Genomic DNA, 57,671 nt, shown 5'->3' with positions numbered 1-57,671 from the left:
GACGGCGCGCCCCTGCTGGGCGAGGAGACGCTCCCGCACTGGGAGGGCTACCGGGGTTCCGCCCCCGTGCGGGTCGGCAACGCCGCCGCCGGCCAGCTCCAGTTGGACATCTACGGCGAGGCCGCGTACGCGTTCACGGCCGTCGACGGCGACATGGGCGCGCTGCGTGGCTGGGACGCGTTCCGCCGGATGGTCGACTGGCTGACCGAGCAGTGGGACCGCCCCGACGAGGGGATCTGGGAGACCCGCGGCGGACGCCAGGACTTCACCTACAGCCGGCTCATGTGCTGGGTGGCCTTCGACCGCGCCATCCGGCTGGCCCGCACCCACGCCCGCCCCGCGGACCTCGCCCGCTGGACCTCGGAACGCGACGACATCCTGCGGCAGATCGTCCAGCGCGGCTGGAACCCCGAGCGCCGGGCGTTCACCCAGCACTACCGCACCGAAGTGCTCGACGCCTCCCTGCTGCTGATGCCCAAGGTCGGCTTCCTCGCCCCCACCGACCCGGACTGGCTGTCCACCCTGGACGCGATGGAGCGCGAACTGGTCTGCGACAGCCTGGTCTACCGCTACGACCCGGCCGCCTCCCCCGACGGGCTGCGCGGCTCCGAGGGCACCTTCAACCTCTGCACCTTCCTCTACGTCGAGGCCATGGCCCGGGCCGGCCGGGTGGAGCGGGCCCGGTACGCCTTCGACAAGATGCTCACCTACGCCAACCACGTCGGCCTGTTCGCCGAGGAGATCGGCCCCTCGGGCGAGCAACTGGGCAACTTCCCCCAGGCGTTCACCCACCTCGCGCTGATCGACGCGGCCCTCGCGCTGGACGAGGAGCTCGACCGCCGGGGCGTCGCCTGACGTACCGCCGACCGGCCTGCGGAACGCGGGAGTTCGGAAAACGCGGGAGTTCGGAAATCGCGGGAGTAGGAAAGGAGCCCGGCCATGGCGTCACCCCGCCCGGGCGCGAGCGGACGGCGCGTGCTCGTGCCGCTCGCCCTGGCCCAGTTCATCTGCAGCTTCGCCGGCTCCAGCATGAACGTGATGATCAACGACATCAGCGAGGACCTCGACACCAGCGTCCAGGGCGTCCAGGTCGCCATCACCGTCTTCCTGCTGGTGATGGCCGCGCTGATGATCCCCGGGGGCAAGCTCACCGACCGCTGGGGCCGCAAGCGCTGCCTGATGCTGGGCCTCGCCGTCTACGGGGTCGGCGCCCTGCTCAGCGCGGCGGCCCCCGGGCTCGGCGTGCTCATCCTCGGCAACTCCGTCCTGGAGGGCGTCGGTACGGCCCTGCTGATCCCCCCTGTCTACATCCTGACCACGCTGCTGTTCACCGGAACCGCCGCCCGGGCCCGCGCGTTCGGCGCCATCATGGCGCTCGGCGGCATCGGCGCCGCCGCGGGCCCGCTCATCGGCGGCCTGCTGACCACCGCGATCGACTGGCGCGCCAACTTCGGCTTCCAGGTCGTGGTGGTGGCGGTGATCCTCTTCCTGACCCGCTCCCTGGAGGACCCGCTCCCGGCCGATCCCGGGCGGTCCTTCGACACCGTCGGCGCGGTGCTGTCCGCGGCCGGCCTGATCCTGCTGGTCACCGGCATCCTCGCCGCGGACAACAACGTCTGGCTGATGCTCGGCCTGCTGGCGGCCGGCGCCGCCGTGCTGGCCGGCTTCTTCGGGTGGATCCGCCGGCTCGAACGCGCGGGCCGCGAACCGCTGTTGGCCACCAGCCTGTTCCGCGACCGGACGGCCAACCTGGGCCTGGTCACCCAGAACGCCCAGTGGCTCGTCCTGATGGGCGTCTCGTTCACCGTCGGCGCGTACCTCCAGGTGGTCCGCGGCTACAGCGCGATCGCCACCGGCGGGGTCTTCACCGCCGCCACGCTCGGGCTGCTCGCCACCTCGCTCGCCGCCGAGCGGCTGGCGAAGCGGCGCTCCCAGCGCACCCTGATCGTCACCGGCTTCGCGACGACCACCGCCGGCATCGTCGTACTGCTCCTGCTGGTGCGCGCCGTCGACGACGTCTGGGCCTTCACCCCCGGGCTGCTGCTGATCGGCCTGGGCCTGGGCCTCATGCTCACCCCCTCGGTCAACGTCGTGCAGTCGGCCTTCCCCGACAGCCGGCAGGGCGAGATCTCCGGGCTCTCCCGCAGCGTCTCCAACCTCGGCTCCTCGCTGGGCACCGCCGTCGCCGGCACCATCCTGGTCTCCGAACTCACCCGCAACGGGTACGCCGCCGCCATGACCGCCCTCGCCGCCTTCGGCGTCGTCGGCCTCGGCGCGGCCCTGTTCCTGCCGCACGACCGTCCGGCCGCCGCGCCGCCGGACCGTCCGGCCACGGAGACCGCACCCGAACGCTGAGCCCGGTCGCTGAGCCCAGTCGCTGAGCCTGTTCTCGGAGCGAGGACTCAAGGGCGGGTTGTGCCACGCCTATTGACGATATTTCCAACAGTGGGGATTCTCGTCACACCGAGACGCGGGACATGACATCCGGCCCGGGCGGGACTCCGCGCCGCGGGCGGGCGTCGGCCGCGTCGTCCGCTCGCTCGCCCGTCCGAACTGGGGTGCCCATGAGCCGACTCCCCCACGCACGTCTCCCCCACGCACAGCGCTCCCCCGCCGCCGGCGTTCACCTCGTCCGCCGCCCCGCCCGCCGCCCCGCCCGCCGCCGGATCGCCACCCTGGTCGCCGCGCTGCTCGCCCTGGTCGGCGCCGCGCTCGCCGCACCGGCCCACGGGGCCGCCGGGGCGAACTGGTGGGACCCGGTCGCCCGCCCCGCGCCCGACGCGCGGATCGGCGTCACCGGCGCGCCCTTCACCGGCACCGACGCCCAGGGCCGGGTCCGCGGCTTCGTCGACGCGCACGACCACATCATGGCCAACGAGGGCTTCGGCGGCCGCCTCATCTGCGGCAAGGCCTTCTCCGAGGCCGGCATCGAGGACGCCCTCAAGGACTGTCCGGAGCACTACCCCGACGGGTCGCTCGCCATCTTCGACCTCATCACCAAGGGCGGCGACGGCAAGCACGACCCGGTCGGCTGGCCCACCTTCGCCGACTGGCCCGCCCACGACTCGCTGACCCACCAGCAGAACTACTACGCCTGGATCGAGCGCGCCTGGCGCGGCGGCGAGCGGGTGCTCGTCAACGACCTGGTGACCAACGGCGTGATCTGCTCGGTCTACTTCTTCAAGGACCGCAGCTGTGACGAGATGACCGCCATCCGGCTGGAGGCGCAGAAGTCCTACGACCTCCAGGCGTACATCGACACGATGTACGGCGGGCCCGGCAAGGGCTGGTTCCGGATCGTCACCGACAGCGCGCAGGCCCGCGAGGTGGTCCGCCAGGGCAAGCTGGCCGTGGTGCTCGGCGTGGAGACCTCCGAACCCTTCGGCTGCAAGCAGGTCCTGGACATCGCCCAGTGCGGCCGCGCGGACATCGACCGCGGCCTCGACGAGCTGTACGGGCTCGGCGTGCGCAGCATGTTCCTCTGCCACAAGTTCGACAACGCGCTGTGCGGCGTCCGGTTCGACGAGGGCGCGCTCGGCGTGGCCATCAACGCCGGCCAGTTCCTGTCGACCGGCACCTTCTGGCAGACCGAGAAGTGCGCCGGCCCGCAGCACGACAATCCGATCGGCCTCACCCCCACCCCGGCCTCCGTGCAGGAACGGTTGCCCCAGGGGGTGACGGTCCCCTCGTACGCCGGGGACGCCCAGTGCAACACCCGCGGGCTCACCGAACTCGGCGAGTACGCGCTGCGCGGCATGATGCGGCGCGGCATGATGCTGGAGCTCGACCACATGAGCGTCAAGGCGGCCGGGCGCGCCCTGGACGTCATGGAGTCGCAGTCCTACCCGGGCGCCGTCTCCTCGCACAGCTGGATGGACCTCGGCTGGACGGAGCGGGTCTACAAGCTCGGCGGCTTCGTCGCCCAGTACATGAACGGCGCGCAGGCGTTCAGCGACGAGGCGAAGCGCACCGACGCGCTGCGCGACAAGTACGGCGTCGGCTACGGCTACGGCACCGACATGAACGGGGTGGGCGGCTGGCCCGGCCCGCGCGGCGCCGACACCGCCAACCCGGTGCGCTACCCGTTCCGCACCGCCGACGGCGGCTCCCTGGTCGACCGCCCCACCACCGGCAGCCGCACCTGGGACATCAACACCGACGGCGCCGCGCACTACGGCCTGGTGCCGGACTGGCTGGAGGACATCCGGCAGGTCGGCGGGCAGGACGTGGTGGACGACCTGTTCCGGGGCGCGGAGTCCTACCTCACCACCTGGGGCGCCTCGGAGCGGCACCGGGCCGCGGTGAACCTCACCGGCGGCTCCACCGCCGCCGCGAGCTCCGCCGAGTGGAACCCGTTCGTCAGCTACGCCCCCGACCGGGCGATCGACGGCAGCTCCGCCAGCCGCTGGGCCAGCGACTGGAGCGACGACCAGTGGCTGCGGGTCGACCTGCCCGCCACCACCCTGGTCTCCCGGGTCACCCTGGACTGGGAACGCGCCTACGCCAGGGCCTACCGGATCGAGGTCTCCACCGACGGCACCACCTGGCACACCGTCTGGTCCACCACCACCGGCGACGGCGGCCTGGACACCGCCCAGTTCCCCGGCGTCCCGGCACGCCACGTCCGCGTCCACGGCGAGCAGCGCGCCACCTCCTGGGGCTACTCGCTGTACGACGTCGGCGTCTACCGGGCCTGACCTGCGGCGGACCTGCCCGGAACGGCCTTCGCCGGCCGTCCCGGGCGGGTCCGGGCGGAGCCGGCCTGGCCGAGCGCGACCGTCCGACGCGGCAGGCGTCACACCAGGTCGGGTTCGCGCTCCAGGACGGGGTGCTCCCGGACGGGCTCCTCGGCTGCCAGGGCGGCGGCGCGCAGTGCCGCTTCGACTCGGCGGTTGCTGGTCATCGATGCCGTGACGGCCGTCATCGCCAGGAGGAGGCCGGCGGCGGCGTAGAGCGGTGTGCGGATGTCGTAGGCGGTGGCCAACCAGCCGCCGAGGAAGGCCCCGGCGGGGGCGGCGCACATGGCGAGCATGCGGGAGGTGGAGGCGACCCGGCCCATCAGGTGGGCCGGGACGATCGCCTGCCGGAGGGAGGGGCCGAGCACCATCGTGGCGCCCATGCCCGCGCCGCAGACGGCGAGCGCCAGCCCGGCGGCGTACGGGTTCGGGGCGGCGGCCAGGCCCAGGATGGCGAGGCCCTCGACGGCGGCCGTGCAGGTCAGCGCGGTGCCGGTGCCGAGTCGTCGGCCGAGGTGGGAGGCGATGCCCGAACCGAGCAGGCCGCCGGTGGCCTCTGCCGCGAGGAGCAGGCCGAAGCCGTAGGTGTCGACGCCGAGGCGGTCGTGCGCGAAGAGCGCGAGGACGGTCTCCACGGCGAGGAAGGCGACGTTGCCGACCGCCGGGCGGAGCGCCAGCCCGAGCAGCAGGCGGTCCCGGAAGACGTACGAGGCCCCGGCCCGCGCCTGCCGGAGCAGCGACTCGCGGGCCTCCGGCACCGGCCGGGGCATAGCGGGCAGCGACCGTACGAGCACGGCGGAGAGCAGGAACGACACCGCGTCGGCGAGCAGCGGAACCGCCCGCCCGAGCGCGAGCAGCGCACTGCCCGCGGGCGGCCCCGCGAAGCCGGACATGGCGGTCTGGGCGCCGCGCAGGCGGGAGTTGGCGCGCTCCAGGAGTGCGGGGTCGCGGCGGAGCAGCTCCGGCAGGTAGGCCGTGGCGGCCGTGTCGAAGAAGAGTCCGCCGAGGCCGAGCAGGAAGCCGACGGCCGCGAGCAGCGGAACGCTCAGCAGGTCGAGCGCGGCCGCCGCCGCGGGTATCGCGAGCAGCACCGCGCGTGCCGCGTCCGCGACCCACATCGTGCGCCGGCGGTCCCAGCGGTCCACCAGCGCGCCGCCGAGCACCCCGAAGAGCAGCCACGGCAGCGTTCCGGCGGCGGCGACGACGGCGAGCGCCATCGGATCCCGCGTCAGCGTCAGCGCGATCAGCGGCAGCGCGGCGTGCGACACCCCGTCACCGAGCGAGGAGACCGTCTGCGCGGTCCACAGCCGTCCGAAGCCGGTCGGCAGCTTTCGAACGTCCTCGGTCACTTGGCGTCCCCTTCGGCCTGGTCGCGGCGGGCCGGGTGGAACAGGGCGAAGACGAGCGAGGCGTCCGGCAGCGACGGGTCGGACAGCTCCCGGTACTCGTCCGCCAGGGCCTGCAAGCGCGCCCCCAGCTCCGCGAACTGCTCGTCGGTGAGCCGCAGGTGCGCCATCCGGACGTGCCGCTCGCCGTCCGCCGGCGATGCCTCCAGGTCCGCCACCGCGTGCCGCATCAGCACATCAGGCCCGCCCTCGCCCGGATCCGGCAGCACGATCGACCGCGCGGCCATCGCGTAGTACCGCTCGGTGACCCCGCGCACCTTCCGCGTCCGGACCACCTTCACCAGGCCGGCGCGCTCCAGCAGCCGCACGTGGTAGCTGGAACTCCCCTTCGCCAGGCCGACCCGTTCGGCGATCTGCGTGATCGTCGCCGGCTCGAAGCGGAGCACGGCCATGATCCGGTGACGCGTGAGGTTGGAGACGGCGCGCAGTTGCTCGTCCGTGGTGACGTGGAACGTCTCGGGAAGATCATCGGTGGGCATGCGAGTAATGGTCAATGATTCTTGACCATTGCGCAAGGGGGTTCCGCGAAGGGCTCCGCGAGGGGCTCCGCGAGGGGCTCCGCGAGGAGAGATGTTTGTGCATGCGTATTAACGGCTTGCGCCGATAGTCCGCCGGTCGCCTACCCTGGAGGCAGTCACGTTCGAAAGGAGGCCGGATCTCGATGACCGCCACGGATCCCGCGCTCACCGCCCTGGCCAGCGGCTGGGGCGCCCTGTCCGTCCTGCACGGCAGGATCGAGACGCACATCGAACGCGCCCTGCAGTCCGGGCACGGCCTGAGCGTGCGCGAGTACTCGCTGCTCGACGTGCTCAGCCGGCAGCACGACGGCGAGGGCGGCCACCTGCAGATGAAGCAGGTCGCCGACGCGGTGGTGCTCAGCCAGAGCGCCACGACCCGACTGGTCACCCGCCTGGAGGACCGCGGCCTGCTGGCCCGCTACCTGTGCCCGACCGACCGTCGCGGCATCTACACCAATGTCACCGAGGCGGGGCTGACCCTGCTGGCGGAGGCGCGCCCGACCAACAACGCCGCCCTGCGCGAGGCGCTCGACGCGGCCGCGCGCAACCCCGAGCTGGCCTCCCTGGTGGAGGCCGTCGAGGCGGTGGACGCCCCCGCGCGCCGCGGGTAGCCGCCCGCCCCCGTTCCGCCACCCCCTCTCGACCGGTTCCAGCACTGCGCTGGGGCCGGTCTTCTGCATGGGCCGCCGAGCAGACTCCGCCGGCACACCCGGTGCTGTCGCCGACATCAGGAGGGCAGAGACAGTCCGCGCTTGCATGTATCGCGCGTCTGCAACTATTGTGAAGGCACGCAAGGAGCTCACTCAAGCAACCACGGAAGGGCCGAGCCCAATGCCTCTCGCACTTCTCGCGCTGGCCGTCGGCGCCTTCGGCATCGGCACCACCGAATTCGTGATCATGGGCCTGCTGCCCGAGATCGCCGCCGACTACGGCGTCTCCATCCCCACCGCGGGCCTGCTGGTCACCGGCTACGCCCTCGGCGTGGTCGTCGGCGCGCCACTGCTGACCGTGCTCGGCACCCGGATCGGCCGCAAGCAGATGCTGATGCTGCTGATGGGCCTGTTCGTGCTCGGCAACCTGCTCTCGGCCGTCGCCCCGAGCCTCGGAGTGATGCTGGCCGGCCGCGTGGTCGCCTCGCTCGCCCACGGCGCGTTCTTCGGCATCGGCGCCGTCGTCGCCGCCGACCTGGTCGCCCCCGACCGCAAGGCCGGCGCCATCGCCACCATGTTCACCGGGCTGACCGTCGCCAACGTCGTCGGCGTCCCGCTGGGCACCTCCATCGGCCAGGCCGTCGGCTGGCGCACCACCTTCGCCATCGTCGCCGGGCTCGGCGTCGTCGGACTGCTCGGCATCGCCAGGCTCGTCCCCGCCCTGCCCCGCGCCGAGGGCGCCCACCTGCGCCGGGAGCTGACCGCGTTCCGCAACCCCCAGGTGCTGCTCGCGATGGCGATGACCGTCCTCGGCTTCGGCGGCGTGTTCGCCGCGATCACCTACATCGCCCCGATGATGACCCACGTCGCCGGCTACTCGGACGGCGCGGTCACCTGGCTGCTGGTGCTGTTCGGCATCGGCATGTTCCTCGGCAACCTGCTCGGCGGCCGGTTCGCCGACCGGCGGCTGATGCCGCTGCTCTACATCACCCTCGGCGGCCTCGCCGTGGTGCTCGCCGTGTTCACCCTCACCGCGCACCACAAGGTGCTCGCCGCCGTCACCGTCGTCCTCGTCGGGGCGCTCGGCTTCGCGACCGTCCCCCCGCTGCAGAAGCGGGTGCTGGACCAGGCGCACGGCGCGCCCACCCTGGCCTCGGCCGTGAACATCGGCGCCTTCAACCTCGGCAACGCGCTGGCCGCCTGGCTCGGCGGCATGGTGATCTCCGCCGGTCTCGGCTACACCGCGCCCAACTGGGTCGGTGCCGCGCTCGCCGCCGCGGCCCTCGTCCTCGCGCTGTGGTCGGCCGCCCTGGAGCGCCGCACGTCCGCCACCCCGGCGGTCGGCGGCGTCACGGTCGCCGCGCCGGTGCCCGCCCACCACTGACCGATCCCCCCTCCTACCGAAAGCATCGCCACCATGACCAGCACCACCGCCAGCCCGCGCAGCACCGTCACCCCGCGCAGCACCGTCACCCCGCTCACCACCGCCGACGCCGAGACCCTGGTCGGCGCCGCCCGCGCCGCCGCCGAGGCGGCCGGGGTCGCGGTCAGCGTCACCGTCCTCGACGCCGGGGGCCACCTGCTCGCCTTCCGCCGCGACGACCGGGCGGTCCTCATCTCGGGCGAGACCAGCACCCGCAAGGCCTACACCGCACTCCAGCTGGACGCCCCGACCGCCGACCTGGTCGAGCTGGTCAAGCCCGACGGGCCGTTCCACTCGCTGCCGACCGCGCTCGACCGGCCGCTGCTGTTCATCGGCGGAGGAGTCCCCGTCCACCGCGACGGCCGGCTGATCGGCGCCCTCGGCATCGGCGGCGGCGCCCCCGAGCAGGACCACTCCTTCGCCACCGCGGCCCTGGGAGAACTCGCCGGCTGACTGGCGCCGTGGCCCCGGCCCGCCGAACGGCGGACCGGGGCCACGGGCGTCGCCTCAGTACGGAGGACCGACGGACGGTCAGTAGTCCGGCAGGTCGAAGGCCGTGGCGGCGCGGTAGACCTCCTCCAGCTCCGGACCGTAGGCGGCGTCGATACCGCCGAAGCCCTCCGGACCGTCCGCGCCCTCGGCGTCCTCGGGGTCCGGGCGCTTCGCGGTCAGTTCGAGGAGCGCCTGGTTGGCGGCCACGTGGTCGCGCAGCCGCCGCTCGTACGCCGGGTAGGCGACCCGGTGGTCGCCGTCCGCCCGGTGGAGTTCGCCGGCCAGGACGTACGACGCCGTCAGGGCCACGCTGGTGCCCTGCCCGGTGAGCGGCGAGCAGCAGTAGCCGGCGTCGCCGAGCAGCACGACCCGGTCGTGCGACCAGCGGTCCATCCGGATCTGGGCGACCACGTCGTAGTGGAACACCTCGGTGTCGTCCAGGGCCGCCAGGAAGCCCGGCACCTCCCAGCGCAGGCCTGCGGCGCGTTCGGCGACCAGGCGGCGCTGCGCGGCGAGGTCGCGCGGCAGCATGGACTCGACGGGCTCGTCGGAGGTGAAGCCGACGAAGACCCGAAGTTCGGTGTTGTCCCGGACGGTCATCGCCAGGCACATCCGGTCCGCCGCGTCCCCGGGGCGGTGGATGACCTGCCAGCGGTCCAGCCCCAGGTGGTTGGGGACGCTCCAGCCGGCCACGTAGGTGCCGATGGCGTGCAGGTAGTCCCGTTCCGGGCCGAAGACCAGGCGCCGGGTGCCGGAGTGCAGGCCGTCCGCGCCCACGACGAGGTCGAAGGAGCGCTCCTCGCCGTCGCGGAACCGGACCTGCACCCCGTCCTCGTACTGCACCAGGGTGTCGATCGCGTCGTCGAAGCGGTACTCGACGCCGGATCCGGCCGCCTCGGTGAGCAGGACGGCGAGTTCGTCGCGCAGGATCTCCACGTCCGGGCCGTCGACGGGGCCGCCGCTGGCCGTCCACTCGGTGGAGCGGCTGAGCTCCCGGCCGTCCCCGTCGACCACGGACATCCCGCGCAGGCCGGTCCGCCGCGCCCGCACCTCCGTCAACAGGCCCATGCGGTCGACGACTTCGAGGGCGTTGCCGCGGACGTCCACGGCCTGGCCGCCCCCGCGCAGCGACGGCGCGCGCTCGACGACGGTGACGCGGAAGCCGTACCGGTTGAGCCAGTACGCGAGGGCGGTGCCGGCGATCCCCGCGCCGGAGATCAGGACCGAGGTGGAGCGCGAGTGCCGCGGTCGGGTGGTGTTCGCCATGGTGGGCCTCCCCTGTGGTTCGTGTGTTGCCACGCACCACACTCCCGCCGCCCACCGTCGCCGCGCCGACAGCGCACCGGTGGGACGCCGGCAGCACTGTCGGCGCACCGGCAGCTCTCTGACAGATCGTCGGCAGACCGTCGGCAGACGGCGGCTCGGCAGACGGCGCGGCCGGTCCCGGGCAGTCGGGGTCAGGCGGTCGGGTCAGCCGAGGTGGCGGGCGAAGAACCGCAGGGTGCTGTCCAGCTCGAAGGCCGGGACGTCGGCGTGCCGGCCGGGGTTGGCGTGCAGGGTCTTCTCCGCCGAGGCGAACGCCTCGAAGAGGGCGAGGCTCGCCCCGCGCGGTACGCGCTCGTCGTCCCACTGCACCAGGAACTGCACCGGGACGGTGATCCGACCGGCCTCCTCGGCGGAGGCCAGCGCCCCGCCCAGGCCCAGGACCGCCGCGCGGACGCGGGGTTCGGCGGCGACGAACGGCACGCCGAGCCCACAGCCCAGCGAGATTCCCCAGTAGCCCACCGGCCCGGCGCCGACGTGGTCGAGCCGCTGGACGGCGTCCAGGACGGCCCGCCACTCGGGGACGGTGCGCCGGGCCACCATGGCGTGGAACTCGGCGAGCAGCGGCGCCGGGTCCGCGCCCGCCGCGATCCGCGCCTGGTTGGCGGTCGCGAGGGCGTGGTACTCCGGCTCGAGTGGCCGGTCGCCGTGGCCGGGGACGTCCGGCGCGACCACCGCGAATCCGCACTCGGCCACGAGGCGGCGGGCGAGGGCCAGGACGGCGGGGGCCTTCTTGTGCTCACCGCCGCCGTGTCCCAGCAGGATCAGCGGGCGGGGGCCGGTGGCGGGAGCGTCCGGCGTCCACAGCGCGCCGGGCGTGTCGCCCAGGACGAAGAGCTGCTCACGGATGCCGTCGGACGAGGTCTCAGAAGTGAAGCGCATGACGGGTCGAGCCTTTCGGGATGCCTGGTGCGGGCAGCCCTCAAGCCATGCGAGGGAGGGGTGCCCGACATGTCACAGCGTTGATCGGTCCCACCTCCTCCGGTCGTCGTGGTGCACGGCAGGCGCGAAGGTATCACGGCCGCTCTGACCTGCGCCTCGCCGGTCGGAGTTAGAGAGTCTCACGATCGCTCTTGACGCTCACGGCGCGATGGAGTTATAACTTCTAACGGAAGCGAGTCCATCTAGTCAAAGAAACGAGGACGCGATCATGGGTGACGAGCGTCTGCTCCAGGTCGTACTGCCGGGCGTCGTGGCCCCGGAGGGGCTGGAGCTGCGGTACGGGACCGTGCCGGCGGCCGGCCGCGGCCGGATCGTGATCGCCGTCGAGGCGACCGGCGTCTCCTTCGCCGAGCAGCAGATGCGCCGCGGCCGGTACTACGACCAGCCGCCGTTCCCCTTCGTGCCCGGCTACGACCTGGTCGGCCGGGTGCTGTCCGTCGGCGAGGGCGTGGACCCGGGGCTGCTCGGGCAGCGGGTCGCCGCGCTGGTCAAGGTCGGCGGATGGGCCAGCCACGTGGTGCTCGACGCCGCCGACGCCGTGCCCGTGCCGGACGGCCTCACCCCGGCGGAGGCGGAGACCGTGGTGCTCAACGGCATCACCGCCTGGCAGATGCTGCACCGCCGGGCGCGGGTGCGCGCCGGCCAGACCGTCCTGGTGCACGGCGCGAGCGGCGGCGTCGGCTCCGTCCTCGTCCAGCTCGCCCGCGCGGCGGGCGTCCGGGTGATCGGCACCGCCTCCGCCCGGCACCACGACGCCCTGCGGCAGCTCGGCGTCGAACCGGTCGACTACCGCGCCGACGACGTGCCGGCCCTGGTCCGGGAGCTGGCGCCCAGCGGGGTGCACGCGGTGTTCGACCACGTCGGCGGGCGCAGCGTGATCGACTCCTGGCGACTCCTCGCCCCCGGCGGCACGCTGATCGCCTACGGCAGCGCCTCCACCCGGGACGACACCGGCTCCAAGCAGTGGCCCGTGCTGAAGATCGTCGCCCGCACCTGGCTCTGGAACGCCCTGCCCAACGGGCGCCGGGCCCACTTCTACAACATCTGGGCCGGCAAGGGGCTGGGCAAGGACCGCTTCCGCGCCCGGCTGCGGAGCGACCTCTCCGAGGTCTTCGGCGCCGTCGGCCGCGGCGAGGTCACCGCCCGGGTCGCCGCCGAACTCCCGCTCGACCGCGCGGCGGAGGCCCTGCGCCTCGCGGAGTCCGGCACGGTCGGCGGCAAGATCGTCCTGACGCCCTGACGGCCTCGCGCCCTCGCGCCCTCGCGTCCTCGCGTCCGCTGGAGTCCGGGCCCGGTGGGCCCGGAGCCCCGTACGTCAGGCGAGGCTCCTCTCCAGGGCGGCGAGGTAGCTGCACATGAAGTGGTCGCGCAGGCCGTCACCGGCGGGTGCGAAGGCGTCCGCCGTCAGGCCCCGGTCGCGGTGTGCCGGGCCAGGCCCTCGCGCAACCGGGTGAGGCGGGCGATCTCCGCGTCCAGGGCGGCGAGCCGCTGTTCGACCACCGGGGCGAAGGTTTCCGGCCCGACCTCGCCGGTGGTCGCGCAGCTGCGCGGAGGATCCTCGGCGAGCAGGTCCAGCCGGTGCGACCGGCTCGCGAGGTCGTCCACGGTGAGGCCGAGCGCCAGCAGGGCGCGGATCACCCGCACCCTGGTGACCGCCTCCGGCCCGTACTCGCGCTGGCCGGAGGCCGTCCGGGTGGGCGGTGGGAGCAGGCCCCGCTGTTCGTAGAAGCGCAGCGCCCGGGGTGTGGTGCCGGCGGCCGCCGCCGCGTCCCCGATCCTCATCCTGTCCGTCATCGGCCCCTCCACCCTCCGCGTGCCGCGCGCGGGGTGCCGCGCTCTGTGTGCGCGTCAGTCCCGCAGTTCGACGATCAGGGCGCCGAAGACGTCCCCGTCGATCAGCCGGGACAACGCTCCGGGCGCCCGATCGATGCCCGCGAGGACGGTCCGGGGGACGGTCAGCTCGCCCGCCCGCAGCCAGCCGGCGAGCCGTTCGAGCCACTCCGGCTCCAGGTCCTGGTAGCGCTGCCCGGCGATGCCGTGGACGGTGACGTCGCGGACCACCAGCCGGAAGCTGTCCACCACGGCCGGTGCGCTCGCACCGCGCCGGGCCGGGTCCAACTGTCCGGCGAGCGCGCCGATCAGCGCGAACCGCGCGCCCTGGCGGGCGGCGTCGACGGCCGCCGTCAGCTGCTCGCCGCCGACCATGTCCAGCAGCACGTCGATGCCCTCCGGGGCGGCCTCGGCGAGCTGCTCCGCGATCGGCCGCTCCCCGCGCACCAGCACGGCGTCGTAGCCGAACTCCTCGGTCAGCCGCTTCGCCTTCGCGGCCGAACCGGTGGTGCCGATCACCCGCGCGGCCCCGAGCAGCCGGGCCACCCGCCCGACCACCGTGCCGACCGCCCCCGCCGCGCCGGTGACCAGAACGACGTCCCCCTCCCCCACCCGGGTCGCCCGGGTCAGCGCCCCGTAGCCCGCGAGGGAGGGCGACAGCAGGGCGAGCGGATCGGGGAAGTCGCCCGCCACCCGGGTGAACGCGCCGGCCTCAGCCACCGCGTGCTCCCGCCAGCCGAACAGATGGGTGACCAGGTCGCCGGGGCGCAGCGGCCCGCCGGCCGGCGCGGCCAGGACCTCACCGAGCGCGGGCCCGAACACCGGGTCGCCCGGCCGGACCGTCGGCAGGGAGGCGCTGGCCAGCTCGCCGCCGATGAGGCTGCGCAGGCCGGGGAAGACCAGGAACGCCCGGTTGCGGACGAGCACCTGGTCCGGCCCCGGCGCGGCCAGCGGCACGTCGGCCACGGCGAAGTCGGCGGGCGTGGGCAGCCCGTCCGGCGCGGCGACGAGGCGGACCTCACGGGTGGTGGTGGGGAACGAGGACATGGGCGAACTCCTGTGCTCCGAGGTGGCGTTGACGGTGTCGGACGGCGCCCGTCGCGCCGTCCGGCACCGGGACGCTAACCCCTGCCCCGCGCGTCAGAGGCAAGCCCGCGCCCGAAACCGGAGCGGCCCCGTCGCGCCGGGACGGGCTCGCTCTTGCGATTGTGACGCGCATGCAACTATTGTCTGAGCAGAGGTTGCAGCTGCAATCACCATGGGCCGTCTCCTGGAGTGCGACATGAGCGCCACCACCCTGTTCACCCCGTACACGCTGCGGTCGCTGACCGTCCCCAACCGGGTGTGGATGCCGCCGATGTGCCAGTACAGCGCCGCGCCGGAGGGCGACGCGATGGGGGTGCCGACGGACTGGCACTTCACGCACCAGGCGGCCCGGGCCGCCGGCGGGACGGGGCTGATCATCACCGAGTCCACCGCGGTGAGCCCCGAGGGCCGCATCTCGCCCTACGACCTCGGCCTGTGGAACGACGCCCAGGTCGAGGGGTTCCGGCGGATCACCGCGTTCCTGAAGGCGCACGGCACCGTCGCCGCCATCCAGCTCGGACACGCCGGGCGGAAGGCCTCGACCGAGCGGACCTGGGTCGAGCGCGGGCGCGCCGTCGGGCCGGACGAGGCGTACGGGTGGCAGCCGGTCGCCCCCAGCGCCGTGCCGTTCGAAGCGGACCGGGTCGCGCCGGAGGAGCTCACGGTGGAGCAGATCGGCGTGATCGTCCGCCAGTTCGCCGACGCCGCGCGGCGGGCGCTCGACGCCGGCTTCCAGGTCGTCGAGATCCACGGGGCGCACGGCTACCTCGTCCACGAGTTCCTCTCCCCGCAGAGCAACCGCCGCACCGACGCGTACGGCGGCTCCTTCGAGGGCCGGACCCGCTTCGCCCTGGAGGTCGTCGACGCCGTCCGCGCCGTCTGGCCCGAGGAGTTGCCGCTCTTCTTCCGGATCTCGGCCACCGACTGGCTCACCGAGAACCCCGAGGACGGGCGCGAGGGCTGGACCTCCGCCGACACCGTCCGCTTCGCCAAGGAGCTCCACGCCCACGGGGTCGACCTGCTCGACGTCTCCACCGGCGGCATCGTCCCCGACGCCCGGATCGAGGCCGGCCCCGGCTTCCAGGTGCCCTTCGCCGAGGCCGTCCGCACCGAGACCGACCTGCCGGTGGCGGCCGTCGGCCTGATCACCGACCCCGAGCAGGCCCAGCAGATCCTCACCGACGGCCGGGCCGACGCCGTACTCCTCGGCCGCGAACTGCTCCGCAACCCCTTCTGGGCCCGCCACGCCGCCACCACCCTCGGCATCGAGGCCCCCGGCCCGATGCCCTACCACCGCGCGTAACACCGCCCGCCCGGCCGAGGCCGAGGCCCGCCAGTTGTGGTCCAACTGGCGGGCCTCGGCGCGTCGCGGAGATCCGTCCGAATCCACTGCCAGTTGATGTCAGTGGACCCCTCCTACGGTCCTCCGCATGGACAACAGCACCGGCTTCGCCTTCTTCACCGGCACCTACGACGTCGTCAACCGTTGGCGCAGGGACTTCCACGACCCCACCGAGGGCGACGACCGCTGGGAGGAGTTCCCCGCCGTCTCCCGCGCCTCCGCGCACTTCGACGGGCGGGCCAGCTTCGACGAGATCGAGTTCACCACGAAGGGCTTCGCCGGGCTGACCCTGCGGCTCTACGACCCGGCCGCCGACGCGTGGTCCCTGTACTGGGCGAGCAAGCGCACCGGCACCCTCTTCCCGCCCGTGACCGGCCGCTTCCTGCCGGACGGCACGGGCGTCTTCCACGGCGAGGACGAGCACGACGGCGTCAAGGTGAAGGTCCGCTTCATCTGGTCGGACATCACCGAGACCACCGCCCACTGGGAGCAGGCCTTCTCGGTGGACGAGGGACAGACGTGGCTCACCAACTGGCACATGCACATGACCCGCACCGACTGACGGGCCGCCGGTGGGCGCACCTCCACCAGGAGGAGGCGCGCCCACCGGCGCCGTGAACCACGGGGGACCCGCACGGTCTGCGGATACAGCAGTTCGGCCGACAACATCCAGACCAACGGGTCGAGGGAACTGGAAGAAGGCCAGCGGGTCGAGTTCGAGATCACCATGGGGAACGGGCATCCGGTGGCAGTGATGATCCGCCCCAGGTAGGACTGCTCCGGGCGATCGTGTTCCGGGGAGGCCCCTGACAACGACCACAGCCCGGCGCGGCAGTACTACCGCGCCGGGCTCCGCACGCGAGGCCGGGCCCTGCAGACCACGCCCGCCAAGGACGCGATCCGGCGGAGCCGTGTCACCCGACGGACAGGCGGGCGGGGTCGGCGGTGGCGACGGCTGTGCTGGTGTCCAGTGCCCAGCCCTGTGCGTATGCCTCGGTGAAGGCGGGTTCGCCCAGGGTGGTGCGGGCTCGGTGGGTGAGGGCGCGGATTTGGTGGTCGGTGTGGTCGTGGGCGCCGCGGAGGCGGGCGGCGGTGCCGAGGAGGAGGGCGGAGTCGTGGTGGCGGCCGTGGGCCTCGGCGAGGGCGGCCGTGTGCACCGCCACCAGGGAGACGATCGGCAGGTCCTGGGCTTTCAGGGCCGCCGCGTAGGCCTTCGTCAGTGCTTTTGCCGCGCCGGACGGGTCGCCGGTTGCCAGGGAGAGTGCTGCGCGGGCGCTGCCGAGCAGCGTGCGGGTGTGGTCGCCGGGGAACCGGGGGTCGCCGCCCAGGCCGCGTTCGGCGCCGTCGAGCAGGGCCCGCGCCCGGTCCAGGTCGCCGAGGCGGACCCGGAAGACGGCCTCCCAGGCGTCGACCAGGAAGAGCAGCTCCAAGGAGTTCGCGCGCAGTGCCCCCGCCCGGGCCGCGTCGATGGTCGCGATCACCAGATCGGTTTCGCCGCGCCGCAGGTACAGGTCGATCCAGCGCAGGTCGCCGAACACCTCGTCGCCCAGGCTGAGCGGGCCGAACTCGTCGGCCAGGGAACGGGCTTCGCGCAGGTCGGCCAGCGCGCCGTCGAGGTCGTCGTCGTACTGTCGCAGCTGGGCGCGCATCGGCAGCACGTTGGCCTGGCCCCAGCGGTCGCCGAGCTGCCGGAAGCAGGCCAGGGCCGCCGCCACGTCGGTGCGCGCCCGGTCGAGTCGGCCCGCGTTCTCGGCGAACCGGGACCGGTACATCCGGGCCAGCCCGGCGAGCCACACGTCCTCGCCGTCGGCCAGGTGCTCGATGATCGCGGGTGTGCTCTCCGCCTCCTGCCGGAAGGCGCGCGGGAGCGCGGCGAGGGCGCCGTACGGGCCGGGCAGCTCCGGGTGGGCGAGCAGCCGGTCGGCCAGCTCGCGGATCTCGGCGTGGTCGGCCGTGGTCTCCTCGGCGGTGGCCCCCGACCGGATGTCGATCCGGTTGAGCAGGTGGATCACGCGGGCGCAGTCGCGGGCGGGCGTCGGCGCGCCGCCGGGCACCGCCAGGGCCTCGCCCAGCCAGTAGGCCGCGTCGGCGTGCCGGTCGAACATCTGCCAGTACCAGGAGAGGTCGAGGGCCAGGTCGACGGCGCCGGGGGCGTCGCCGGTGTCGCACCGACGGCGCAGGGCGGCGAGCGTGTTGTCGTACTCGGCGCTGATGACCCGGATCGCCGCGAGCTGGCCGGGCCCGCGCAGCCGCGGGTTGTGACGGGCCATCAGCGCGGCGAAGTGGCCGGCGGCGAGGTCGCGGACGGTGCCGAGGTCGCCGGCGGCGGCCAGGCGGTCGGTGCCGTACTCGCGCAGGGTCTCCAGCATGCGGTAGCGGCCCGGGTCGGGCGCGAGCCGCAGCAGTGACCGGTCGACCAGTGCCGCGAGCAGTTCGGGGATGTCGGCGGCCCCTACCGCGGTGCCGGCGCAGACCGCGGCGGCCGAGTCGGTGGTGACGCCACCGGGCAGGACGGAGACGCGTTCGGCGACCGTGCGCTCCGGCTCGCTGAGCAGGTCCCAGCTCCAGGCGATGACGGCGCGCAGCGTGCGGTGCCGGGGCAGTGCGGTGCGGCTGCCGGTGGTGAGCAGCCGGAACCGGTCGGAGAGCCCGTCGGCCAACTCGGGCAGCGACAGTGTCCGCAGGCGGGCGGCGGCGAGTTCGAGGGCCAGCGGCATGCCGTCCAGGCTGCGGACCACCCGTCGGACCGCGGGCAGTGTGGCCTCGTCGACGTCGAAGCCCGGGCGGACGGCCGCGGCCCGCTCGGTGAAGAGGCGGACCGACGCCGCTCGCCGGACCTGTTCGACGCCGTCGTCCGGCCCGGGCAGGGCGAGCGGGCCGAGGGGTACCAGCGCCTCGCCGTCGACCGCCAGGGGCTCGCGGCTGGTGGCCAGCACCCGCAGCCCGGCGCAGCGGGAGAGCAGGGCCGCGACCAGGTGCGCCACGGCGTCGATCAGGTGCTCGCAGTTGTCGACGAGCAGCAGGCTCTCCCGGCCGCCGAGCCGGTCGGCCAGGACCTCCAGTTCGTCGCCCTCGGCGCGCGTCCGCGCGTCGAACCTCGCGCCGGCGCGGAGCCCGATCCCGGCGAGGAAGGCCGAGCCGACCTTGGCCGGTTCGGTGACCGAGGCGAGGTCGATCAGCCAGGCGCCGTCGCGGTACTCGTGGTGGTGGTGGCGGCGGGCGGCCTCGACGGCGAGTCGGGTCTTGCCGGCGCCGCCGGGGCCGAGCACGGTGACCAGGCGCCCCGCGGCGAGCCGCGCGGCGATCCGGGCGAGTTCCTCGTCGCGGCCGATGAGGCCGGTCAGCGGCGCGGGCAGGTTGCCCGGCCGGGGGCGCGCGGCGTCGGCGACCGAGGCGGGCGGTTCGGTAGGCGCTTCGGCGCGCAGCAGGCGCAGGTGGCGCTCGCGCAGGGCGGTGCCCGGGTCGGTGCCGAGGGCGTCGGCCAGGGCCTCGCGGACCCGCCCGTACAGGGCCAGCGCCTCGGCCTGCCGGCCCTGGGCGGCGAGTGCGTCCATGAGCAGCGCGGCCGCCCGCTCGTGGACCGGCTGCTCGGCGAGCAGCGCGGTCAGCCGGGCGGCGGCCGCGTCGGCACGGCCCAGCGTCAGCTCGGCGGCGGCGAGGTCGGCGACGGCGTCGACCGAGGCCTGGGCCAGCCGGGTCGCGGCGGCGGGCGCCACCGCGGCGACGGCTGCGGGCTCGGCGCCGGGACGGTCGCCCCACAGCGCCACGGCCTCGCCGAGCACGGCCGCCGCGGCGTCCGGGTCGCCCGCGTGCAGGCGGGCGCGGGCGGCGGCGGCGAGCCGCTCGAACCGCAGCGCGTCCACGTCGGCCGCGTCCACGGCCAGCCGGTAGCCGCCGGCGAGTTGCGTGACGTCGCCGGACGAGCCGAGGGCCCGGCGCAGCCGCGAGACGAGGGCCTGCAGGGCGTGGGCGGGGCCGGCCGGCGGGGCCTCGGCCCAGATCGCGTCGACCAGGACGCCCGGCGCGACCGGGCGACCGCCGGCGAGCGCCAGCCGGACGGTCAGCGCCTGCAAGCGCGCACCCGGCACGGGCAGGGCGGCGTCACCGTGGGCCGCCTGAAAGGCGCCGAGCAGCGTGAGGCGAAGCCGCGTGTCCCCGTGCACCCCCCGATCCTCGCGCGCGCACCCTCGCGTCCCCAAATCAGCGCAGGGCCCCGCCCGCCCCCTCACGCCGTACGGGAGGCCCGCCGGGTGCGCGAACCCGGCGCTCACACGGTGCGGGACGGGGTGTCAGCGCCGTGTGTGCCCCGTGTGAGCGGCCCGCGTCAGCCTCTGAGTGCCCGACATCCCGGAGTCGGCCAGACGGCCTCGACACCAAACCCCACACCGAACCGCACACCGAACGCGATACCGAAGGAGACACCCACCATGAACAGCCCCGTCACGATCATCGGCGCCGGACTCGGCGGCCTCGTCCTGGCCCGCGTCCTGCACGTCCACGGCATCCCGGCCACGGTCTACGAGGCCGAGTCCTCCCCGACGGAGCGCACGCAGGGCGGACTGCTCGACATCCACGACTACAACGGGCAGCTCGCCGTCGCGGCGGCCGACCTGACGGACGAGTTCCGTGCCATCGTCCTTGAGGGCCGTCAGGCGCTGCGGGTCCTCGAACCGGACGGGACCGTCCGGTTCGAGAAGGGTGACGACGGCACGGGCGGACGCCCCGAGGTGCAGCCCGGCGAGCTGCGGCAGATCCTGATCGACTCGCTCCCGGCCGGCACCGTCCGGTGGGGCCACAAGGTCACCGGCGCCCGCGCCCTCGGCGAGGGGCGCCACGAGGTGGCGTTCGCCGCCGGGGGCACCGTCGTCACGAACCTGCTGGTCGGCGCGGACGGCGCGTGGTCGCGGGTCCGGCCGCTGCTCTCCGACGCCGTACCCGAGTACGCCGGCACGTCCTTCGCCGAGACCTACCTGTACGAGGCCGACACCCGGCACGCGGCCGCCGCGAAGGCGGTCGGCGGCGGCTCGCTGATGGTGCCCTCGCCGGGCAGGGAGCTCTTCGCCCACCGGGAGAGCGGTGACACCCTGCACACCTACGCGCTGCTGACCAGGCCGCAGGACTGGTTCGCCGCGATCGACTTCACCGATGCCGCTGCGGCCACCGCGCGGATCGCGGAGGAGTTCGACGGCTGGGCGCCGGAACTCACCGCGCTGATCACCGAGGGCGACACCGCACCGGTGCTGCGCCCCCACTACACCCTGCCGATCGGGCACCGGTGGGAGCGGGTGCCGGGGGTGACCCTGGTCGGCGACGCCGCCCACCTCGTGGCCCCGAACGGCGAAGGCGCCAACCTGGCCATGCTCGACGGCGCCGAACTCGGCAGGGCCGTCGCCGCGCACCCCGGCGACGTCGAGGCCGCGCTCACCGCGTACGAGCAGGCCATGTTCGTCCGCCCCACCGAGGACGTCCTGTTCGAGGGCGCCGAGGTCCAGGGGGTCGACTCCGGGGACAACACGGCCCGGAGCCTGGTCGACATGATCACCGGAAACGACCGATGAGCCGTAGAGGAGTTCTCATGCATGACGCAGTGATCGTGGGCGCCGGGCCGGTCGGCCTGTTCCTCGCCTGCGAGCTCGCCCTCGCGGGCTGCTCCGTGGTGGTGCTCGAACGGGATCCGGAGCCCCGCTCCCCGTGGAAGGCGGAACCGCTCGGGATGCGGGGCCTGTCCGCCGCGTCGGTCGAGGCGTTCTACCGCCGGGGGATGCTGCGCGCGCTGCTGGCGGCCTCGGGGGTCCGCGACGACCCCTACGCGGACGCGGAGACGGACGCCGACGAGCCGTCACACCCGCGCGGCGCGGGCCACTTCGCCGGCATGATGCTCGATCCGGCCAAGGTCGACCTGGCCGCCCTGCCGTTCCGGCTGCCCGGCCCGGTGACGGAGGGCCTGATGACGAACCTCGAAGCGGTCGAGACGGTGCTGACCGAGCAGGCGTCCAGGCTCGGCGTGGAGATCAGGCGCGGCGTCACGGTGTCGGCCATCACCCAGGACGAGGACGGCGTGGTCGCGCGGGCCGGTGGGCAGGCGTACGCGGCGTGGTGGCTCGTCGGCTGCGACGGCGGACGCAGTACGGTGCGCCGGCTCGCGGGGTTCGACTTCGTCGGCACCGAGCCGCAGTTCACCGGCTACGCCATGCACGCCACCGTCGCCGATCCCGAGCAGCTGCGCCCCGGGTTCAACCCGACGCCGACGGGCATGTACCTCCGGACGCACCTGGACGGGCACATCGGCATGATGGACTTCGACGGCGGCGCGTTCGACCGCTCGCAGCCGCCGACCCGCGACCATCTCCAGGAAGTGCTGCGCCGGGTGTCCGGCACCGACGTGACCCTGAGCGACGTCCGGCTCGTCTCGACCTTCACCGATCGGGCGATGCAGGCGACGACCTACCGGCAGGGGCGCGTGCTGCTCGCGGGCGACGCCGCCCACATCCACTCCCCGCTCGGCGGCCAGGGGCTCAACCTCGGCCTCGGCGACGCCATGAACCTGGGCTGGAAGCTCGCGGCGTCCGCGCACGGGTACGCGCCGGACGGCCTGCTCGACACCTACACCCGCGAGCGCCGTCCGATCGGCGCGGCGGTGCTCGACTGGTCGCGCGCCCAGGTGGCGGTCATGAAGCCGGACCCGCACGCCCGGGCGCTCCGAGGAGTGCTCCGGGACCTGCTCGGGACCGGGGACGGCACGACCTACGTGTTCGCGTGGATGTCGGGATCGGCCAACCCCTACGACCTCGGCGGCGAACACCCGCTGACCGGCCGCAGCGCCCCGGACTTCCGGCTCGCGGACGGCACCCGCCTCGGTGACCTGTTGCGGGACGGACGGGGCGTCGTGCTCGACTTCAGCGCCGACGGGGCCCTGCGCGGTTCGGCGCTGGGCTGGGAGGGCCGGACCAGGTACGCGGCCGGGCCGGCGCGCGAGGACCTCGGGCTGGGCGCCGTGCTCGTGCGACCCGACGGCACGGTCGCCTGGGCGGGTGACCGCGACCCCGATCGGGCGGCGTTCGAGCGGGCCGCCGGCCGGTGGTTCGGCGGTCCGCGACGCTGAACCGGCCACCTCTGAAACGGCCGTCCCGGCACCGCCGGTGAGATTCCGGTAACGAGCCGTTCACGGTGCGCGGGCGCTCGGGGAAACACGCGGTTCCTAGCGTGTCCGCTCATGGATGCGAAGCTGTATACGCCCTCGACCGCCGCGCCGGACGCCGGTGCTCCGCCGACCCCCTCACTGCGTGAGACGGTCTACGCGGAGCTCCGCGCGGCCGTGCTCGGCGGCGAGTTCGGCGCCCGCGAGCGACTGGCCGAGGTGCGGCTGGCGGCCCGGTTCGGGGTGTCCCGGACGCCGGTGCGCGAGGCACTGGCGCGGCTGGCGTCCGACGGGCTGATCGAGCGGGGGGACGGCGGCTTCTTCGTCACGATCCCCAACCTCAGTCAGCTGAAGGACCTCTACGAGCTCCGGGTCACCCTTGAACTGCGCGGTGTCGCACGGGCGATCGAGGACCCCTCGGTCCGGCACGAGCCCGAGATCCTCACGGCCGAGCTGGAGCGCTGGTACGCGATGCGGGAGAACCCTCCGGCTCCCGACCCGCGGTTCGTCGTGCAGGACGAGCGGTTCCACGCCGAGCTCTCCCGCGCCTCCGGCAACCCCGCGCTCACCGAGGCCCTGGTGGCGGTCAGCGAGCGCATCCGCCCGGTCCGGATGTACGACTTCCTCACCCAGGACCGTGTCGAGACGACGATCGCCGAGCACATCGAGATCATGGAGCTCGTCCGCGACGGACGTCTCGACGAGGGTTACCGGGCCCTGCACGCCCATGTCGGCGACTCGATGGCCGTGGTGCTGGAACGCGCGCAGCGCGCCATGACCCAGATGGCCATGCACGCCGACCGCCGCTGACCCCCGGCGGTCACCGCCCCGGCTGTCACCACCTCAGCTCCGAACTCCCCGGCTGCCGACGGCGCCGGCCGGGGACGCCCCACCGCTCATCGCACCCGCCCCCAGCACCACCCCCCAGCTGCACCACCCCCACCAGCACCGCCCCCCAGCACCACCTGCGCCCAGCACCACCGCTCCCCGGAAGGGCTGACCATGAGCACCGCCGAGTCCCGGCTGACCACGACCACACCCCCCACCGCCGCCCCCGAGAAGAGCCAGGCGACGAAGGAGACCCTGGAGGACTACACCCTCCGCTTCGCGCCCCGCAGCTACCGCCGCTGGACCCCGATGGTCGTGGCGACCACCGCGCTCGGCGGCATCGCCTACATGGCCGACTTCTCCATCGGCGCCGGCATCGGCCTGGCCCACGGCACCGGCAACGCGCTCGTGGCGATCGCCGTGGCCGCGATCGTCATCTTCGTCACCGGCTTCCCGCTCGCCTACTACGGCGCCCGCTACAACATCGACCTCGACCTGATCACCCGTGGCTCCGGCTTCGGCTACTACGGCTCGGTGCTGACCAGCGCCATCTTCGCCAGCTTCACCTTCATCTTCTTCGCCCTCGAAGGCTCGATCATGGCCCAGGGCCTCAAGCTCGGCCTCGGACTGCCGCTCTGGCTGGGCTACGCGATCTCCACGCTGATGGTGATCCCCCTGGTGATCTTCGGCATGAAGGCGCTCAGCAAGCTCCAGGTGTGGACGACGCCGGTCTGGCTGGTGCTGATGGTCGCCCCGCTGGTCTACCTGATCGCCAACGACCCCGACACCGTCGACCGCTTCCTCTCCTACGCCGGCACCGACGGCGAGGGCGGCGTCAACCCCGCCTCCGTGCTCCTCGGCGCCGGTGTCTGCCTGTCCCTGATCGCGCAGATCGGCGAGCAGATCGACTACCTGCGCTTCATGCCGCCCAGGACCGAGGCCAACAAGCGCGGCTGGTGGACCGCCGTCATCATGGCCGGCCCCGGCTGGGTGGTCCTCGGCGCCCTGAAGCAGGCCATCGGCGTCTTCCTCGCCGTCTACATCCTCGCCAAGGTCGGCGCGGACGCCGCCCCGGAGCCGATCCAGCAGTTCAAGGGCGCCTTCGACGCGATGATGCCGTCCTGGCTCGTCGTCCCGCTCGCCGTGGCCCTCGTCGTGATCAGCCAGATCAAGATCAACGTCACCAACGCCTACTCCGGCTCGCTGGCCTGGACGAACTCCTACACCCGGGTCACCAAGCACTACCCCGGCCGGATGGTCTTCGTCCTGGTCAACCTCGGCTTCGCGCTCGCGCTGATGGAGGCCGACATGTTCAGCTTCCTCAACAGCATCCTGGGCTTCTACTCGAACTGCGCGATCGCCTGGGTCGTCACCGTCGCCACCGACATCGGCGTCAACAAGTACCTGCTGAAGCTCTCCCCGCTGCAGCCCGAGTTCCGCCGCGGCATGCTGCACGCCGTCAACCCGGTCGGCGTGGTGGCGTTCGTCGCCGCCTCGGGGCTGTCGATCGCCATGTACTTCCACGCCCTCGGCGACACCCTCCAGCCGTACTCGCCCGTGGCCGCGGCCGTCATCGCCTTCGTCCTCACCCCGCTGATGGCGATCGTCACCGGGGGCAGGTACTACCTGCGCCGCACCGGCGACGGCATCGACGAGCCGCTGCTCGACGCCGGCGGCAACCCCAGCGCCGTCACGCTCGACTGCCACGTCTGCCACCAGTCGTACGAGCGCCCCGACCTGACGGCCTGTGCGACCCATGAGGCGATCGTCTGCTCGCTCTGCCTGAGCACCGACAAGGTCGGCGACCACGTCCTGCCCGCACAGCCGATCACCGTCTGACCCCGATCACCGTCTGACCCCGAGCACCGTCCGCACGCCAAGCACCGCCCCACCGCCCCACAGCCCGCTCCGGAGGAGCCGCCATCGTGTTCGACACCTTGCTCGTAGCCAACCGCGGTGAGATCGCCTGCCGCGTCCTGCGCAGCGCCCACGCCCTCGGGTTGCGCACGGTGGCGGTGTACTCCGACGCCGACCGCACCGCCCCGCACGTCCGGATGGCCGACGAGGCCGTACGACTCGGCCCGGCGCCCGCCGCCGAGAGCTACCTGCGCGCCGACCTGGTGCTGGAGGCGGCCCTCGCCACCGGCGCGGGAGCGATCCACCCCGGCTACGGCTTCCTCTCCGAGAACGCCTCCTTCGCCGCCGCGGTGGAGGCGGCCGGCCTGGTGTTCGTCGGGCCCACCACGGCCCAGTTGGAGGTCTTCGGCGCCAAGCACACCGCCCGGGCCGCCGCGCTCGCGGCCGGAGTGCCGATGCTGCCCGGCAGCGGCCTGCTCGCCGACGAGGCGGCGGCCCTGAGCGCGGCGGAGGCGATCGGCTACCCGGTCATGCTCAAGGCCACCGGCGGCGGAGGCGGCATCGGCATGCGGGCCTGTGCCGGACCGCAGGAGCTGCGGGAGGCGTTCACCCAGGTCACCCGTCTGGCCCAGGGCAGCTTCGGCGACGGCGGGGTCTTCCTGGAGCGGTACGTCGACAGCGCCCGCCACGTCGAGGTGCAGGTCTTCGGCGACGGCGCCGGCGGGATCGCCGTGCTCGGCGACCGCGACTGCTCCCTCCAGCGCCGCAACCAGAAGGTCCTGGAGGAGGCCCCGGCGCCGGACCTCCCCGCCCACGTCCGGGCCCAGCTCCACACGACGGCACGGGAGCTGTGCGCCTCGGTCGACTACCGCTCCGCCGGGACCGTGGAATTCGTCTACGACCCCGCGCGCCAGGAGGCGTACTTCCTGGAGGTCAACACCCGCCTCCAGGTCGAGCACCCGGTCACCGAGGAGACCCACGGCGTCGACCTCGTCGCCTGGATGCTGCGGCTGGCCCGCGGCGAGAGCGGCTTCCTCCAGGAGCCGGTCCCGAGCGGCCACGCGGTCGAGGCCCGGATCTACGCCGAGGACCCCGCCCTCGACCACCGGCCCAGCTCCGGCCTGCTGACCCGGGTCGAGTTCCCCGAGGGCGTCCGGGTCGACGGCTGGGCCGAGACCGGGCAGCTGATATCCACGGCGTACGACCCCATGATCGCCAAGATCATCGCGACCGGCGACACCCGCGCCGAGGCCCTCGACCACCTCGCGCAGGCCCTGGCCGACACCAGGATCGACGGCGTGGAGACCAACCTCGGCCTGCTCCGCGCGGCCTGCCAGGCGCCCGAGGTGCGGGCCGCCCGGCACACCACCGCCACGCTCGCGGGCATCGCCGATCCGCGCCCGCGCATCGACGTGGTGCGCGGCGGCGCGCAGACCACCGTGCAGGACTGGCCCGGGCGCACCGGCTACTGGGAGGTCGGCATCCCGCCCGGCGGTCCGATGGACGACCTCTCCTTCCGCCTCGGGAACACCGCGGTCGGCAACCCCGAGGGCGTGCCGGGCCTGGAGTGCACCCTGGAGGGCGCGGCCCTGCGCTTCTCCCACCCGCAGGTCGTCTGCGTGACCGGCGCGCCGACCGAGGTCCGGGTCGACGGACAGCCCGTCGAGCAGTGGCAGCCGCTGGAACTGGCGGCCGGTCAGGTCCTGGACGTGGGCACCCCGACGGGCCCCGGCATGCGGACGTACGTCCTCGTCCGCGGCGGCCTCGACGTGCCCGAGTACCTCGGCAGCGCCGCCACCTTCACCCTCGGTGCCTTCGGCGGGCACGCCGGACGGGCGCTGCGCGCCGGTGACGTGCTGCGCCCGGCGGCGCCCGCCGCCGACGCCCCCGCGCCGTCGGCGGTGCCGGCGGCGGACCGCCCGCACTTCACCAGCCACTGGCGGATCGCGGTCAGCGAAGGCCCGCACCCGGCACCGGACTTCCTCACCCGCGACGGCCTGCGCACCGTCTACGGGACGGACTGGAAGGTGTCCGCCCAGTCCGCCCGCACCGGCGTCCGGCTGATCGGCCCGCGCCCCGAGTGGGCCCGGCCGGACGGCGGCGAGGCCGGTCTGCACCCCTCCAACGTCCACGACACCGCGTACTCCGTCGGCGCGGTCAACTTCACCGGTGACACGCCCGCCATCCTCGGCCCCGACGGCCCCAGCCTCGGCGGCTTCGCCTGTCCCGTCACCATCGTCCGCGCCGAGCGCTGGAAGACCGGGCAGGTGCGCCCCGGCGACACCGTGCGCTTCGCCCCCGTCAGCGAGACGACCGCCGACGCGCTGCGCCGCTCCCCCGCGCTGCTCACCCTCCCGACGGACGCCGGCCCGGACGGCGACGACGGTGTCATCGCCCGCCGCCCGGCCACCGACACCACCCCCGAGGTGACGTACCGGCGCGGCGCCGAGGACAACATCCTGGTCGAGTACGGTCCGATGACGCTCGACCTGGCGCTGCGCATGCGCGTGCACGCCCTCGCCCAGCACCTGCACGCCCTGCGGCCCTCGGGGCTCATCGACATCACGCCGGGCGTGCGCTCCCTGCACCTGCACACCGACCCCGACGTCCTCCCGCTGCGGACCCTCCTCGGTCTGCTCCAGGAGGCGGAGGACCAGCTCCCCGCGACCGCCGACCTGACCGTGCCCAGCAGGGAGGTCCACCTCCCGCTCTCCTGGGACGACCCGACCGTCCAGGAGGCCATCGACCGCTACTCGGCCTCGGTCCGCGACGACGCGCCCTGGAACCCGTCGAACATCGAGTTCATCCGCCGCATCAACGGCCTGGCCGGCGTGGAGGACGTCCGGGAGGCCGTCTTCGCCGCCCAGTACCTCGTGCTCGGCCTGGGCGACGTCTACCTCGGCGCTCCCGCCGCCACCCCGCTCGACCCGCGTCACCGCCTGGTCACCACCAAGTACAACCCGGCCCGCACCTGGACCGCGGAGGGCGGGGTCGGCATCGGCGGCGCCTACCTGTGCATCTACGGCATGGAGAGCCCCGGCGGCTACCAGCTGATCGGCCGCACCGTCCCCGTCTGGGGCGGCCTGCGCCCGCCGCGCTCCTTCGCGGACGACCAGCCCTGGCTGCTGCGGTTCTTCGACCGCATCGTCTGGCACCCGGTCAGCCCGGAGGAGCTCCTCGACGTCCGCGCCGACCTGGCCGCCGGGCGCAGCGCCCTGGACATCCGGCCCGGCACCTTCTCGCTCGCCGAGCACGAGAGCTTCCTGAGCGAGAACGCCGACAGCATCGCGGCCTTCCGCACCCGCCAGGCGGCCGCCTTCGAGGCGGAGCGCCAGGCCTGGGAGAAGGCGGGCGAGTTCGCCCCCCGCGAGGCGCCCGACCCGGTCGTCCAGGACGCCGCTTCGCTGACCCTCGAACCGGGCAGCATCCTGGTCGAGGCGCCGCTCAGCTCGACCGTGTGGAAGGTCGAGGCCCAGCCGGGAGACCGCGTGGAGCCCGGCCAGCCCCTGCTCGTGCTGGAGGCGATGAAGATGGAGGTGGTGGTCCGGGCCCCGGCCGGCGGCGTCGTCTCCGACGTCCTCGTCACCCCCGGCCAGCAGATCGACGCCGGCACCCCGCTGACCGTCGTCGCGGAAACCGAAACCGTTGTGGAAGAGGAAAGCGCATGACCCAGGCCCTGACCATCAGCTGCGCCGAGCGCGTCCTCGACGCCTACCGGCGGATCGCCGAAGCCGACCGGCCCGAGGTCTGGATCACCTTGCGCCCCGAGACCGACGTCCTGGCCGAGGCCCGCGAGCTGGACCGGCGCATCGCCGCGGGGGCCGAACTGCCGCTGGCCGGCACCCTGGTGGCCGTCAAGGACAACATCGACGTGGCCGACCTGCCCACCACCGCCGCCTGCCCCGGCTTCGCCTACACGCCGGCCACCTCGGCGCCCGCCGTCCAGCGGCTGGTGGACGCCGGCGCGCTCGTCCTCGGCAAGACCAACCTGGACCAGTTCGCCACCGGCCTGGTCGGCGTCCGGAGCCCCTACGGCCCGGTCCGCAACGCGCTGCGCCCGGAGAAGATCTCCGGCGGCTCCAGCTCCGGGTCGGCGGTCGCCGTCGCCCTGGGCATCGCCGACATCGCCCTCGGCACCGACACCGCCGGCTCCGGCCGCGTCCCCGCCGCCCTCAACGACATCGTCGGCCTCAAGCCCACGCTCGGACTGGTCCCCACCACCGGGGTCGTCCCCGCCGCCCGCTCCTACGACGCCGTCACCGTCTTCGCCCGGACCCTCACCGAGGCCCAGCGGGCCCTGGCCGTCATGATCGGTCCCGACGGGGGCGACCCGCTCGGCCGCACCTGGCCGGACGACGTCCGCCTGTCCGCCCCGGAGCACCCGCGCGTCGCCGTCCCCGGGGACGACGACCTCACGCCGCTCTCCCCGGAGGCACGGGCCGCCTTCCGTACCGCCGTCAAGCGCCTGGAGGCCGCCGGCGCCGAGACCACCGTCATCGACGTCTCCCCCCTGCTGGAGGCGGCCCGACTCCTCTACGACGGCGCGCTCGTCGCCGAACGCTACGCCGCGGTGGGCGAGTTCATCGCCGGTGACCCCTCGGCCGCCGACCCCACCGTGGCCGGAATCATCCTCGCCTCCGGTGAACTGCCCGCCCACGCCCTGGCCGCCGACCAGGAGCGCCTCGACGGGTACAAGGCGCTCGCCCGGCGCCTGCTCGCCGGCTACGACGCGCTGCTCCTGCCGACCACCACCGAGCACCCCGACATCGCCGCCGTCCAGGCCGACCCCGTCACCGTCAACTCCCGCCTGGGCACCTACACCAACTTCGTCAACCTCCTCGACCTCGCCGCCGTCGCCGTCCCGGCCGGCGAGGCCGACGGCGGCCCCTTCGGCGTCAGCGTCATCACCCGCGCCTTCGAGGACCAGCCCGCCCTCGACATCGCCGCGCTGCTCACCGGTGAGCAGGCGCCGACTCCGCTGCCCGGCACGGGAGTCGACCTCGCCGTCTTCGGCGCCCACCTGCGCGGCCAGCCGCTCAACCACCAGCTCAGCGACAGCGGGGCGCGCTACGCGGGCGAGGTCACCACGAGCACCGCTTACCGCCTCACCGCGCTGACCACCGAACCGCCGAAGCCCGGTCTGGTCCGTCTCGGCCCGGGCGCCGGAGGCCCGATCGCCGGGGAACGCTGGACGCTCTCACCGGCGGCCCTCGGCCGCTTCCTGGCCGCCCTGCCCTCCCCGATGTCCCTGGGGCGGATCGAACTCGCCGACGGCAGCTGGGTGCTGGGCTTCCAGTGCGACCCGCACACCGCGTCCACCGGAACGGACATCACCCACCACGGCGACTGGCGCAGCTACCTCGCGAGCAGCGCGTCCTGATCCGCCGTGCCGCGCACGGGCCGAGCACTCCTCGGCCCGTGCGCGGACCGTCCGGGACGAGTCGTCAGAAACCCGGCGGCTACCGGTATACGACATGCGACATGCGGCATGCGGCATGCGGCATGATGAGCGGATGAACGCCCCCGCCCCCGCCCCCACCCCGATCGACCTGGACGCCTGGCCGCGCCGAGCGCACTTCGAGTTCTACCGCCGACGCGTTCCGTGCACCTACTCGATCACGACGGAACTCGACGTCACCCTGCTCGCCGAGGCCCTGCGCGGATCGCGGCGCAAGACCTACCTCGCGCAGATCTGGGCCCTCTCCACGGTCGTCAACCGGCACGAGGAGTTCAGGATGTGCCTGACCGCGTCGGGCGCCCCGGCGGTCCGGCCCGTCGTCCACCCGGCCTTCACGGTCTTCAACCCCGAGCGCGAGACCTTCGCCTGCGTGTGGGCGCCCCACGATCCCGACTTCGGCGCGTTCCACGAGGTCGCCGCTCCGCTGCTCGCGGAGCACGCCCGCGCCACCGAGCTGTTCCCCCAGGGGGAGCCGCCGGCCGACACCTTCGACGTGTCGAGCCTGCCGTGGGCCTCCTTCACCGGGTTCAACCTCAACATCGGCGGCGGCTGGGACCACTTGGCGCCGATCTTCACGCTCGGCCGGTACACCGAGCGCGAGGGCCGCGTACTGCTCCCCCTCGCGGTTCAGGTGCACCACGCCGCCGCCGACGGCTTCCACACGGCCCGGCTGGTCAACGAGGTGCAGGCCCTCGTCGCGGACCCTTCCTGGCTGGGGGACGGTCCGGAGTCCTGAGGCCGACCCGTATCGGCGGGCCTGGGGTCAGCAGGTCCGCAGGAAGCGGTCGAGGACGCGGGTGCCGAACTCCAGGGCCTCCACCGGGACCCGCTCGTCGACGCCGTGGAAGAGCGCGGTGAAGTCGAGTTCGGGCGGCAGCCGCAGCGGGGCGAAGCCGAAGTGGCGGATCCCCAGGCGGTGGAAGGACTTCGCGTCGGTGGCGGCCGGCAGCAGGTACGGCAGGACCCGGGCGCCCGGGTCCTCGGCGCCGACGGCCAGGGCCATCGCGTCGACCAGCGCGCCGTCGAAGCTGGTCCGGACCGCCGGGAGGTTGTCCCACTCGCGCTCGACGCCGGGCCCGAGGATCTCGGCGAGCTCGGCCTCGAACTCCTGCTCCCGGCCGGGCAGGAAGCGCCCGTCCACGGTGGCGTGGGCCTGGGAGGGCACGACGTTCCCCGCGCGGCCGGCCCGCAGGACGGTGACGTTGGCGGTGTCCCGCAGGCTCGCGCCGATCATCCGGGACAGGTGGCCCAGCCGGGCGACGGCCGCCTCCGGATCCCGCTCGTCGAACGGCACCCCGGTCAACTCGGCGACGCCCTCCAGCAGTTCGCGGACCGGGTCGGTGAGGACGAGCGGGAACCGGTGGGCCTGCAAGCGGGTGACGGCCGCCGCGAGCCGGCTGACGGCGGTGTCCTCGTGCAGCAGCGAGCCGTGCCCGGCCGTGCCGGTGGTCCGCAGCCGCAGCCACATCGCCCCCTTCTCGGCGGTCTGTACGAGGTAGGCCCGGGCGCCGTTGTCGAGGGTGACGGAGAAGCCGCCGACCTCGCCGACCGCCTCGGTCACCCCCTCGAACAGCCCGGGGTGCTCGTCGACCAGCCGGCGGGCGCCCTGGAAGCCGCCGTTCTCCTCGTCCGCGACGAAGGCGAACACCAGGTCGCGCGGCGGCACGACGCCCTCGCGGCAGAACCGCCGCGCGACGGCCAGGGTCATCGCGACCATGCCCTTCATGTCGACCGCGCCGCGCCCCCAGACGTAGCCGTCGCGGACCTCGCCGGAGAACGGGTGGACGCTCCACTCGGCGGGGTCGGCCGGGACCACGTCGAGGTGGCCGTGCACCAGCAGCGCGCCGCGGGACGGGTCCGCGCCGGGCAGCCGGGCGATCACATTGCCGCGCCCGGGGCCGGTCTCGACGTACTCCGGCGCGTACCCGGCCTCGGCGAGCCGGGCGGCCACGTACTCGGCGGCGGCCCGCTCGGTGCCCCGGACGGCCGGATCGCCCGGGTTGGTGGTGTCGATCGCGATCAGTTCGGAGGTCAGGGCGACGACCTCGCGCACGGCCGCGCCCGGGTCGGCACCATCGACGGAGGCGGCGCCGGCGGAGGCGGCGTCAGCGGTGCTGTCGGCGGCGGTGGTCGGTCGTGCGCGCATGGGGGGTCCGTTCCGTTCGGCGGTCGTCCGGCCGGGGAGCCCCCACGCTACCGCCGCCCACCGACAGCGCGGCGGTGACGCCGGTCACGGGACGGCCCGGATCGGCGCGGCGGCGGGGGTGCGGGCCACGGCGAGTTCACGGACGGCGGCGGTCAGGACCGCGATGCCGCGCAGATAGTCGGCGATCATGATGTGCTCGTCGTCCGCGTGGTCGAGCCGGCTGTCCCCCGGGCCGTAGGTGGCCATCGGGACGTCCCAGACCTCGGCCAGGGTGTTCATGTCGGAGGTCGCGGTCTTCACCTTCAGCTGCGGCCTGGCGTGCTGGGCCCGGATGGCCAGGGTGAGGGCCCGCGCCACGGGGCTGCCGCGCTCCACCCGGCAGGCGGCCACCGCGTTGACCACGGTGAGCGTGCCCTCGGGGTGGCGGGCGGCCAGCCGCTCGACCAGCGCCCGGGCGTCGAAGCCCGGCGGGGTGCGGATGCTGAACTCGGCCTCGGCGCCGGTCAGATCGCCGACCAGGGAGCAGAGCGTGGCGCCGGGCCGGTCGAAGGAGCCGTGCCCGGCGTCGGGGCCGAGCAGCTCCAGCAGGGTCCGCCAGGCCTCGACGGCGAGTTCGGCGGCCTTGGGCTCCGGGTTGCTGGGGTGGGTGGCGGCGGTCCGCACCCGGTAGCGCAGGTCGAGCTTGCCCTTGTAGCCGAGCACGACGGTGGACCAGCCGCTGGGCTCCCCCACCACCACGTAGTCCGGGCGGGGGTGTTCGGCCCGGATCCACATGGCCCCGCGCGAGCACGGGGTCTCCTCCTCGACGGCGCCGACGAGCACGATCCGGCCGGGGAAGTCGGTGAGCGCGGCGGCGGCGCAGGCCATCGCGGCGAGCGGGCCCTTGGCGTCGACGGCGCCCCGCCCGTAGAGCCGGCCGTCCTCGCTGCGCACCGGCACCTCGCCGGGGACGGTGTCGAGGTGCGAGAGCAGCATCACGGTGGGGCCGTCCCCGGTGCCGGTCTCGGCGACCACGTTGCCGGCCGGGTCGATGTGCGCGCGCAGGCCCAACTCCCCCAGGGCGTCCACCAGGTAGGCCGCGAGGTCCGCCTCGTGGTACGAGGGGGACGGGATCTCCAGCATCCCGCGCAGCAGGCCGACGGCGGTGGCCTCGCCGAGCGCCCCGCGCTCGGTGCGGGTCCCGCTCCGGGTCGGGGTCCGGGTCGGGCTCGGGTCGACGGAGCTCATCCGATCACCTCATCCAGGCTGTGGTTGGTGCGGTCGTCCGCGCGGCCGGGCGTTCCGGCGGTCGCGGCGCTACGGCCAAAGGCGCCACCGTCAGCGATACCGGGGCCGGAGGCGCCACGGCCGACGGCGCCGCCGTTCACGGGTGCAGGCCGGGGAAGCCCAGGCCGGTGCGCTCCGGCCAGCCCATCCGGACGTTCAGGGACTGCACGCCGCCCCCGCCGCCGCCCTTCACCAGGTTGTCCAGGGCCCCGATCAGCACGGCGTGCCGGGAGCCGGGCGCGACGGCGAAGCCGACGTCGCAGTAGTTGGACCCGGCGAGCAGCTTCGGCTCGGGGTAGCGGTACTGACCGCGCTTCTGGGCGACGACCCGGACGAACGGCTCCTCGCCGTAGTGCCGCCGGTAGGCGGCGCGCAGGACGCGCTCGTCCACGCCCTCGGCGAGGGTCACCCGGCAGAGCACCTGGACGCCGCGGACGGCCTCGACGCCGGTGGCGGTCATCCGGGTCGGCAGCCCGGTCGCCTGCGCCACCTCGGCCTCGTGGCGGTGGCCGGTGGGGGCGAACACCCGCATCGCGCCGCTGCGTTCGGCATGCAGGTTCTCCGGTCCCGCCGACACCCCGGAGCCGCTGGAGCCGGTCCGGGCGTCCACCGTGACCTCGCCGGTGAGCAGGCCGTCGGCGGCGGCCGGGTGCAGGGCGAGGATCGCGGCCGTGGCCATGCAGCCGGGCACGGCGATCCGGTCCGCCCCGGCCAGCTCCTTGCGGTACAGCTCCGGCAGGCCGGGGGTGAAGCCGGCGAGCTCCCCGGGCGCGGTGTGCTCGACGCCGTAGTAGGCCGCGTAGACGGCCGGGTCGCGCAGCCGGAAGTCCCCGGACAGGTCGATCAGCAGGTCGGCCAGGGCGGCGAAGCGGCCCAGCTGCCCCATGCTCTCGCGGTGCGGGACGGCCGTGAACAGCACGTCGCAGCGGCCCAGCCGCCCGGGGTCGGTGAAGGTGAGGTCGGTGAGCCCGCGCAGGTTCGGGTGGGCGCCGTCGACCCGGCGGCCGGCCAGGCTCCGCGAGGTGACGGCGACGAGGTCGACCTCCGGGTGCGCGAGCAGGATCCGGACCAGGTCGCCGCCGATGTAGCCGGCGCCGCCGACCACCGCGACCCGGGTCACCGGGCGCCCTCCGCCAGCAGTTCGTCGACGAGCCGGTCGGCGACCGGGACGTCCTCGCCCAGGGCCTCCTGGAGTCCGGAGAACTCCAGTCCGGCGTTGACCTCCAGCACCTGCGGCCTCCCGTCGGCGTCCTCGATCAGGTCCACGCCCGCGATCCGGGCGCCCACCGCCGCGGCGGCGGCCACCGCCAGCGGGCCGATCACCCCGGTGTCGACGCACCGCTCGACCCAGGCGCCGCGGGCCACATTGGTGCGCCAGTCAGCGGAGTGGCGGTACACGGCGCCGATCACCTCGCCGCCGGCGACGCCCACCCGGATGTCCCGGCCGGGCTTGTCGACCAGCTCCTGGAGGTAGACCACGTGCGACTGCGGGGAGGGCAGCGCCGCCACGTACTCCAGCAGGGCCTCCGCCGTCTCCCGGTCCGGCACCCGGGCCACCAGCCGGCCCCAGGAGCCGACCAGCGGCTTGATCACGGCCGGGGTGCCGAGCTCCTCCAGGGCGTCGAGCGCCGCGCCCGGGGTGAGTGCCAGCACGGTGCGCGGGGTCGGCAGGCCGGCCGCCGCCAGGGTGGTGCTGGTGCGCCACTTGTCCCCGCACAGGGCGGTCGCCGCCGCCGAGTTGACCACCCGGTGGCCGGCGGCCTCCAGGAGTTCGGCGCCGTAGACCGCCCGGGTGTGGGAGATCTCCCGGTTGAGCACCGCGGGCCTCGGGCCGTCGGCCGCCGGGTGGGCGAAGCCGTGCAGGGTGCGCGCGTCGAGCTGGACGTACGGCACGCCGCGCCGCTCCAGGGCGGCGAGGATCCGCTTCTCGTCGGCGCGCACCCGGGAGGCCAGGACGGCGACCCGGGGCGCGACCGCCCCGGCCGTCACGCGGCGCCCGCCGAGGACGGCCGGCCGGACCGGCGAAGGGAGTCGGACGTGGTCACAGGGCCCTCCAGGCCTCGTGGACGGCGGCCACCGCGTGGCGGTAGGCCTCGTCCAGACGGGTTGCGTGGGCGTCGAGTTCGGGCAGCGCGGCGAGCGGGTCGGGGTGGCCGTGCGCGGCGCACAGCCGCACCCCGGTCCAGGCGTGCGCGACCGCCTCGACCCGGCGGCCGGCCTCCCGCAGCGCGGGGACGTCGTGCTCGGCGCCGAACCGGCGCAGCAGCTCGCCGTGCAGCCCGGCCTGCGCCTGCATGCCCCAGCCGAACGGGTAGGCGTCGCGCAGCGCCCCGCCGTCGCCGGCGGCGGTGCGCTCCCGCAGGTCGGCGAGGAAGCGGGTGAGGCCGGCCAGCCCGGTCCAGTCGCCCTCGGGGCCGTGCGCGGCGGCGCCGGTGAAGCCGCGGACGTTGCCGTCCAGGGCCCGCCGCAGGCCCGGCGGGTCGAGGGCGGGGAGCTCCGCCGGGACGGTGACGGTGAGGTAGCGGCGGTCGATCCGGGAGTCGCTGAAGAACGCGTCCTGCTCGTCGCTGGGGTTGACGGACTCCCAGGAGTTGCGGAAGTCCTTGGCGGTGATCGCCCCGGCGAAAGCCGGCGGCATGGCGTCCGAGACGGTCACGGTGCCGGCCGCCCGGTCGACCGCGTGGACCACGACGAGGTGGGCGGCGTGCACGTCGTGGTAGGCGGGACGGAACGGCAGGTGGTAGTTGTCCACGGCGGCGATCACCGGCCGGCCGGCGTCGGTGTGGGCGGCGAGTTCGGCGAGCGGGTCCTCGTCGTCGTCCGCCCGGTGCCAGCGCGAGCCGATCCCGGACTCCGGGGCCAGGCTGCGGGCGAGGTCCTCGGGCCAGGCGCCGGCGAAGTAGAACTCCTCGGAGCGGACGTCGCCCGGGCGGAAGCGGAACTCCCAGTGCAGGCCGAGGACGTGGAGCGGGTCGCGGCCCGCCCGGGCGACGTGCTCGGCGAGGGTCGCCCAGGTGCAGCTGATGACGTCGCGGCACCAGAGGCCGGCGGCGGTCCGCAGGGCCGGGGCGCTCATCGGGCGGCCTCCGCACCGAGGGCCGGCTCCGGGGCCGTCGACGGGGCCACCGAGCGGGTCACCGACTCCAGGGTCAGCGCGAACACGTGCAGCGCGATGTGCCGCGGCAGCCGGATCCCGTGCAGCACCGCGCGGCGGGTGACCGGCACCCGCTGCGCCCACAGGCAGGCGGGCACGCCCGGCTGGACGTGCTGCGGATAGTGCATCACCGGGGTGCGGAAGGCCTCCCGCTCGCCGAACCGGGCCGGCGCGGCCCAGAAGTCGGAGACCCGCACGGCCTCGAAGTCCACCTCGCCGTCGGCGAAATGCAGGGCCGCCTCGGCCTCCACCCGGCGCTCACCGGCGGCCAGCAGGTGGATCCAGTCGTAGCGGCCGGCCGGCAGCCGCAGGTACTGCCCGGCGCACCGGAGGTTGTCGCCGGCCGGGGTCGGCTCCGGGAAGCGGAACGGGACCTCGTCGACGGTGATCGCGCTGCCCGGCTCGGGGAGGTGCTCGGCCGGGAAGGAGTTGCGCCAGACGTTGAAGGCGCCGTCCGCTGTGCCGTGCGCGGGCGTCACCGCCCGGTTGTTCGCGTGCGCCTCCAGTGGGACCGGCCGGAACCGGGACTCGGCGGTCACCACCGACTCCCTGCCCGAGCCGGCCGGACGTTCGATGGCCGAGGTTGTCACCCGTGCTCCCTCCGCGCTCGCCGTTGTGCGCCGCCGGTCCGCCGTGCGGCCGGGGCACCCTGACGGCCAGCACGCTACGGTGCCACCCGGCCCGGCAGCGTCGGCCCGATCGATGACCGGGGCGGGCGGCGCGTGTTGACTCCGCGGGGGCCGGGTCAACGCGGCGGCTACCCGCGTCGAGGCGGGCGTAGCACCGGTGATGACGACGCTGGGGTAGCACCGGTGATGCGACGCTCCGGAGCCGGCCCGCGTGAGGGCCCGCGTTCGCCCCGGGTGCGGGCCGGTCCCGGGGCCGGGTCGGAGTGCGCCGACACCGTCGGCAGAAGCCGCTGCCCGCCCGGTCCGCGGACTACGATCGGCCCACTACCCCGCGCCGCGGGCCGGTCGGACAGCGGCGGGCGGGGCCGGGACGAACCGACAGGGAGCCGCCGTGGCCGAGGAGTTCGCGCTGCTGGGAGTGCCGTCCTGTGCGGGCACGCACGGGCCCGGCCAGGAGAAGGCCCCGGCGGCGCTGCGCTCGGCCGGCCTGGTGGAGCGGCTGCGCGCGGCCGGGGTGACGGTGACGGACCGCGGGGACCTGCCGGTGGTGCCGTTCCGCACCGACCCCGTCCACCGCGACCGGCAGAACCTGCCGCTGGTGGTGGAGGTGGTGCGCGCGGTGGCCAAGGGCGTCGGCGCCGTCCTGGACGACGGCGCGGTGCCGCTGGTGGTGGGCGGCGACTGCACGATCACGCTGGGCGTGCTCGCCGCGTACATCGCCCGGTGGCCCGGCACCGGCCTGCTGTACTTCGACGGGGACCTCGACCTGTCGGTGCCGGAGACCACCCGTTCCGGGATCCTGGACACCATGGTGCTGTCGCACCTGCTCGGGGAGGGCGCGCCGGAGCTGCGGGAGGCCGGCCCGCGCACCCCGCTGCTGGGGCCCGAGGGGATCGTGGCGTTCGGCTACGAACCGGCGGAGCTGGGGGCGGCGGGCCGGGAGCGGCTGGGACGCTACCGGCTGCGCGCCCTGTCGTGCACGGAGCTCACCGCGCCCGGTGTGGACCCGGTCGCCGAGGCGCGGGCGGCCTGGCGGGTGCTCGCCGCCGACCACGAGCGGTTCGTGCTGCACTTCGACGTGGACGTGATCGACTCGGTGGACCTGCCGCTGGCGAACTTCCCGCACTTCAACGAGGGTCTGCCGGTCGGCGTGGCCTTCGACTGCCTGGCCGAGTTCTGCGCCGCGCCCCAGCTCGCGGGGCTGGTGGTCACCGAGGTCAACCCGGACCGGGATCCGGACGGCGCGCTGGTGGACACCCTGGTGGGCGCGCTGGTCCGGGCGCTCGGCCGGCGCGCGGACTGACCGGTCGGGCCGTCCTGGGGACGACCCGTCAGGGGGTGAGCGCCAGCCGCATCACCGGGCGCTTGGCGGTGCGGCGGGCCACCTCGGCGAAGCCCTCGGCGGCGAGCACCCCGGCCAGCCCGTGGTAGGCGTCGTCGGCGGAGACCGGGCCGAGGCTCTCGTCCACCGGATAGGCCTCCAGCACCGACGCTCCCCCGGCCCGCGCGTGCGCCACGGCGGCCCGCACCAGCGCGCGGGAGACGCCGGCGCCGCGGTGGCGGCGGTCGACGAACAGGCAGACCAGCGACCAGACTTCGGTGTCGTCGACCGGCTTGGTCACCGGTGAGCGGTCCAGCCGGGAGTACTCGGCGCGCGGGGCGACGGAGCACCAGCCGGCCGGCTCGCCGTCCCGGTAGGCCACCAGCCCGGGGGCGGCGCCCGCGTCGACCAGGCCCTTGAGGGCGCGCCGGTTGCCCTCGCCCCACTCGGTGCGCCGCTCCTGGGGCGTCTGCCGGAAGAACATGCACCAGCAGCCCTTGACCGATCCGCGCTGCCCGAGCAGGGCCTCGACGTCGGCCCACCGGGCCGGGTCCGCCACCTCGACGACCGTCTCCGCCGCTTCCGTCACGCCGCCCTCTCCCCTCGCTCGCGCCGCCGGACACGCTACCGGACGGCGGGGCCGTCGCCGTGGCGGCGGCCCCGCGGCGCGTCCAGCTGCGGGGAGCGGGCCTCCCTCAGGCGGCGGCCAGCGGGAACCGCTGCTCCGGGACGATCGGCCCGCGCTGGAAGCCCAGTTGGGCCGCGTAGAGGTCCTCGGGCACGCCCCGGACGACCACGGTCGGCGCGCTGCCCGCGTCGACCTCCCAGCTGATGCCCGCGGGCTGGCCGACCACCGAGAACCGGTCGGCGGCCACCCGCTCCAGGGCGAAGGCCGGGTCGCCGTTGAGCCGCACCACCAGGCGGTCCGGCTCAGCCGCCACCTCGGCGACCGCGCCCTCGACCAGTTCGCCGAGGTCCTTGCCCAGGCCGAACAGCGGCATCAGCTGGTTCGGCAGGGTGAACCGGCCGGTGAACGGGGCGAGTTCGGCCTCGGTGACGGGCAGTGCGGGCCGGTGGGCGGAGATCCCGGTGCCCTCGCCGCGCCAGCGCTCGACCAGCTCCTCGGGGAAGAGGCCGAGTACGAAGTCGTTGACCAGCACGTCGATCACCAGGTGGACCCGGGTGACCTCGCTGTCGTTGCGCAGCCAGTGCCGGCGGGCGAAGTCGCCCCACCAGAGCTCGCCGGGCTGCCAGCGCATCCGCTCGCCGCCCACGACCATCACCACGTCGGGGTGGGTGCGGATCGGCACGTGCAGCCGGACGGAGCCGAACTGCGGGTTGCACCCGGCGTCGTTGTGCTCGCCGATGTCGGCGCCCGGCGGCAGGGTGAGCAGCCGGACCATCAGCTTCGGGCACTCCAGGCCGTCCAGCAGTTCGGCCAGGTACGGGGCGTGGTCGAGGGCCGCGGTGGGGCGGAACGGTTCGAGCTGCGGGGCGGCGCCGGTGCCGCCGCCCCGGGCGTAGAGGTCCACGCCGGTCCACTCGCCGTCGTGGTACGGGCCGGGCTGCGGCGCCTGCGGGAGCGCGCGCAGCCGCTCCAAGTCCTCGGCCAGCCGGTCGGGATCGTAGCTGCGGGGCAGTCGGGCTGAGATCACGGATCGTCAACTCCCTGTTCGGTGGCGAGGGCCGTGCGAGGCGCTCGCCGGTGGCTCCCGGGGGTCCCGGGTGGCTGAGAGGTCCCGGGACGCTGAGGGGCCCCGGTCGCGCGGGCCAGCAGGTCCGCGAGCCGGTGGACGTGCGGCGGCCGCATCATGGTGTAGTGGTCGCCGGGGATCCGGTGGATCGCGGGCCCGCCGGTGGCGTACCGCTGCCAGCCGGTGACGGGGCTGTCGGCCTCCTCGGCGGCGGCCACCAGGGTCAGCGGGCCGTCCCAGGGCCGCAGTGCGTAGCCGCGCACGGCCCGGACGTTGGCCATGAAGACGGCCATCAGCCGGGACAACTGGCCGGTGGCGGTGTCGGGCGGGAGGATGTCGGCGGCGGCCCTGGCGAGCAGGGCGTCGGTGCGCCCCTCGGCGTCCAGGCCGCGCAGTTCGGCCGGGTCGATCTCCAGGCGGCGGTCGGCGGCGCGGCCGAGCTCCCAGGCGAACCAGGCGGCGAGGTCGGCCTCGTCGGCCTGCTCCAGGCCGTTGTCGAGGTTGGGCGGACCGCCGTCGAGCATGGTGAGCGAGGCGACCTCGCGACCGGTCGCGCGCAGCCGGTGGGCGAGCGCGAAGGCGACCACGCTGCCGATGCAGAACCCGACCAGGTGGTAGGGCCCCTCGGGCTGGATCGCGACGACGGCGGACAGGTAGTGCTCGACGGCCTCCTCCAGGCTCTCCAGCGGCTGCTGGCCGCTGTCCAGGCCGTAGGACTGGAGGCCGTGGACGGGCTGGTCGGCGGGCAGGGCCCGGGTGAGGTCGAGGTAGCTGAGCGCGTTGCCGACCGCCGGCGGCAGGCAGAACAGCGGGGGCCGGGTGCCGCCGGCGCGCAGCGCGACGGCCGGGGACCATCCGCCGGCCTCGCCCTCGCGCAGCCGGGCGGCCATCCGTTCGACGGTGGCCCCGCCGGAGAACAGCGAGGCGAGCGGCAGTTCGGTGCCGTGTTCGGCGGCGACCCGCGCGAGCAGTCGCACGGCGCGCAGCGAGGTGCCGCCGAGGTCGAAGAAGTCGTCGGTGACGCCGATCGGGCGCCGGCCGAGGACGTCCTCCCAGAGGGCGGTCAGGGCGAGTTCGAGGCCGTCGCGGGCGGCGACCAGGGTGCCCTCGGCGGCGATCCCGCCGGGGTCGGGCAGGGCCGCGCGGTCGGCCTTGCCGTTGGGCGAGAGCGGGATCGCGTCCAGCCACACCACGAGTTCGGGCACCAGGTGCTCGGGCAGGGTGCGGCCGGCCGCGGCCCGCAGCCGGGCGGTGTCGAGCCGTTCGCGGTCGCCGACGACGTAGGCGACCAGCCGCTGGTCGCGGGCGGTCGCGACCGCGGCGCGCACGCCGTCGACGGCGCGCAGGGCGGCCTCGACCTCGCCGAGCTCGATCCGGAAGCCGCGCAGCTTGACCTGGTCGTCGCGGCGGCCGAGGAAGTCGAGCGCGCCGTCGGGGCGCCAGCGGGCGAGGTCGCCGGTGCGGTACATCCGGCCGCCGTGGAAGGGGTCGGTGGCGAAGCGCTCGGCGGTGAGTTCGGGCCGGTCGAGGTAGCCGTCGGCGACCTGGACGCCGCCGATGCAGAGCTCCCCGGCGACGCCGACGGGGACGGGCTCGTCGTGGGCGTCCAGGACGTAGAGCCGGGTGTTGGCGACCGGGCGGCCGATCGGGACGGCCGGGCCGGGCTCGTCGGGGCGGCAGGCCCAGTGGCTGACGTCGACGGCGGCCTCGGTCGGGCCGTAGAGGTTGTGCAGGCCGCAGTGCGGGGCGGCGGCGAGGAAGCGGCGGGCGAGGTCGGCGGGCAGGGCCTCGCCGCTGCAGATCACCCGGCGCAGGCCCGGCAGCCCGGCGGCGCCCCCGGCCGCCGGGGGGACCGCCGGGAGGACCTCCAGGAAGACCTCCAGCATCGAGGGCACGAAGTGCGCGGTGGTGATCCGCTCGGCGCGGATCAGCCGGGCCAGGTAGGCCGGGTCCTTGTGGCCGTCCGGGCGGGCCGGGACGATCCGGGCGCCGGCGGCGAGCGGCCAGAGGAACTCCCAGACCGAGACGTCGAAGCTGTACGGCGTCTTCTGCAGGACGCTGTCCTCGGGGCCCAGCCGGTACTCCTGCTGCATCCACTGGATCCGGTTGAGGATGGCGCGGTGGCTGGTGACCACGCCCTTGGGCCGGCCGGTGGAGCCGGAGGTGTAGATGACGTACGCGGTGTCCTCGGTGCCGGTGCCGGGGTCGGGTCGGTGGGCGGGCCGGGCGTCGATCAGCGGGGCTTCGCGGTCCAGGTCGACGATCCGGCGGGCGCCGGCGGGGACGCTGTCGCGGGCGGCGGTGTGGGTGAGCACGGCCGCCGCGGCGGCGTCCTCGTGCAGCAGGGTCAGCCGTTCGGCCGGGTAGCCGGGGTCGAGCGGCAGGTAGGCGGCGCCGGCCTTGAGCACCGCGAGCAGGGCGACGACGAGTTCGGCGGAGCGGTGCAGGCAGAGGCCGACCCGGTCGCCGCGGCCGATGCCGAGCCCGCGCAGGTGGTGGGCGAGGCGGTTGGCGCGCTCGTCGAGCTCCCGGTACGTCAGCTCGGTGCCCTCGTACGCGACGGCGACGGCGTCGGGGGCGAGGTCGGCCCGGCGGTGGAACAGCTCGTGGACGGCGGCGGCGGGCGGGTAGGCGGTGTCGGTGGCGTTCCACTCGTGCAGGACGCGCCGGCGTTCGGCGGCGGGCAGGAGGCGCAGCGTCCCGATACTGCGGTCCGGGTCCTCGACGGCGGCTTCCAGCAGGGTGCGGAACTGCCCGAGGAAACGTTCCGGCCAGGCCTCGTCGAACAGGTCGGTGCGGTACTCGACGAACAGCTCGACGGTGTCGCCGACCGGTTCGGCGGTGATGTTGAGGTCGTACTTGACCTCGGTGCGCAGGGTGGGCAGCGGCTCCAGCGCGAGCGGCCCGCCGGTGACCGGGCGCGGGGTGTTGTTGACCGCGAACATCACCTGGAACAGCGGGGCGAGGCCGGCCGAGCGGTCGGGGCGGACTGCGTCGACGATCTCCTCGAAGGAGAGCGTCTGGTGCTCGTAGGCGTCCAGGGCCCGTTCGCGGACCTCCTTGAGGAGTTCGGCGAAGCCGCGCTCCGGGTCCACCCGGACGCGCAGCGGCAGGGTGTTGACGAAGCAGCCGATCAGCGGCTCGGTGTCGGGGTCGAGCCGGCCGGCGACCGGGGTGCCGACCACCAGGTCGGTCTGGCCGGTCCAGCGCAGCAGCAGGGCGTCGAAGGCCGCGAGCAGCACCATGAACAGGGTGACGCCGTGGAGTTCGGCGAGTTCCGCGAGGTCCTCGGTGAGGCCGGCGGGCAGCCGGGTGGTGTAGAGGGCGCCGGGGCCGCCGGCGCGGGCCCGCGCGGGGTCGGGGCGCGGGTGCGTGGTGGGCAGTTCGAGCAGCGGCGGGGCGCCGTCCAGGGCGGTGCGCCAGTGCTTGCGCTCCGGTTCGGCGCCGCCGTCGTCGGCCCGGGCGCGTCTGCGGCGGGACCAGTCGGCGTAGGACAGCGGCAGCGGTGGCAGCGAGGCGGGTCGGCCGGCCGCGAAGTCGGCGTACAGGGTGCCGAGTTCGGTGAGCAGCAGGCCGAGCGACCAGCCGTCCACGACGATGTGGTGCGCGGTGAGGGTGAGGATGTGCTCGTCCGGGCCGAGCCGCAGCAGTTCGGCGGTGAACAGCGGCCCGGTGGCCAGGTCGAAGGTGCGCGCGGCGGCGCGTTCGGCGCTCTCGGCCACCAGGCGCCCGGGGTCGGGAGCGGGGTCGGCGGCCGGGCCGGCGGTGGCGTCGTGGACCGGCAGCGGCACGGCGGCGGGCGGGTGGACCCGCTGGACGGGCTCGCCGTCGACCAGGTGGAAGGTGGTGCGCAGCACCGCGTGCCGTTCGACGACGGCGTCCAGGGTGGCCCGCAGCGCGGTGAGGTCGAGCGCGCCGCGCAGCCGGACGGACAGCGGCACCGTGTAGGCGCTGGTGCCCGGGGAGAGCCGGTCGACGAACCAGAGTCTGCGCTGGGCCGGGGACATCGGGTGGTCGGGGGACATCGGGTGGTCGGCGGGCATCGGGTGGTCAGTGGGCATCGGGTGGTCAGTGGGCATCGGCGGTCTCCGCCCCGGTGTCGAGGAGTTCGGCGAGCCCGGCGACGGTCGGGTTCTCGAACACGGCCTTGAGCGGAAGGTCGACGGCGAAGGCCTCGGCGACCCGGGAGACCAGCTGCATCGCCAGCAGCGAGTGGCCGCCGAGGGCGAAGAAGCTGCTGTGCGCGCCGACCCGGTCCCGCTGGAGCAGTTCGGCCATCAGGGCGGCCAGCCGCTGCTCGGTGGGGGTGCGCGGGGCGGTCCACTCCTCCTCGGCCACGGCCTCGGGCTCGGGCAGGGCGGCCCAGTCGGTCTTGCCGTTGGCGGTGACCGGGATCTGCTCGACGAACAGGAAGGCGGCGGGGACGGCCGCGGCGGCCAGCCGCTTGCCGAGGTAGCCGCGCAGCTGCGCCGGGCTGGGCGCGGGGGTGGTGGCGGGTACGGCGTAGGCGGTGAGCAGGATGTCGCCGCCGGGCACGGTCCGGGCGGTGACGGCGGCCTGGCGGACGCCGGGGTGGCGGGCGAGGACGGCGGCGACCTCGTCGGGCTCGATCCGGACGCCGCGGATCTTCACCTGGCGGTCGCGGCGGCCGAGGATCTCCAGTCCGCCGTCGAGGCGGTGGCGGCCGAGGTCGCCGGTGCGGTAGAGCAGGTCCTCGGGGTCGCCGGTGGCCGGGTTGACGATCCACGCGTCGGTGCCCGGGCCGGTGCCGGTGTAGCCGAGGCTGCGGTGGGGCGAGCGGACCACGATCTCGCCGACCTCGCCGACGCCGCAGCCGCCGAGCGCCTCGTCCAGCACGAGCACCTGGGTGCCGGGCAGCGGCCGTCCGACCGGCTGGACGCCCTCGGCCGGCCCGGGCGGCACGGTCCAGGAGCAGACCGCGAGGGTGGTCTCGGTGGGCCCGTACAGGTTGACCACCTCGCTCGCCGGGCAGGCGGCCCGCCAGCGGTCGACCAGGCCGCCGGTGAGCGGCTCGCCGGCGAAGAAGGCCAGCCGCAGGGCGTCCGGTCCGGCGGCGCCGGCCGGCCGTTCGGCGAGCCAGGCGGAGGCGAGCGCGGGCACGGTGTGCACGGCGGTGATCCGCTGCTCGGCGAGCCAGCCGAGCAGCTCACCGGGCATCAGCTCGTCGCCCCGCGCGTCACCCCGCGCGGGGACGCGCTCGGGGACGCAGAGGGTGGCGCCGGAGACCAGCGGCAGCAGCAGGTCGCGGAGCACCACGTCGAAGGAGAGGCCGGTGAGGAACGCGGTGCGGTCCCCGGGGCCCAGCCCGAAGGTGTCGCGCTGCCAGGTGAGGAAGTGGCCGAGGCCGGTCTCGCGGCCCAGGACGCCCTTGGGGACGCCGGTGGTGCCGGAGGTGAAGAACAGGTAGCCGGCCGCGCGCTCGTACCGGCGGCCCTCCTCGGCCTTGGGCGCGGGGGCGGCGGGCCGGCCGGTGGCGGCGGCCACCTCGACCACGGTGACGCCGTCGCGCCGCAGCGGGGACTCCTCCTCCTCGGGGCCGGTCACCAGGGCGACGAGGGCGGCGCCGGACTCGGCGAGCACGCTCTGCTGCCGCAGCCGGGGCAGCCGGGGGTCGACGGCGGCGAGCACGCCGCCGCCGGCCAGCACCGCGACCAGGGCGGCGACCAGGGCGGGGCCGCGGCGGCCGGAGACGGCGACCACCGGCCGCTCGGCGGCGTCCGGGTCGAGGCCGAGCGCGGTGCGGATCTCCTCGGCGCGCTCCCACAGCTCGGCGTACGTCCAGCGCACGTCGCCGCATTCGACGGCGGGCGCGGCCGGGTCGGCCAGCACCCGGGCGTGCAGCAGCGCGCGGACGGTGGGCCCGGGGGCGGTGGCGAGCGGGGCGGCCGGGTCGGGCAGGCCGGCGCCTGGGAGGGCGAGGCTGTGCCGGCCGACCGGGCGCTCGGGGTCGGCGGCGGCCTGCTCCAGCAGGTGGACCAGCTGGCGGAGCAGGTGCGCCACCCGCTCGGGCCGCAGCAGCGCCCGCTGGAAGACGGCCTCCAGGACGAGCTCCGCGCCGTCCTCGCGGGCGTACAGGGTGAGCGGGAGCTTGGCCGGCGGGTCCTCGGGGGCGAGGAACTCCAGCGGCAGCCCGCCGAGGTGCCCGGTCAGCTCGACGGTGCCGGTGTGGTTGAACATCACCTGGTAGATCGGGGTGTGGCTGGTGCTGCGCTCGGGCCGCAGCGCCTCGACCAGGTGCTCGAAGGGCAGGTCCTGGTGCTCGTAGGCGTCCAGCGCGGTGCGGTTGACGCGCTCCAGCAGGGTGCGGAAGCCGGGGCCGTCGGCCGCGCCGTCAGCGGCGGTGAGGTCGGCGCGCAGGGCGAGTGTGTTGAGGAAGCAGCCGACGGCGTCGGCGAGTTCGGGGCGGGAGCGGCCGGCGGTGGGCACCCCGACCACCACGTCGGTGCTGCCGGTGAGTTGGCCGAGCAGCAGTTGGAAGGCCGTCAGCACCACCATGAAGGTGGAGGAGCCGGTGGCGGCGCCCAGCGAGCGCAGCCGGGCCAGGGTGGCGGCCGGGAGGCGGACGGAGCGGACCGCCCCGGTGTGGCGCGCGGCGCCGGGTTCGGGGGCGTCGCGGGGCAGGTCGAGGACGGCCGGCGCGCCGTCCAGGGCGGTCCGCCAGTGCGCGAGGTCGGCGGTGTGGGCGCCGTCGTCCAGCCGGCCGCGCTGCCAGGCCGCGAAGTCGGCGTACTGGACGGGGGCCGCGGCCGGCCGCAGGGGGCGGCCGGCGCTCAGCTCGGTGTAGTGCTCGCCGAGTTCACGCAGGACGACGCCGAGCGACCAGCCGTCGACCACGCTGTGGTGGGCGACCAGCAGGAGGACGTGCGCCTCGGCGCTCTCACGCAGCACGGCGGCGCGCAGCAGCGGGCCGGTGGTGAGGTCGAAGACCCGCCGGGTCTCGGCGCCGATCCAGGCCTCGGCCGGTCCGCCGGCCGCGCCGTCCAGGACGGGCAGCGGGACGGGGGCGGGGGCGGCGACGAGCTGGACGGGTTCGCCGTCCGCCTCGCGGAAGGTGGTGCGCAGGGCGTCGTGCCGGGCGACCACGAGGTCGAGCGCGGCGGACAGCGCGGCGAGGTCGAGGGGGCCGGTGATCCGGACCGCCAGCGGCACGTTGTAGGCGGGGTTGCCGGGGTCGAAGCGGTCCACGAACCAGAGCCGGCGCTGGGCGTACGAGGCGGGGGCCGGGCCGTCCCCGGAGTGGCGGGGGATCCGGTCGGCGGGGCCGTCGGCGGCCTCGTCGGCGGCCTCGTCCTGGAGCAGGTCGAGCAGCCGCTCGCGTTCCTCGGCGGAGAGCTCGGGCAGGTGCTGGGTCATCGGGCAGTGCCTTTCGGGTCCGCGGTGGACTGGCCTCGGGCGGCGTGGGCGGCGAGCATGGCCGTCTCCACCCGGGCGGTGAGCGAGGCGACGGTGGGGTGGTCGAAGACCTCGCGCAGCGGGAGGTCGACACCGAAGGCCCGGTGGATCTCCCAGACGAGCTGCACGGCGGCGATGCTGTTGCCGCCGAGTTCGAAGAAGTTGTCGTGGATACCGAGCGCGGGCAGGTCGAGCAGGGTCCGCCAGAGCTCGGTGAGGGTGCGTTCGCGCCGGTTGCGCGGGGGGACGTGGGCGCGGGTGGCGCCGAGGTCGGCCGCGGCGGGGGCGGGCAGGGCGCGCCGGTCGGTCTTGCCGCTGGGGCTCAGCGGCAGGGCGTCCAGCAGGACCAGGACGTCGGGCACCATGTGGCCGGGCAGCCGTTCGGCGAGGTGCGCGCGCAGCGCTGCGGCGTCGGGGCCAGCCGCAGGGCCGTCGGGGACGGCGTAGCCGACCAGCCGGGGGTGGCCCGGGGTGTCCTCGCGCAGCAGGACGGCGGCGGCCCGCACGGCGGGGTGGTCGGCGAGCACGGCCTCGATCTCGCCGAGCTCGATCCGGAAGCCGCGCAGCTTGACCTGGTCGTCGGCGCGGCCGAGGAAGTCGAGCCGCCCGTCGGGCAGATGGCGCACGAGGTCGCCGGTGCGGTAGATCCGGGCGCCCTTCGGCCCGGCGAAGGGGTCGGGCCGGAAGCGCTCCTCGGTGAGCTCCGGCCGGTCGAGGTAGCCCCGGGCTAGGCCCGCGCCGCCGATCCACAGCTCGCCGGGGACACCGGCCGGCAGCAGCTGCCCGTTGCGGTCCAGGACGTAGGCGCGCATGTTGCCCATCGGGCGTCCGATCGGCGGGGAGCCGGTGTACCGGCCGGGCTCGCACTCCTCGGCGATGACGGTGACGGTGCCCTCGGTGGGGCCGTAGCCGTTGACGAACCGCCGGCCGGGCACCGACCAGTCGTCGACGAGTCCGCCGGAGAAGGCCTCGCCGCCGACGAAGCAGATCCGCAGGCTCGGGAAGCCCCGGCCGTCGAGCAGCTTCATCACCGCGGGGGGCATGTCCATCACGGTGATGCCCTGCTCGGTCATGAAGCGGGTGAGGTCGCGGACCGAGAGCAGGGTCTCCCGGCGGGCCAGGCAGAGCCGGGCGCCGCTGGTCAGGGCGCCGAAGATCTCGAAGACCGAGACGTCGAAGCTGAGCGAGGCGAACTGCAGCATCCGGTCCTGCGGGCCGAGCCCGAACAGCTCGTGCACGTTGGCCATGAAGTTGCCGACCGAGCGGTGCTCGATCAGCACGCCCTTGGGGCGGCCGGTGGAGCCGGAGGTGTAGATGACGTAGGCCGCGCCGTCCGGTCCGGCGGCCGGGTCGGGCCGGTGGTCGGGCTGCCGGGCGAGTTCCGGGTCGGTGTCGAGTTCGACCACCGCGGCCGAGGTCGGCGGGACGCGGTCGCGGACGGCGGACCGGGTGAGCACCACGGGCGCCGCGCTGTCGGCGAGCATGAAGGCGAGCCGGTCGGCCGGGTAGTCCGGGTCGAGCGGGACGTAGGCGCCGCCGGCCTTGAGGACGCCGAGCACGGCGACGACGAGGTCCGGCGAGCGTTCGACGCACACCGCGACCCGGCTGCCGGGGCCGGTGCCGAGGGCGCGCAGCCGGTGGGCCAGGCGGTTGGCGCGGCGGTCGAGTTCGGCGTAGCTCAGGGTGGTCTCGGACTCGAAGGCGAGCGCGACGGCCTCGGGGTCGGCGTCCACCCGGCGTTCGAACAGCTCGTGCACGGTGGCACCGTCCTCGAACGGTCGGGCGGTGTCGTTCCAGGTGTGGACCTGCTCGTGGTACTGGTCCGGGTCGAGCAGCGGCAGCCGGGTGAACGGCCGCTCCGGGTCGGCCAGCGCGGCGTCGAGCAGGGTGGTCAGCGCGGCGAGGGTGCGGCGTACGGTCGGCGCGGTGAACAGGTCGGTCCGGTACTCGGCGGTGAGCCGCAGGCCGTCCCGGCAGGGGGTGGCGGAGAGGCCGAGGTCGGCGCGCGCGGTGCCCGCGTCGAGTTCGACGACGGCGGCGTGCGGGCCGCCGTGCGGGCCGCCGAGGTCGAACTCGGCCCGGTGCGCGTCCTCCAGGGTGAACATGACCTGGTAGACGGGGTTCTGGTCGGCCGTGCGGCCGGCGCCGGCGAGCTCCACGATGCGTTCGAAGGGCGTCTCCTGGTGCGCGAAGGCGCCGAGCACCACCGCCCGGACCCGGTGGAGCAGCTCGCGGTAGCCCGGGTCGCCGCTCAGATCGGTGCGCAGCGGCAGGGTGTTGATGAAGCAGCCGATCGGCCGGTCGGCGCCGGGCACGGTGCGCCCGGCGACGGCGCTGCCGAGCACGATGTCCTCGGCGCCGGTGACCCGGGCGAGGTAGGCCTGGCAGAGCGCCACCAGGGCCGTGAACGGGGTCACGCCCTCGGCGCGACACAGCGCGGTCAGCCGGTCCAGCAGCGCGGGCGGGACGAGGACGGTCTCCCGGGCGCCCCGGTTGGTGAGCCGGGGCGGCCGGGGGTGGTCGGTGGGCAGCCCGAGTTCCTGGGGCGCGCCGGCCAGGACCTGCCGCCAGTAGGCGGCGTGCGCGCCCTCGGAGGCCGCTTCGGCCTCCTGCCGGAGCGCCGGGACGAGGTCGGCCGGCTGGACGGCGGGCGGCGCCGGGGCGGGGGCGCCGGTGGTCTCGGACCGGTAGAGGTCGGCGAGGTCGCGGCCGAGCAGGCCGAGCGACCAGCCGTCGAGGACGAGGTGGTGGACGACCAGGACGAGGACGTGGTGGTCCTCGTCCCGGCGGAGCAGTGCGGCGCGGAGGAGCGGGCCGGTGGCGGGGTCGAGCGGCTCGGCGGCGAACCGCGCCGTCCAGGCCCGCCGGTCCTCCTCGGTCCCGGCCTCGTGCAGCGGCAGGTCGAGGGCGGGCAGGCCCTCGGCGGGCGGGGCGTGGACGAGCTGGACGGGCCGGCCGTCCTCGGTGCCGAAGGTGGTGCGCAGGGCCTCGTGGCGGGCGAGGAGGTGCCGCAGGGCGCGGTGCAGGGCGGGCCGGTCCAGGGCGCCGCGCAGGTCGAGGGCGAGCGGGACGTGGTAGGCGGCGCCGGTGTCGTCGAGCCGGCTCAGCAGCCACATCCGGCGCTGGGCCGGGGAGAGCGGCAGCGGCCGGGAGCGGTCGGCGGGCAGCTCGTCGGGTGCGGGCGGTCCAGCGGATGCGGACGGTCCGGCGGGCGCGGCGGCCAGGGCGGCGGCGAGGCCGCGGACGGTGGGGTCGGCGAACACCGCGGTGAACTTCAGCTCGCGCCCGTGCCGCTCCCGCAGGGCCCTGACGACCCGGGCGGCGGACAGCGAGGTGCCGCCGAGCAGGAAGAAGTCGTCGAGGGCGCCGACCCGGTCGGTGCCGAGCACCTCCTGCCACAGCGCGGCGAGTTCGGCCTCGGCGCCGGGCCGCGGGGCGACGAACTCGCCGGTCAGCGCGGCGCGGGTGTCCTCGGGGGCGGGCAGCGCGGCGCGGTCGACCTTGCCGTTGCGGGTGAGCGGCAGTTCCGGCAGCGGCAGGAACAGGGTGGGGACCTGGTGGCCGGGCAGCCGTTCGGCCAGCCAGCCGCGGAGTTCGGCCCCGGTCGCGGTCGCGCCGGGGCGGAACACCGGGTGGGCGACCAGCCCCGGCCCGCCGGGCAGGTCCTCGCGCAGGGTGACGGCGGCCGCGGCGACCAGCGGGTGGCCGCACAGGACGGACTCGATCTCGCCGAGTTCGATCCGGAAGCCGCGCAGTTTGACCTGGCCGTCCTCGCGGCCGACGAAGCGCAGGCTGCCGTCGGGCCGGCGCACGGCGAGGTCTCCGGTGCGGTAGTACCGGGGGCCGCCGGGCTCCAGGGTGACGAAGCGTTCGGCGGTCAGGTCGGGGCGGTTGAGATAGCCGCGGGCCAGTCCGGCACCGGCGAGGTGGAGTTCGCCCTGCTCGCCGTCGGGGACGGGCCGGCGCCGGTGGTCGAGGAGCACCGCCTCGACGCCGGGGATCGGCCACCCGATGGACGGCTCCCCGGCGGCACCGGCGAGGTCGGCCGGGTCGCCCGTACCCGAGGAGTCGGCGGGGTCGAGGGGCGGGACGGCGCCGGCCGTGGCGACCACCGTGCACTCGGTCGGCCCGTAGTGGTTGACCAGGGTGAACGGCAGGCCGGCGGGCGGGCGCCGGTGCAGCCGGTCGCCGCCGGTCAGCAGGTGGCGCAGCGCGGTGCCGGCGGGCCACGGCTCGTCGAGGACGAGTTCGGCCAGCGGTGTGGGCAGGAAGGCGAGCGTGATGCCCGCCTCGGCCAGCCAGCCGACCAGCTCGGGGGCGGAGCGGTGCCGGTCGGTGGCCAGGTGCAGTTCGGCGCCGGCCGCCAGGGTGGGCCAGATCTCCCAGACCGCGGCGTCGAAGGCGAGGCCGGCCAGCTGGGTGGTGCGGTCCCGCGCGGTGAGACCGTAGGCCCCGGTGTGCCAGGCGACCAGGTTGGACAGGCCCGCGTGCGGGATCTCGACGCCCTTGGGCAGCCCGGTGGAGCCGGAGGTGTAGACGCAGTAGGCGAGGTCGTCCGGGCCGACCTCCACCGGCTGCGGCACCCGCTCGTCCGCACCGTCACGCGGCAGGTCGAGCGAGGGGCAGGGCAGCTCCGGCAGGACGGCCCGCACGGCGGGCTCGGTGAGCACCAGCCGGGCGTCGGCGTCGCGGACCAGGAAGGCCAGCCGCTCGGCCGGGTGGCCCGGGTCGACGGGGACGTAGACCGCGCCGGCCTGGAGGACGGCGAGCATCCCGACCACCAGCTCGGGGGACCGGCTCGCGGCCAGCACCACCCGGTCGCCGCGGCCCACCCCCGCCTCCCGCAGCCGGGCCGCCAGCCCGGCCGCCCGGGCCACCAGGCTCCGGTAGGTCAGGCGCCGCTCGCCCTGCACGACGGCGGTCGCGTCCGGGGCGGCGAGGGCCGCCCGTACCACCAACTCCTGTACCGGCACCGTGTTCACCACTGCCGCCTCCCCGTTCCTCCGGTCGTCAGCCGACCGTCTCGGCGTTCTGCTCGTCCTGCTCGCCGAGCCGGTCAACCCGGTCGGCCTTGCCCGCGCGGTCGGCCTCGTCCGCTGTGCCGTCCTCCACCCCGTCCGCCACCCCGTCCGCCGGGCCGTCCGCCGCCGGCGGGAGTTCGCGCATCGCCCGGATCGGCGAGAACACGATCCACAGCGCCGAGGCGAAGAGCCCCGCGGCGGCCACGAAGAGGGTGGGCCGCAGGCCGATGCCGCCGCCGAGCCAGCCGCCCAGCAGCGCGCCGACCGGCACCACGCCCCAGGAGACGAACCGGTAGCTGGCGTTCATCCGGCCGAGCAGGGCGTTCGGCGTGATGGTCTGACGCAGGCTCACCACCTGGATGTTGGCCACCATGGTGCCGACCCCGCCGACGAAGAACGACAGCACCAGCAGCGCCAGCAGCAGCGGGCGCGGTCCGCCGGCCAGCGGCACCAGCACCGGGGCCGCGCAGCCGACCACCATGGCCAGCGAGACCGTCGGCCCGACGCCCAGCCGCTCGGAGATCCGCTTGGCGAGGAGCGAGCCGACCAGCGAGCCGACCGCGCCGCCGCCGAGCACCAGGCCGACCGTGCCGGCCGACATGCCCCGCTCCCGGGTGGCGTACAGCAGGAAGACCGTCTCCAGCACCAGCCAGAACATGTTGTACGTCGCGGCCTCCAGCACGCAGGCCCGCAGCACCCGGTTGCCGAAGGTGAAGCGCAGTCCCTCGGCGATCTCGCGGCGCACCGGCCTGCGGTCCCGGGCGCGCTCGGGCGGCTCCTCCCGGCGGCGGACCAGGCCGAGGCCGGTCGCGGACACCGCGAAGGCGATCGCGCTGATCAGCACGGCGTCCTGGGGCGAGAGCCAGCCCGCGAGCCAGCCGGCCAGCGCCGGCCCGGCGACCTGCGCGACGGAGGCGCTGACCTGGAGCTTGCTGTTGCCCTCCAGCAGGTCCTCGCGGTCCACCAGGGACGGCAGGTAGGCCTGGTAGGAGACCTCGAACAGCACCGTGAACACGCCGGCCAGCAGCGCGGCGAAGCTGAGCCAGCCGATGGTCAGCAGGTCGGCGGCGTACAGCAGCGGCACGCCGGCCAGCACGATCGCCCGGCAGACCGTGCTGACCAGCATGACCGGCCGCCGCCGTGAGCGGTCGGCCCAGACGCCGGCGAACAGCGTCAGGACGAGGAACGGGAGGTACGACAGGGCGTTGAGGACGCCCATCGCGCGCGCGTCCACCTGCAGGGTGACGGCAGCGGTGAGGGGGATCGCCAGCAGCGTGATCTGGCTGCCGAACTGGGCCACCGTGTCCCCGGCCCAGAACACCGTGAAATCGCGATGGCCCCACAGGGAACGGCGCTCGGTCACTCGCCCCAGTCCTCCTCGACCTCCGGCGCGAGGCCGAGCAGGACCGGGTCGACGGCGAGGACTTCGAGTTCGCTGGCGCAGCCGGCGCAGTCGAGGACCTCACCGAGCCTGGGATCGGCGGGCAGTGCGAGCCCTTCGTCGCACTCGGGGCAGACGACCATGGGGGCCTCCTGGGGATCGGGCGGATGGACGGGGACCGGCGGCCAGGGGGCACCGGCCGCGCCGAACGTACCGACGCCGCGGGCCGTGCGCGTCCGCACCGCATTGAGTTCCGCGGGCCGCCGCCTCAACGCTGTGCTTAGCCGCGTTGAGTCCATCGGTGGGTGCGTCCCGCCTGATCTGAGATCAATTCCGTGGTGCGGAAAGGAGTTGACGCCCGTTTCGCCTGCGATCTTGATGGACATGAGTCAACTCGCTGACTAGTTTGACGTGTGCATCCGCCACCCCCGGCCCACAAGGCACCACCTCCTGCGAGACGAGGACGGCACCATGCCCCTCCGAGTTTTGGTCTGCAACGATCTACCCATCGTGCGAGACGGCCTGCGCAGCCTCATCGAAGCCGAGCCCGACATGCTGGTCGTCGGCACCACCGACAGCGGGATCGAGGCGATCGTGCTCGCCCGGACCCGGCGCCCCGACGTGGTCCTCTGCGGACTGGAACTCCACGGGATCAGCGGGGTCGAGCTGATCCGGCGGCTCATGCGCGAACCGGGCGACGCGATACCCCGCATCGTCGCCCTCACCATGGTCGACGACGACGAGACCGTCGCCGCCCTGCTCCACCTCGGCGTCAACGGCGTCCTGGTGCGCGACGCGACCGGACAGGAGCTGGCCGCCAGCATCAGGTCCGCCGCCAAGGGACAGACCACGCTCGCCCCCGAGCTGACCACCCGTCTGGTCGACTGGTTCCGGCGCAGCAACCGCCGCGTCCCCGAGGAGCTCGCCGCCCCCCACGAGGAGCTCACCGCCCGGGAACGGCAGGTCCTGCTGCTCCTCGCCCGCGGACTCTCCACCGAGGAGGTCGCCGAGCAGCTCTCCATCGGGGTCACCACCGTCCGCACCCATCTGTACCGCCTCAGATGCAAGCTGGACGTACGCGACCGCGCCCAGCTCGTCTCCTTCGCCTACCGCGCCGGACTCGTGAAGTCCGCCTGACCCGACCCCCGGAGAGGCCGGACCCTACCCATGACCGAGAATCCTCGCCGTATCGCCGTGGTGGGCGCGGGCGCGTCCGGCGCGCTCACCACGGCACAGTTACTGCGCCGCGCCGCCCGGGCCGGCATCGCCCTGGACGTCCGGCTGATCGACCGTGCCCCGGCGCCCGGCCGGGGCACCGCCTACGCCACCACGGCCGACCAGCACCTGCTCAACGTCCCCGCCGGCCGGATGAGCGCCTTCGCCGAGGAGCCGGACGACTTCGTCGACTGGCTGGCCCGGCACGCGCCCGGCGCCCACTCCGCCGCGGACCATGTCCCGCGCCGGCTCTACGGGGCCTACCTCGGCGACGTGCTGGCGACCGCCGCGGCCCGCTCCGGCCCCGGGCGACTGCACCGGGTGAACGACCGGGTCGTCGCCGCCCGGCGGTCCGGCCCGGGCCTGTCGCTGCGGCTCGGCACCGGCCGCCGGCTGGACGCCGACGCCGTGGTGCTCGCCCTCGGCACCTTCCCGCCGGACTCCGCCTGGGCGCCCGCCCGGCTCCGCCGCTCGCCGCGGTTCGTCGCGGACCCATGGGCCCCCGGGGCGCTCGACGGGCTCCCCGAGCAGCACGACGTCCTGCTCGTCGGCACCGGCCTCACCATGATCGACGTCGCCCTCGCCCTGGCCCGCCCCGGCCGGCGCGTCCACGCCGTCTCCCGGCACGGCCTGGTACCCCTCCCGCACGCCGCGACGGCGCTGCCCGCGGCCCGGCCACCGGACGTCGACCCGGCGGCCGGCCTGCCCCGGGTGCGCCGCGCCCTGCTCGCCCACGTCTCGGCCTGCCGCCGCACCCACGGTGACTGGCGGGTCGGCATCGACAGCCTGCGCCCCGTCACCGCCGCGCTCTGGCAGGGCCTCTCCCCCACCGACCGCGCCCGGTTCCAGACCGACGACCGGCGCCTGTGGGACGTCCACCGGCACCGGGCCGCGCCCGCGACGGCCCGGGCCTTCGCCGCCGCCGCGGCCGACGGCCGGATCAGCGTCGGACCGGGCGACATCGCCGACGCGACCCCCGTCCAGGACGGCGTCCGGGTCCGGCTGCACGACGGCCGCTCCCTGACGGTCGGCGCCGTGGTCAACTGCACCGGCCCGTCGGCCGATCTCCGCCGGGTGCCCGACCCGCTGGTGGCCGTCCTGCTCGGCGCCGGGCTGGCCGAAGCCGACGACCTCGGCCAGGGCTTCCGCACCGACGCCCGCGGCCGGGTACGGCCCGCCGCCGGCGCCCCGGCCGCCCCGCTGTGGACGCTCGGCGCGCTGCGCCGGGGCAGCCTGCTGGAGAGCACCGCGATCCCCGAGATCCGCGGCCAGGCCCGGGAGGTGGCCGAGGACATCGTCGCCACCGCCGACCTCATGTCTGCTTGACCGCTTGACCGCTTGACCGCTTGACCGCTGACGAAGGGTCTGGCCGAAGTCCGCCCCCGTACCGTCCATCCCGGGA

Annotated in this window: 39 protein-coding genes and 1 pseudogene (1 of these 40 only partly in view); 20 read left to right on the top strand and 20 right to left on the bottom strand. The window is 75.0% G+C overall.

Going from position 1 to position 57,671, the window contains the following annotated elements:
* The 3 genes from ACFP3U_RS13185 to ACFP3U_RS13175 all read left to right on the top strand — a co-directional run.
* Nucleotides 1–855 carry the end of a glycoside hydrolase family 15 protein gene (locus tag ACFP3U_RS13185; RefSeq protein ID WP_380225638.1) on the top strand. 975 nt of this gene lie to the left of the window's left edge, so only the last 855 of its 1,830 coding nucleotides appear in the window; its start codon lies beyond the left edge, outside the window; it ends in the stop codon at nucleotides 853–855.
* Nucleotides 856–939: 84 nt separating this feature from the next.
* A complete protein-coding gene (locus ACFP3U_RS13180; RefSeq protein WP_380225637.1) occupies nucleotides 940–2,355 on the top strand; it encodes an MFS transporter in 1,416 nt (471 codons plus the stop codon).
* A 209-nt stretch (nucleotides 2,356–2,564) separates the two neighbouring features.
* Nucleotides 2,565–4,697, top strand: coding sequence for a galactose-binding domain-containing protein (locus tag ACFP3U_RS13175; RefSeq protein WP_380225636.1), 2,133 nt, complete (start codon nucleotides 2,565–2,567; stop codon nucleotides 4,695–4,697).
* Between the two features lie 98 nt (nucleotides 4,698–4,795).
* On the opposite strand, the gene ACFP3U_RS13170 is transcribed toward ACFP3U_RS13175, so the two are convergent.
* Both ACFP3U_RS13170 and ACFP3U_RS13165 read right to left on the bottom strand, forming a co-directional pair.
* Nucleotides 4,796–6,085 (bottom strand): MFS transporter, encoded by a 1,290-nt coding sequence (locus ACFP3U_RS13170; protein WP_380225635.1) that lies wholly within the window; start codon nucleotides 6,083–6,085, stop codon nucleotides 4,796–4,798.
* Nucleotides 6,082–6,621 carry an ArsR/SmtB family transcription factor gene (locus ACFP3U_RS13165; RefSeq protein WP_380225634.1) on the bottom strand — a complete coding sequence of 180 codons (540 nt, stop codon included), beginning with the start codon at nucleotides 6,619–6,621 and terminating at the stop codon, nucleotides 6,082–6,084. The genes ACFP3U_RS13170 and ACFP3U_RS13165 overlap by 4 nt, the downstream gene beginning before the upstream one ends.
* 182 nt (nucleotides 6,622–6,803) lie before the next feature.
* Here ACFP3U_RS13165 and ACFP3U_RS13160 point away from each other — a divergent pair, with 182 nt between their 5' ends.
* The 3 genes from ACFP3U_RS13160 (at nucleotide 6,804) to ACFP3U_RS13150 (ending at nucleotide 9,186) form a co-directional block, all read left to right on the top strand.
* Nucleotides 6,804–7,271, top strand: coding sequence for a MarR family winged helix-turn-helix transcriptional regulator (locus tag ACFP3U_RS13160; RefSeq protein WP_380225633.1), 468 nt, complete (start codon nucleotides 6,804–6,806; stop codon nucleotides 7,269–7,271).
* A 220-nt stretch (nucleotides 7,272–7,491) separates the two neighbouring features.
* Nucleotides 7,492–8,694, top strand: a complete 1,203-nt coding sequence (locus tag ACFP3U_RS13155; protein ID WP_380225632.1) for an MFS transporter — start codon at nucleotides 7,492–7,494, stop codon at nucleotides 8,692–8,694.
* A gap of 33 nt (nucleotides 8,695–8,727) precedes the next feature.
* Entirely contained in the window at nucleotides 8,728–9,186 is a 459-nt protein-coding gene (locus ACFP3U_RS13150; protein WP_380225631.1) for a GlcG/HbpS family heme-binding protein, read from the top strand.
* Between the two features lie 78 nt (nucleotides 9,187–9,264).
* Here ACFP3U_RS13150 and ACFP3U_RS13145 read toward each other — a convergent pair whose 3' ends face one another.
* Both ACFP3U_RS13145 and ACFP3U_RS13140 read right to left on the bottom strand, forming a co-directional pair.
* Nucleotides 9,265–10,491, bottom strand: coding sequence for an FAD-dependent monooxygenase (locus ACFP3U_RS13145; RefSeq protein WP_380225630.1), 1,227 nt, complete (start codon nucleotides 10,489–10,491; stop codon nucleotides 9,265–9,267).
* Between the two features lie 204 nt (nucleotides 10,492–10,695).
* Complete coding sequence (locus ACFP3U_RS13140; RefSeq protein WP_380225628.1) at nucleotides 10,696–11,430, bottom strand: dienelactone hydrolase family protein; 735 nt, start codon at nucleotides 11,428–11,430, stop codon at nucleotides 10,696–10,698.
* A 268-nt stretch (nucleotides 11,431–11,698) separates the two neighbouring features.
* Here ACFP3U_RS13140 and ACFP3U_RS13135 point away from each other — a divergent pair, with 268 nt between their 5' ends.
* On the top strand, nucleotides 11,699–12,730 hold the full coding sequence (locus tag ACFP3U_RS13135; RefSeq protein WP_380225627.1) for a medium chain dehydrogenase/reductase family protein: 1,032 nt from the start codon (nucleotides 11,699–11,701) through the stop codon (nucleotides 12,728–12,730).
* Between the two features lie 164 nt (nucleotides 12,731–12,894).
* Here ACFP3U_RS13135 and ACFP3U_RS13130 read toward each other — a convergent pair whose 3' ends face one another.
* Both ACFP3U_RS13130 and ACFP3U_RS13125 read right to left on the bottom strand, forming a co-directional pair.
* The gene (locus ACFP3U_RS13130; RefSeq protein ID WP_380225682.1) at nucleotides 12,895–13,272 is read right to left on the bottom strand and encodes a MerR family transcriptional regulator; all 378 of its coding nucleotides are present in this window, start codon (nucleotides 13,270–13,272) and stop codon (nucleotides 12,895–12,897) included.
* A gap of 66 nt (nucleotides 13,273–13,338) precedes the next feature.
* Nucleotides 13,339–14,367 (bottom strand): MDR family NADP-dependent oxidoreductase, encoded by a 1,029-nt coding sequence (locus ACFP3U_RS13125; protein WP_380225626.1) that lies wholly within the window; start codon nucleotides 14,365–14,367, stop codon nucleotides 13,339–13,341.
* A 235-nt stretch (nucleotides 14,368–14,602) separates the two neighbouring features.
* Here ACFP3U_RS13125 and ACFP3U_RS13120 point away from each other — a divergent pair, with 235 nt between their 5' ends.
* The 3 genes and pseudogenes from ACFP3U_RS13120 to ACFP3U_RS13110 all read left to right on the top strand — a co-directional run.
* Entirely contained in the window at nucleotides 14,603–15,709 is a 1,107-nt protein-coding gene (locus ACFP3U_RS13120) for an NADH:flavin oxidoreductase/NADH oxidase (protein ID WP_380225625.1), read from the top strand.
* A gap of 127 nt (nucleotides 15,710–15,836) precedes the next feature.
* Nucleotides 15,837–16,310, top strand: a complete 474-nt coding sequence (locus tag ACFP3U_RS13115) for a hypothetical protein (protein WP_380225624.1) — start codon at nucleotides 15,837–15,839, stop codon at nucleotides 16,308–16,310.
* Between the two features lie 105 nt (nucleotides 16,311–16,415).
* Nucleotides 16,416–16,520 (top strand): annotated as a pseudogene (locus ACFP3U_RS13110) (cold shock domain-containing protein); the annotation flags it as partial.
* Between the two features lie 142 nt (nucleotides 16,521–16,662).
* On the opposite strand, the gene ACFP3U_RS13105 reads toward ACFP3U_RS13110, so the two are convergent.
* Nucleotides 16,663–19,911: an AfsR/SARP family transcriptional regulator gene (locus ACFP3U_RS13105; protein ID WP_380225623.1), complete on the bottom strand. Its 3,249-nt coding sequence runs from the start codon at nucleotides 19,909–19,911 to the stop codon at nucleotides 16,663–16,665.
* A 264-nt stretch (nucleotides 19,912–20,175) separates the two neighbouring features.
* Here ACFP3U_RS13105 and ACFP3U_RS13100 point away from each other — a divergent pair, with 264 nt between their 5' ends.
* The 7 genes from ACFP3U_RS13100 to ACFP3U_RS13070 all read left to right on the top strand — a co-directional run bounded on the left by ACFP3U_RS13100 (nucleotide 20,176) and on the right by ACFP3U_RS13070 (nucleotide 31,765).
* Entirely contained in the window at nucleotides 20,176–21,306 is a 1,131-nt protein-coding gene (locus tag ACFP3U_RS13100; RefSeq protein WP_380225622.1) for an FAD-dependent oxidoreductase, read from the top strand.
* Between the two features lie 17 nt (nucleotides 21,307–21,323).
* Entirely contained in the window at nucleotides 21,324–22,850 is a 1,527-nt protein-coding gene (locus ACFP3U_RS13095) for an FAD-dependent oxidoreductase (protein WP_380225621.1), read from the top strand.
* Between the two features lie 111 nt (nucleotides 22,851–22,961).
* Entirely contained in the window at nucleotides 22,962–23,696 is a 735-nt protein-coding gene (locus ACFP3U_RS13090; RefSeq protein ID WP_380225620.1) for a GntR family transcriptional regulator, read from the top strand.
* Nucleotides 23,697–23,888: 192 nt separating this feature from the next.
* Nucleotides 23,889–25,553: a purine-cytosine permease family protein gene (locus tag ACFP3U_RS13085; protein ID WP_380225619.1), complete on the top strand. Its 1,665-nt coding sequence runs from the start codon at nucleotides 23,889–23,891 to the stop codon at nucleotides 25,551–25,553.
* Between the two features lie 86 nt (nucleotides 25,554–25,639).
* On the top strand, nucleotides 25,640–29,239 hold the full coding sequence (gene uca, locus ACFP3U_RS13080) for an urea carboxylase (RefSeq protein WP_380225617.1): 3,600 nt from the start codon (nucleotides 25,640–25,642) through the stop codon (nucleotides 29,237–29,239).
* Entirely contained in the window at nucleotides 29,236–30,951 is a 1,716-nt protein-coding gene (atzF, locus tag ACFP3U_RS13075; RefSeq protein ID WP_380225616.1) for an allophanate hydrolase, read from the top strand. The genes uca and atzF overlap by 4 nt, the downstream gene beginning before the upstream one ends.
* 133 nt (nucleotides 30,952–31,084) lie before the next feature.
* Nucleotides 31,085–31,765: a CatA-like O-acetyltransferase gene (locus ACFP3U_RS13070; protein ID WP_380225615.1), complete on the top strand. Its 681-nt coding sequence runs from the start codon at nucleotides 31,085–31,087 to the stop codon at nucleotides 31,763–31,765.
* A 27-nt stretch (nucleotides 31,766–31,792) separates the two neighbouring features.
* Here the strand turns inward: ACFP3U_RS13070 and ACFP3U_RS13065 are convergent, their stop codons facing one another.
* The 6 genes from ACFP3U_RS13065 to ACFP3U_RS13040 all read right to left on the bottom strand — a co-directional run bounded on the left by ACFP3U_RS13065 (nucleotide 31,793) and on the right by ACFP3U_RS13040 (nucleotide 38,185).
* Entirely contained in the window at nucleotides 31,793–33,175 is a 1,383-nt protein-coding gene (locus tag ACFP3U_RS13065; RefSeq protein ID WP_380225614.1) for a M20/M25/M40 family metallo-hydrolase, read from the bottom strand.
* 84 nt (nucleotides 33,176–33,259) lie between these two features.
* Nucleotides 33,260–34,402 carry a [LysW]-lysine hydrolase gene (locus ACFP3U_RS13060; RefSeq protein WP_380225613.1) on the bottom strand — a complete coding sequence of 381 codons (1,143 nt, stop codon included), beginning with the start codon at nucleotides 34,400–34,402 and terminating at the stop codon, nucleotides 33,260–33,262.
* A 136-nt stretch (nucleotides 34,403–34,538) separates the two neighbouring features.
* A complete protein-coding gene (argC, locus tag ACFP3U_RS13055; protein ID WP_380225612.1) occupies nucleotides 34,539–35,561 on the bottom strand; it encodes an N-acetyl-gamma-glutamyl-phosphate reductase in 1,023 nt (340 codons plus the stop codon).
* The gene (locus tag ACFP3U_RS13050; RefSeq protein WP_380225611.1) at nucleotides 35,558–36,430 is read right to left on the bottom strand and encodes a RimK family alpha-L-glutamate ligase; all 873 of its coding nucleotides are present in this window, start codon (nucleotides 36,428–36,430) and stop codon (nucleotides 35,558–35,560) included. The genes argC and ACFP3U_RS13050 overlap by 4 nt, the downstream gene beginning before the upstream one ends.
* A 52-nt stretch (nucleotides 36,431–36,482) precedes the next feature.
* Complete coding sequence (locus ACFP3U_RS13045; protein WP_380225610.1) at nucleotides 36,483–37,517, bottom strand: BtrH N-terminal domain-containing protein; 1,035 nt, start codon at nucleotides 37,515–37,517, stop codon at nucleotides 36,483–36,485.
* On the bottom strand, nucleotides 37,514–38,185 hold the full coding sequence (locus ACFP3U_RS13040; protein ID WP_380225609.1) for a hypothetical protein: 672 nt from the start codon (nucleotides 38,183–38,185) through the stop codon (nucleotides 37,514–37,516). Before ACFP3U_RS13040 ends, ACFP3U_RS13045 begins: the two co-directional genes overlap by 4 nt.
* Before the next feature lie 430 nt (nucleotides 38,186–38,615).
* Here ACFP3U_RS13040 and ACFP3U_RS13035 point away from each other — a divergent pair, with 430 nt between their 5' ends.
* Nucleotides 38,616–39,527, top strand: a complete 912-nt coding sequence (locus ACFP3U_RS13035) for an arginase family protein (RefSeq protein ID WP_380225607.1) — start codon at nucleotides 38,616–38,618, stop codon at nucleotides 39,525–39,527.
* A gap of 28 nt (nucleotides 39,528–39,555) precedes the next feature.
* On the opposite strand, the gene ACFP3U_RS13030 is transcribed toward ACFP3U_RS13035, so the two are convergent.
* The 7 genes from ACFP3U_RS13030 to ACFP3U_RS13000 all read right to left on the bottom strand — a co-directional run bounded on the left by ACFP3U_RS13030 (nucleotide 39,556) and on the right by ACFP3U_RS13000 (nucleotide 55,197).
* Nucleotides 39,556–40,134: a GNAT family N-acetyltransferase gene (locus ACFP3U_RS13030; RefSeq protein WP_380225606.1), complete on the bottom strand. Its 579-nt coding sequence runs from the start codon at nucleotides 40,132–40,134 to the stop codon at nucleotides 39,556–39,558.
* 106 nt (nucleotides 40,135–40,240) lie between these two features.
* Nucleotides 40,241–41,200 (bottom strand): aspartyl/asparaginyl beta-hydroxylase domain-containing protein, encoded by a 960-nt coding sequence (locus ACFP3U_RS13025; protein WP_380225605.1) that lies wholly within the window; start codon nucleotides 41,198–41,200, stop codon nucleotides 40,241–40,243.
* A complete protein-coding gene (locus ACFP3U_RS13020) occupies nucleotides 41,197–45,318 on the bottom strand; it encodes a non-ribosomal peptide synthetase (RefSeq protein WP_380225604.1) in 4,122 nt (1,373 codons plus the stop codon). Before ACFP3U_RS13020 ends, ACFP3U_RS13025 begins: the two co-directional genes overlap by 4 nt.
* A complete protein-coding gene (locus tag ACFP3U_RS13015) occupies nucleotides 45,308–48,613 on the bottom strand; it encodes a condensation domain-containing protein (RefSeq protein WP_380225603.1) in 3,306 nt (1,101 codons plus the stop codon). The genes ACFP3U_RS13020 and ACFP3U_RS13015 overlap by 11 nt, the downstream gene beginning before the upstream one ends.
* On the bottom strand, nucleotides 48,610–53,637 hold the full coding sequence (locus ACFP3U_RS13010; RefSeq protein WP_380225602.1) for an amino acid adenylation domain-containing protein: 5,028 nt from the start codon (nucleotides 53,635–53,637) through the stop codon (nucleotides 48,610–48,612). Before ACFP3U_RS13010 ends, ACFP3U_RS13015 begins: the two co-directional genes overlap by 4 nt.
* Before the next feature lie 25 nt (nucleotides 53,638–53,662).
* Nucleotides 53,663–55,036, bottom strand: coding sequence for an MFS transporter (locus ACFP3U_RS13005; protein WP_380225601.1), 1,374 nt, complete (start codon nucleotides 55,034–55,036; stop codon nucleotides 53,663–53,665).
* Nucleotides 55,033–55,197, bottom strand: a complete 165-nt coding sequence (locus ACFP3U_RS13000; RefSeq protein WP_030301771.1) for a lysine biosynthesis protein LysW — start codon at nucleotides 55,195–55,197, stop codon at nucleotides 55,033–55,035. The genes ACFP3U_RS13005 and ACFP3U_RS13000 overlap by 4 nt, the downstream gene beginning before the upstream one ends.
* A 328-nt stretch (nucleotides 55,198–55,525) precedes the next feature.
* Between ACFP3U_RS13000 and ACFP3U_RS12995 the strand changes: the two genes are divergently transcribed.
* Together ACFP3U_RS12995 and ACFP3U_RS12990 are read left to right on the top strand one after the other, a co-directional pair.
* Entirely contained in the window at nucleotides 55,526–56,191 is a 666-nt protein-coding gene (locus ACFP3U_RS12995; RefSeq protein WP_380225600.1) for a response regulator, read from the top strand.
* A gap of 30 nt (nucleotides 56,192–56,221) precedes the next feature.
* A complete protein-coding gene (locus tag ACFP3U_RS12990; protein WP_380225599.1) occupies nucleotides 56,222–57,595 on the top strand; it encodes an FAD/NAD(P)-binding protein in 1,374 nt (457 codons plus the stop codon).
* Nucleotides 57,596–57,671 lie beyond the last annotated feature (76 nt).

This window comes from Kitasatospora misakiensis, from assembly GCF_042656005.1.
In the GTDB taxonomy this organism is placed as follows: Bacteria; Actinomycetota; Actinomycetes; order Streptomycetales; family Streptomycetaceae; genus Kitasatospora; species Kitasatospora misakiensis.
Note: the sequence above shows the minus strand (reverse complement) of the source record. Positions and strands in the feature narration are given on the sequence as shown.

Excerpts from the sequence above, each read along its gene's own strand:
- ACFP3U_RS13130 (WP_380225682.1), bottom strand. The coding sequence starts at position 13,272 with ATGAGGATCGGGGACGCGGCGGCGGCCGCCGGCACCACACCCCGGGCG.
- ACFP3U_RS13180 (WP_380225637.1), top strand. The coding sequence starts at position 940 with ATGGCGTCACCCCGCCCGGGCGCGAGCGGACGGCGCGTGCTCGTGCCG.
- ACFP3U_RS13090 (WP_380225620.1), top strand. The coding sequence starts at position 22,962 with ATGGATGCGAAGCTGTATACGCCCTCGACCGCCGCGCCGGACGCCGGT.
- ACFP3U_RS12990 (WP_380225599.1), top strand. The coding sequence starts at position 56,222 with ATGACCGAGAATCCTCGCCGTATCGCCGTGGTGGGCGCGGGCGCGTCC.
- ACFP3U_RS13150 (WP_380225631.1), top strand. The coding sequence starts at position 8,728 with ATGACCAGCACCACCGCCAGCCCGCGCAGCACCGTCACCCCGCGCAGC.
- ACFP3U_RS13100 (WP_380225622.1), top strand. The coding sequence starts at position 20,176 with ATGAACAGCCCCGTCACGATCATCGGCGCCGGACTCGGCGGCCTCGTC.
- ACFP3U_RS13135 (WP_380225627.1), top strand. The coding sequence starts at position 11,699 with ATGGGTGACGAGCGTCTGCTCCAGGTCGTACTGCCGGGCGTCGTGGCC.
- ACFP3U_RS13015 (WP_380225603.1), bottom strand. The coding sequence starts at position 48,613 with ATGACCCAGCACCTGCCCGAGCTCTCCGCCGAGGAACGCGAGCGGCTG.
- ACFP3U_RS13120 (WP_380225625.1), top strand. The coding sequence starts at position 14,603 with ATGAGCGCCACCACCCTGTTCACCCCGTACACGCTGCGGTCGCTGACC.
- ACFP3U_RS13155 (WP_380225632.1), top strand. The coding sequence starts at position 7,492 with ATGCCTCTCGCACTTCTCGCGCTGGCCGTCGGCGCCTTCGGCATCGGC.
- ACFP3U_RS13000 (WP_030301771.1), bottom strand. The coding sequence starts at position 55,197 with ATGGTCGTCTGCCCCGAGTGCGACGAAGGGCTCGCACTGCCCGCCGAT.
- ACFP3U_RS13160 (WP_380225633.1), top strand. The coding sequence starts at position 6,804 with ATGACCGCCACGGATCCCGCGCTCACCGCCCTGGCCAGCGGCTGGGGC.
- ACFP3U_RS13115 (WP_380225624.1), top strand. The coding sequence starts at position 15,837 with ATGGACAACAGCACCGGCTTCGCCTTCTTCACCGGCACCTACGACGTC.
- ACFP3U_RS13095 (WP_380225621.1), top strand. The coding sequence starts at position 21,324 with ATGCATGACGCAGTGATCGTGGGCGCCGGGCCGGTCGGCCTGTTCCTC.
- atzF (WP_380225616.1), top strand. The coding sequence starts at position 29,236 with ATGACCCAGGCCCTGACCATCAGCTGCGCCGAGCGCGTCCTCGACGCC.
- ACFP3U_RS13145 (WP_380225630.1), bottom strand. The coding sequence starts at position 10,491 with ATGGCGAACACCACCCGACCGCGGCACTCGCGCTCCACCTCGGTCCTG.
- ACFP3U_RS13175 (WP_380225636.1), top strand. The coding sequence starts at position 2,565 with ATGAGCCGACTCCCCCACGCACGTCTCCCCCACGCACAGCGCTCCCCC.
- ACFP3U_RS13140 (WP_380225628.1), bottom strand. The coding sequence starts at position 11,430 with ATGCGCTTCACTTCTGAGACCTCGTCCGACGGCATCCGTGAGCAGCTC.
- ACFP3U_RS13125 (WP_380225626.1), bottom strand. The coding sequence starts at position 14,367 with ATGTCCTCGTTCCCCACCACCACCCGTGAGGTCCGCCTCGTCGCCGCG.
- ACFP3U_RS13060 (WP_380225613.1), bottom strand. The coding sequence starts at position 34,402 with ATGAGCTCCGTCGACCCGAGCCCGACCCGGACCCCGACCCGGAGCGGG.
- ACFP3U_RS13165 (WP_380225634.1), bottom strand. The coding sequence starts at position 6,621 with ATGCCCACCGATGATCTTCCCGAGACGTTCCACGTCACCACGGACGAG.
- ACFP3U_RS13085 (WP_380225619.1), top strand. The coding sequence starts at position 23,889 with ATGAGCACCGCCGAGTCCCGGCTGACCACGACCACACCCCCCACCGCC.
- ACFP3U_RS13020 (WP_380225604.1), bottom strand. The coding sequence starts at position 45,318 with ATGCCCACTGACCACCCGATGCCCACTGACCACCCGATGCCCGCCGAC.
- ACFP3U_RS12995 (WP_380225600.1), top strand. The coding sequence starts at position 55,526 with ATGCCCCTCCGAGTTTTGGTCTGCAACGATCTACCCATCGTGCGAGAC.
- ACFP3U_RS13065 (WP_380225614.1), bottom strand. The coding sequence starts at position 33,175 with ATGCGCGCACGACCGACCACCGCCGCCGACAGCACCGCTGACGCCGCC.
- ACFP3U_RS13070 (WP_380225615.1), top strand. The coding sequence starts at position 31,085 with ATGAACGCCCCCGCCCCCGCCCCCACCCCGATCGACCTGGACGCCTGG.
- ACFP3U_RS13045 (WP_380225610.1), bottom strand. The coding sequence starts at position 37,517 with ATGAGCGCCCCGGCCCTGCGGACCGCCGCCGGCCTCTGGTGCCGCGAC.